Annotated in this window: 54 protein-coding genes (1 of these 54 running past the window's edge); 45 read left to right on the top strand and 9 right to left on the bottom strand. The window is 59.4% G+C overall.

Annotation, left to right across the window (positions count from 1 at the left end; translation table 11 throughout):
• Positions 1-1056, bottom strand: partial view of a two-component sensor histidine kinase BarA gene (barA, locus tag Q9290_RS12280; protein ID WP_306079942.1) — the beginning only. The gene continues 1641 nt to the left of window position 1, outside the view; the window shows 1056 of its 2697 coding nt (coding positions 1-1056); it begins with the start codon at positions 1054-1056; its stop codon lies beyond the left edge, outside the window.
• 80 nt (positions 1057-1136) lie between these two features.
• Here barA and rlmD point away from each other — a divergent pair, with 80 nt between their 5' ends.
• The 5 genes from rlmD (at position 1137) to nsrR (ending at position 6762) form a co-directional block, all read left to right on the top strand.
• Positions 1137-2450, top strand: coding sequence for a 23S rRNA (uracil(1939)-C(5))-methyltransferase RlmD (gene rlmD, locus Q9290_RS12275; protein ID WP_306079941.1), 1314 nt, complete (start codon positions 1137-1139; stop codon positions 2448-2450).
• A 9-nt stretch (positions 2451-2459) separates the two neighbouring features.
• Positions 2460-4673, top strand: coding sequence for a GTP diphosphokinase (relA, locus tag Q9290_RS12270; protein WP_306079940.1), 2214 nt, complete (start codon positions 2460-2462; stop codon positions 4671-4673).
• Between the two features lie 8 nt (positions 4674-4681).
• Positions 4682-5485, top strand: coding sequence for a nucleoside triphosphate pyrophosphohydrolase (mazG, locus tag Q9290_RS12265; protein ID WP_306079939.1), 804 nt, complete (start codon positions 4682-4684; stop codon positions 5483-5485).
• Between the two features lie 54 nt (positions 5486-5539).
• On the top strand, positions 5540-6211 hold the full coding sequence (locus tag Q9290_RS12260) for a tetratricopeptide repeat protein (RefSeq protein ID WP_306079938.1): 672 nt from the start codon (positions 5540-5542) through the stop codon (positions 6209-6211).
• A 92-nt stretch (positions 6212-6303) separates the two neighbouring features.
• Complete coding sequence (gene nsrR, locus Q9290_RS12255; protein ID WP_306079937.1) at positions 6304-6762, top strand: nitric oxide-sensing transcriptional repressor NsrR; 459 nt, start codon at positions 6304-6306, stop codon at positions 6760-6762.
• A gap of 112 nt (positions 6763-6874) precedes the next feature.
• Here the strand turns inward: nsrR and Q9290_RS12250 are convergent, their stop codons facing one another.
• Both Q9290_RS12250 and Q9290_RS12245 read right to left on the bottom strand, forming a co-directional pair.
• On the bottom strand, positions 6875-8152 hold the full coding sequence (locus Q9290_RS12250) for an HlyC/CorC family transporter (RefSeq protein WP_306079936.1): 1278 nt from the start codon (positions 8150-8152) through the stop codon (positions 6875-6877).
• Positions 8153-8208: 56 nt separating this feature from the next.
• Positions 8209-9000, bottom strand: a complete 792-nt coding sequence (locus Q9290_RS12245) for a cytochrome C assembly family protein (RefSeq protein ID WP_306079935.1) — start codon at positions 8998-9000, stop codon at positions 8209-8211.
• A gap of 145 nt (positions 9001-9145) precedes the next feature.
• On the opposite strand from Q9290_RS12245, the gene ffh reads away from it, so the two are divergent.
• The 6 genes from ffh (at position 9146) to Q9290_RS12215 (ending at position 13923) form a co-directional block, all read left to right on the top strand.
• Positions 9146-10531 (top strand): signal recognition particle protein, encoded by a 1386-nt coding sequence (ffh, locus tag Q9290_RS12240; protein ID WP_306079934.1) that lies wholly within the window; start codon positions 9146-9148, stop codon positions 10529-10531.
• Between the two features lie 164 nt (positions 10532-10695).
• Positions 10696-10947 carry a 30S ribosomal protein S16 gene (gene rpsP / locus Q9290_RS12235; RefSeq protein WP_306079933.1) on the top strand — a complete coding sequence of 84 codons (252 nt, stop codon included), beginning with the start codon at positions 10696-10698 and terminating at the stop codon, positions 10945-10947.
• A 23-nt stretch (positions 10948-10970) separates the two neighbouring features.
• Complete coding sequence (gene rimM / locus Q9290_RS12230; protein WP_306079932.1) at positions 10971-11492, top strand: ribosome maturation factor RimM; 522 nt, start codon at positions 10971-10973, stop codon at positions 11490-11492.
• 27 nt (positions 11493-11519) lie between these two features.
• Positions 11520-12266, top strand: coding sequence for a tRNA (guanosine(37)-N1)-methyltransferase TrmD (trmD, locus tag Q9290_RS12225; RefSeq protein ID WP_306079931.1), 747 nt, complete (start codon positions 11520-11522; stop codon positions 12264-12266).
• Positions 12267-12298: 32 nt separating this feature from the next.
• Entirely contained in the window at positions 12299-12652 is a 354-nt protein-coding gene (rplS, locus tag Q9290_RS12220; RefSeq protein WP_306079930.1) for a 50S ribosomal protein L19, read from the top strand.
• Positions 12653-12756: 104 nt separating this feature from the next.
• The gene (locus Q9290_RS12215) at positions 12757-13923 is read left to right on the top strand and encodes an MFS transporter (RefSeq protein WP_306079929.1); all 1167 of its coding nucleotides are present in this window, start codon (positions 12757-12759) and stop codon (positions 13921-13923) included.
• Position 13924: 1 nt separating this feature from the next.
• Here the strand turns inward: Q9290_RS12215 and mutH are convergent, their stop codons facing one another.
• Positions 13925-14602, bottom strand: a complete 678-nt coding sequence (gene mutH, locus Q9290_RS12210) for a DNA mismatch repair endonuclease MutH (protein WP_306079928.1) — start codon at positions 14600-14602, stop codon at positions 13925-13927.
• A 613-nt stretch (positions 14603-15215) separates the two neighbouring features.
• On the opposite strand from mutH, the gene rppH reads away from it, so the two are divergent.
• The 7 genes from rppH (at position 15216) to Q9290_RS12175 (ending at position 22609) form a co-directional block, all read left to right on the top strand.
• Positions 15216-15773, top strand: coding sequence for an RNA pyrophosphohydrolase (gene rppH, locus Q9290_RS12205; protein ID WP_306079927.1), 558 nt, complete (start codon positions 15216-15218; stop codon positions 15771-15773).
• An 18-nt stretch (positions 15774-15791) separates the two neighbouring features.
• Positions 15792-18050 carry a phosphoenolpyruvate--protein phosphotransferase gene (ptsP, locus tag Q9290_RS12200; protein ID WP_306079926.1) on the top strand — a complete coding sequence of 753 codons (2259 nt, stop codon included), beginning with the start codon at positions 15792-15794 and terminating at the stop codon, positions 18048-18050.
• 217 nt (positions 18051-18267) lie between these two features.
• The gene (gene lgt / locus Q9290_RS12195) at positions 18268-19086 is read left to right on the top strand and encodes a prolipoprotein diacylglyceryl transferase (RefSeq protein WP_306079925.1); all 819 of its coding nucleotides are present in this window, start codon (positions 18268-18270) and stop codon (positions 19084-19086) included.
• On the top strand, positions 19083-19877 hold the full coding sequence (gene thyA / locus Q9290_RS12190; protein WP_306079924.1) for a thymidylate synthase: 795 nt from the start codon (positions 19083-19085) through the stop codon (positions 19875-19877). Before lgt ends, thyA begins: the two co-directional genes overlap by 4 nt.
• A gap of 176 nt (positions 19878-20053) precedes the next feature.
• A complete protein-coding gene (gene nhaA / locus Q9290_RS12185; protein WP_306079923.1) occupies positions 20054-21253 on the top strand; it encodes a Na+/H+ antiporter NhaA in 1200 nt (399 codons plus the stop codon).
• 89 nt (positions 21254-21342) lie between these two features.
• Positions 21343-22287, top strand: a complete 945-nt coding sequence (nhaR, locus tag Q9290_RS12180) for a transcriptional activator NhaR (protein ID WP_306079922.1) — start codon at positions 21343-21345, stop codon at positions 22285-22287.
• Positions 22288-22315: 28 nt separating this feature from the next.
• Positions 22316-22609, top strand: a complete 294-nt coding sequence (locus tag Q9290_RS12175) for an ArsR/SmtB family transcription factor (RefSeq protein ID WP_306080067.1) — start codon at positions 22316-22318, stop codon at positions 22607-22609.
• Positions 22610-22738: 129 nt separating this feature from the next.
• Here Q9290_RS12175 and rpsT read toward each other — a convergent pair whose 3' ends face one another.
• On the bottom strand, positions 22739-22999 hold the full coding sequence (gene rpsT / locus Q9290_RS12170; protein ID WP_014291441.1) for a 30S ribosomal protein S20: 261 nt from the start codon (positions 22997-22999) through the stop codon (positions 22739-22741).
• A gap of 196 nt (positions 23000-23195) precedes the next feature.
• Here rpsT and murJ point away from each other — a divergent pair, with 196 nt between their 5' ends.
• The 6 genes from murJ (at position 23196) to ispH (ending at position 30521) form a co-directional block, all read left to right on the top strand.
• Positions 23196-24758 (top strand): murein biosynthesis integral membrane protein MurJ, encoded by a 1563-nt coding sequence (gene murJ / locus Q9290_RS12165; protein ID WP_306079921.1) that lies wholly within the window; start codon positions 23196-23198, stop codon positions 24756-24758.
• Positions 24759-24861: 103 nt separating this feature from the next.
• The gene (gene ribF / locus Q9290_RS12160; RefSeq protein ID WP_306079920.1) at positions 24862-25809 is read left to right on the top strand and encodes a bifunctional riboflavin kinase/FAD synthetase; all 948 of its coding nucleotides are present in this window, start codon (positions 24862-24864) and stop codon (positions 25807-25809) included.
• Between the two features lie 5 nt (positions 25810-25814).
• Positions 25815-28640, top strand: coding sequence for an isoleucine--tRNA ligase (ileS, locus tag Q9290_RS12155; RefSeq protein WP_306079919.1), 2826 nt, complete (start codon positions 25815-25817; stop codon positions 28638-28640).
• Positions 28640-29128, top strand: a complete 489-nt coding sequence (gene lspA, locus Q9290_RS12150; protein ID WP_306079918.1) for a signal peptidase II — start codon at positions 28640-28642, stop codon at positions 29126-29128. The genes ileS and lspA overlap by 1 nt, the downstream gene beginning before the upstream one ends.
• On the top strand, positions 29125-29574 hold the full coding sequence (gene fkpB / locus Q9290_RS12145; protein ID WP_306079917.1) for an FKBP-type peptidyl-prolyl cis-trans isomerase: 450 nt from the start codon (positions 29125-29127) through the stop codon (positions 29572-29574). Before lspA ends, fkpB begins: the two co-directional genes overlap by 4 nt.
• 2 nt (positions 29575-29576) lie before the next feature.
• Complete coding sequence (gene ispH, locus Q9290_RS12140; protein WP_306079916.1) at positions 29577-30521, top strand: 4-hydroxy-3-methylbut-2-enyl diphosphate reductase; 945 nt, start codon at positions 29577-29579, stop codon at positions 30519-30521.
• A 27-nt stretch (positions 30522-30548) separates the two neighbouring features.
• Here the strand turns inward: ispH and Q9290_RS12135 are convergent, their stop codons facing one another.
• The gene (locus Q9290_RS12135; protein ID WP_306079915.1) at positions 30549-30932 is read right to left on the bottom strand and encodes a type IV pilin protein; all 384 of its coding nucleotides are present in this window, start codon (positions 30930-30932) and stop codon (positions 30549-30551) included.
• 92 nt (positions 30933-31024) lie between these two features.
• Between Q9290_RS12135 and Q9290_RS12130 the strand changes: the two genes are divergently transcribed.
• From Q9290_RS12130 to Q9290_RS12065, 14 genes are all read left to right on the top strand, one after another.
• The gene (locus Q9290_RS12130; protein ID WP_306079914.1) at positions 31025-31507 is read left to right on the top strand and encodes a GspH/FimT family pseudopilin; all 483 of its coding nucleotides are present in this window, start codon (positions 31025-31027) and stop codon (positions 31505-31507) included.
• A complete protein-coding gene (locus Q9290_RS12125; RefSeq protein ID WP_306079913.1) occupies positions 31501-32151 on the top strand; it encodes a PilW family protein in 651 nt (216 codons plus the stop codon). Before Q9290_RS12130 ends, Q9290_RS12125 begins: the two co-directional genes overlap by 7 nt.
• Positions 32141-33289, top strand: coding sequence for a pilus assembly PilX N-terminal domain-containing protein (locus Q9290_RS12120; protein WP_306079912.1), 1149 nt, complete (start codon positions 32141-32143; stop codon positions 33287-33289). The genes Q9290_RS12125 and Q9290_RS12120 overlap by 11 nt, the downstream gene beginning before the upstream one ends.
• An 11-nt stretch (positions 33290-33300) precedes the next feature.
• Positions 33301-35340 (top strand): type II secretion system protein, encoded by a 2040-nt coding sequence (locus Q9290_RS12115; RefSeq protein WP_306079911.1) that lies wholly within the window; start codon positions 33301-33303, stop codon positions 35338-35340.
• Between the two features lie 80 nt (positions 35341-35420).
• Positions 35421-37040, top strand: coding sequence for an NAD+ synthase (locus Q9290_RS12110; RefSeq protein ID WP_306079910.1), 1620 nt, complete (start codon positions 35421-35423; stop codon positions 37038-37040).
• Between the two features lie 10 nt (positions 37041-37050).
• On the top strand, positions 37051-37389 hold the full coding sequence (gene glnB, locus Q9290_RS12105) for a nitrogen regulatory protein P-II (protein WP_094278154.1): 339 nt from the start codon (positions 37051-37053) through the stop codon (positions 37387-37389).
• 74 nt (positions 37390-37463) lie between these two features.
• Complete coding sequence (luxS, locus tag Q9290_RS12100; protein WP_306079909.1) at positions 37464-37973, top strand: S-ribosylhomocysteine lyase; 510 nt, start codon at positions 37464-37466, stop codon at positions 37971-37973.
• A gap of 132 nt (positions 37974-38105) precedes the next feature.
• On the top strand, positions 38106-40445 hold the full coding sequence (gene rnr, locus Q9290_RS12095) for a ribonuclease R (protein ID WP_306079908.1): 2340 nt from the start codon (positions 38106-38108) through the stop codon (positions 40443-40445).
• Positions 40446-40503: 58 nt separating this feature from the next.
• Entirely contained in the window at positions 40504-41238 is a 735-nt protein-coding gene (rlmB, locus tag Q9290_RS12090; RefSeq protein ID WP_306079907.1) for a 23S rRNA (guanosine(2251)-2'-O)-methyltransferase RlmB, read from the top strand.
• A gap of 46 nt (positions 41239-41284) precedes the next feature.
• On the top strand, positions 41285-42148 hold the full coding sequence (locus Q9290_RS12085) for a DMT family transporter (protein ID WP_306079906.1): 864 nt from the start codon (positions 41285-41287) through the stop codon (positions 42146-42148).
• Between the two features lie 141 nt (positions 42149-42289).
• Positions 42290-42661, top strand: coding sequence for a 30S ribosomal protein S6 (gene rpsF, locus Q9290_RS12080; protein ID WP_014291459.1), 372 nt, complete (start codon positions 42290-42292; stop codon positions 42659-42661).
• 27 nt (positions 42662-42688) lie between these two features.
• Positions 42689-42916, top strand: coding sequence for a 30S ribosomal protein S18 (gene rpsR / locus Q9290_RS12075; RefSeq protein WP_014291460.1), 228 nt, complete (start codon positions 42689-42691; stop codon positions 42914-42916).
• Between the two features lie 40 nt (positions 42917-42956).
• Positions 42957-43406, top strand: coding sequence for a 50S ribosomal protein L9 (rplI, locus tag Q9290_RS12070; RefSeq protein ID WP_306079905.1), 450 nt, complete (start codon positions 42957-42959; stop codon positions 43404-43406).
• Between the two features lie 96 nt (positions 43407-43502).
• Positions 43503-44240: a ferredoxin--NADP reductase gene (locus Q9290_RS12065; RefSeq protein WP_306079904.1), complete on the top strand. Its 738-nt coding sequence runs from the start codon at positions 43503-43505 to the stop codon at positions 44238-44240.
• A 73-nt stretch (positions 44241-44313) separates the two neighbouring features.
• Here Q9290_RS12065 and Q9290_RS12060 read toward each other — a convergent pair whose 3' ends face one another.
• Complete coding sequence (locus Q9290_RS12060; RefSeq protein WP_306079903.1) at positions 44314-44481, bottom strand: hypothetical protein; 168 nt, start codon at positions 44479-44481, stop codon at positions 44314-44316.
• A 162-nt stretch (positions 44482-44643) separates the two neighbouring features.
• On the opposite strand from Q9290_RS12060, the gene Q9290_RS12055 reads away from it, so the two are divergent.
• The 4 genes from Q9290_RS12055 to Q9290_RS12040 are packed head-to-tail and all read left to right on the top strand — an operon-like array spanning position 44644 to position 50808.
• A complete protein-coding gene (locus tag Q9290_RS12055; RefSeq protein WP_306079902.1) occupies positions 44644-45576 on the top strand; it encodes an NADP-dependent oxidoreductase in 933 nt (310 codons plus the stop codon).
• A 30-nt stretch (positions 45577-45606) separates the two neighbouring features.
• Positions 45607-48411 carry a M16 family metallopeptidase gene (locus Q9290_RS12050; RefSeq protein WP_306079901.1) on the top strand — a complete coding sequence of 935 codons (2805 nt, stop codon included), beginning with the start codon at positions 45607-45609 and terminating at the stop codon, positions 48409-48411.
• Between the two features lie 55 nt (positions 48412-48466).
• The gene (gshA, locus tag Q9290_RS12045) at positions 48467-50050 is read left to right on the top strand and encodes a glutamate--cysteine ligase (protein WP_306079900.1); all 1584 of its coding nucleotides are present in this window, start codon (positions 48467-48469) and stop codon (positions 50048-50050) included.
• A complete protein-coding gene (locus tag Q9290_RS12040) occupies positions 50047-50808 on the top strand; it encodes a helical backbone metal receptor (protein ID WP_306079899.1) in 762 nt (253 codons plus the stop codon). Before gshA ends, Q9290_RS12040 begins: the two co-directional genes overlap by 4 nt.
• Before the next feature lie 71 nt (positions 50809-50879).
• On the opposite strand, the gene bamD is transcribed toward Q9290_RS12040, so the two are convergent.
• Entirely contained in the window at positions 50880-51626 is a 747-nt protein-coding gene (gene bamD / locus Q9290_RS12035; protein WP_306079898.1) for an outer membrane protein assembly factor BamD, read from the bottom strand.
• 102 nt (positions 51627-51728) lie between these two features.
• Here bamD and rluD point away from each other — a divergent pair, with 102 nt between their 5' ends.
• From rluD to clpB, 3 genes are all read left to right on the top strand, one after another.
• Positions 51729-52709: a 23S rRNA pseudouridine(1911/1915/1917) synthase RluD gene (gene rluD / locus Q9290_RS12030; protein ID WP_306079897.1), complete on the top strand. Its 981-nt coding sequence runs from the start codon at positions 51729-51731 to the stop codon at positions 52707-52709.
• Complete coding sequence (gene yfiH, locus Q9290_RS12025; protein WP_306079896.1) at positions 52700-53425, top strand: purine nucleoside phosphorylase YfiH; 726 nt, start codon at positions 52700-52702, stop codon at positions 53423-53425. The genes rluD and yfiH overlap by 10 nt, the downstream gene beginning before the upstream one ends.
• A gap of 105 nt (positions 53426-53530) precedes the next feature.
• The gene (clpB, locus tag Q9290_RS12020) at positions 53531-56104 is read left to right on the top strand and encodes an ATP-dependent chaperone ClpB (protein ID WP_306079894.1); all 2574 of its coding nucleotides are present in this window, start codon (positions 53531-53533) and stop codon (positions 56102-56104) included.
• Between the two features lie 88 nt (positions 56105-56192).
• Here the strand turns inward: clpB and Q9290_RS12015 are convergent, their stop codons facing one another.
• Positions 56193-57392, bottom strand: coding sequence for an NnrS family protein (locus Q9290_RS12015; protein WP_306079893.1), 1200 nt, complete (start codon positions 57390-57392; stop codon positions 56193-56195).
• Positions 57393-57671: the final 279 nt, after the last annotated feature.

The raw sequence follows: 57671 nt of genomic DNA, 5'->3' as shown, positions 1-57671 counted from the left end.
TTCCAGCTTGGAGAAGTCGAGAATGTCATTGATGATGCCAAGCAGGTTCTGGGCCGACTTTTCAATGGTCTTGAGGTAGTCGAGCTGGCTGGCGGTGAGCTTGGTCTTTTGCAGCTGGCGGGCAAAGCCGATGACGCCGTTGAGCGGGGTGCGCAGCTCGTGGGACATGTTGGCCAGGAACTCGGTCTTGACCCGCGCCGCCTCCTGGGCTCGCTTCTTGGCCATGTCCAGCTCGATGTTCTGAATTTCGATTTGCTCCAGGGTTTCGCGCAGATCCGAGGTGGCCTGATCGATATTCTGCTGCATCTCGTCGTGGTATTCCGACAGCGACTTGGCCATGGCGTTGATGCCGTTCTTGAGCATTTCCAGCTCGCCGCTGAACTCGCCGCTGACCCGGGTGTCGAGCCGGCCTTCCCGAATCTTGTACACGGCGCTCACCATGTCGGTGATGGGCTGGGACACACCCTTGATAAGCCTGACCCCGAACAGGGCGCTGACGCACACCCCCAGTAGCACGATCAGGCCGGCAAAAAAGGTGTCGCGGTAGTGCAGCAGCATGGCCGAGTCATCGGTGAGCTGCATGGCCACATACCCCAGGGGCTGAGTGGACGACTCTTCCCACAGGGCGCCTACCCGGGCCCTGTCGGTGAGCACCGGGGTACGCAGAATAATGCCGTCCTCACCGGTGTCCACGCTGGTGGTGGCGGGAATGATCCGCCCCTGGGGCAGACGCAGGGTATTGAAGTTCCGGTGGTAGTTGGAGGTCACCAGCAGCCGGCCATCGGTATCGAACAGGGCGATGGCGGTGACCAGCGGGCTGTTGTTGCGGTGAATGTTGCTGAGCAGGCGGTTCAGGGCTTCCCGGTTGCGGCCGGACAGCGCCAGCTCGCTGGCCAGGGCCAGAGGCTCGATAACGTTCACCCCTTCCTGGATCAGGGCGTCTTCCAGCTGCTGGTAGCGGTTTACGGAAAAGTAACCGGCCAGCAGAATGCCGATGATCAGGGTCGGAATAATGGTAAAAGCCAGTACCCGGGCTCGCAGGCCGTATTTGGTCATAGTGGGCTAATGTGGGACAATGCGCGTTCGATAGACAGTAGACTTATGATGACATAGGCGGTTCGAGGGCTCCACGTTTTATGGTTCAGTTCTTCAAGGTGAAAAAGCCCGCTGTACCGGCGAAAACGCCGCTGGATATTCGCATTCTGGAACTCAATGGTCACGGCATGGGCGTGGCCCGGCACCAGGGCAAGCCGCTGTTCGTGGCCGGGGTACTGCCTGGCGAGGAAGTCCGGGTAATACTGACCACCCAGACCAGCCGCTATGCCACCGCTACCCTGCAAAAGGTGCTCAAGGCCTCGCCCGACCGGGTCAAACCCTTTTGCAATCACGTGGCCGACTGCGGTGGCTGCAATCTGCAGCAGCTGCCGCTGGCGGCTCAGCGTGCCCTGAAACAAACAGCGGTGAGCAAGCTGTTTGCCCGCCACGGCATCGACGTGCTGCCCGAGCCCGAGTGGCTGGACGGAGAGGGCCAGGGTTATCGCCGAGTGGCGCGGCTGGCCATTCGCCGCCGAGGCAAGGGTGTGGCCCTGGGCTTTCGCCAGCCTCAGTCCCACGAATTGGTGGAAATCGAGCGCTGTGGCGTGCTGACAACCGTGCTGTCGAGCCTGGTCGGTCCGCTGCGACAGCTGCTGAACCGGCTGCGGGCCCTGCGCCAGCTGGGCCACCTGGAATTGTACGACGCCGCCGAGGGCGTGGCGCTGTTGCTGCGTCACACCGGCAACCTGCCGGCGGCGGATCTCGATGCCCTGCTGGCCTTTGCCCAGGAGCGAAACCTGGCGTTGTTTCTGCAGGACGACCACGCCCGGCGCCCGCTGCATGTGCCGTTTCCGCTGTATTACCGAATGGACAAGCTCAGGCTCTCGTTTACCCCCGGCGACTTTATTCAGGTTAACGGCGCCCTGAACGAGCGCATGGTGCACCAGGCCATCGACTGGCTGGCGCCGAAACCCGGTCAGTCGGTACTGGATCTGTTCTGCGGTATCGGCAATTTCTGCCTGCCCCTGGCCGCCGCCGGTCATCCGGTGGTGGGCGTGGAAGGGGTGATGGAAATGGTGGAGCAGGCCCGGGGCAATGCCGAAGACAACCAGCTGTCTCAGGCCCGGTTTTACCGGGCCGATCTGGCCGCCGATTTCACCATTGAGCCCTGGGCGCAGGAAGGCTTTGACCGCGTCTTGATCGACCCGGGCCGGGCCGGTGCCGAGCAGGTTATGCCCTATCTGGCTGAGCTGGCGCCCGAGCGGCTGCTGTACGTGTCATGCAACCCGGCCACCCTGGCCCGGGACAGCGAAGTGCTGCTCGCCGCCGGTTATCGCCTTGCCCGGCTGGGACTCATTGACATGTTTCCCCATACGCCCCATTGCGAAGCGATGGCGCTGTTTGAACTCAGTTAAAGGACGCCTATGGTTGCCGTGCGCGAAACACATCTGAAGTCGACCTTCTGCCTGCGGGAATGGGCCGACAGCCTGCCGCTGGATGCGAATGAGCGGGCGCGGCTGACAGCGGTTTACGAGTATTGCCAGCAACTGGAGCTGTGTGCCGAGGCGCAGGGGCGGCTGCTGGCCCAGGGGGTGGAAATGGTCGGCATTTTGCTGACCCTGAGTATGGATGCCGACACCCTGAAATCGGCGCTGCTGTACCCCTTTGTGGAACACGGCGTGCTGAGCCCGGAGCGGGTACAGGAAGACTTCGGGGACAATATTCACCGCCTGCTGCAGGGCGTTGCCGACATGGAGGCCATTCGCTCGCTGCAGCACGTGCACAGCGACAAGGGCAACGAGGCCCAGGTCGACAAGGTGCGGCGCATGCTGCTGGCCATGGTGGAAGACGTGCGCGCCGTGGTGATCAAGCTGGCCGAGCGCATCACCTGCCTGCGCGAGGTCAAGCGCGCCGATGAGGAAACCCGGGTGCTGGTGGCCAAGGAGATCGCCAATATCTATGCGCCCCTGGCCAACCGGCTGGGCATTGGCCAGCTCAAATGGGAGCTGGAAGACCTGTCGTTCCGTTATCTGCACCCGGAGACCTACAAGCGCATTGCTCACTTGCTGGACGAGAAGCGGCTGGCCCGGGAAGCCTATATCAGTGACTTTGTCGGCTCGCTGCGCAGTGCCCTGAAAGAGGCCGGGGTCGAGGCCGAGGTGTATGGCCGGCCAAAGCACATCTACAGCATCTGGCGCAAGATGCAGAAAAAGAACCTCGATTTCGACGAGCTGTTCGATGTGCGCGCGGTGCGGGTGGTGACCCACCGGCTGCAGGACTGCTACGCCGCGCTGGGCATAGTACACACCCAGTGGCGCCATATTCCCCGGGAGTTCGACGACTACGTTGCCAACCCCAAGCCCAACGGCTACCAGTCCATTCACACCGTGGTGATCGGCCCCGAGGGCAAGACGGTGGAGATCCAGATCCGCACCGATCAAATGCATCAGGACGCCGAGCTGGGGGTGGCCGCTCACTGGAAATACAAGGAAGGCGCCGGTAGCGGCAAACAGGGCGGCTTTGAGGAAAAGATCGCCTGGCTCAGAAAGCTGCTGGCCTGGCAGGAAGACATGGCCGAAAGCGGCTCCCTGGTGGACGAGCTGCGCAGCCAGGTGTTTGAGGACAGGGTTTATGTGTTCACCCCCAGAGGCGATGTAGTGGATATGCCAGCCGGTGCCACGCCGCTGGACTTTGCCTATTACGTACACAGTCAGGTAGGTCACCGCTGCATCGGCGCCAAGGTCGACGGCCGTATCGTGCCCTTTACCTACCAGCTGCAGACCGGTGATCAGGTAGAGATCATCACTCAGAAGCAGCCCAACCCCAGCCGCGACTGGATGAACCCCAACCAGGGCTTTTTGCGCACCGCCCGGGCCCGCTCCAAGGTGGCCACCTGGTTCAAGAAGCAGGACAGGGACAAGAACATACTGGCCGGCCGCGAGCTGCTCGACAAGGAGCTGGAGCGGCTGGGGCTGACCTTTTCCCAGGTGGACAAAAAGGCGCTGGAGCGTTTTAACGTCACCAGCCTGGACGATCTGCTGGCGGGTATCGGCGGCGGTGATCTGCGCATCAACCAGTTGCTCAATCATCTGCAAAGCCAGCACAAGAAGCCCACCAGTGAAGAGCAGGATCAGCAGGTGCTGCGGGATCTGGAGCAAAAGGCGGCGAAAAAGCAGCAGGACAACAAGCCCAAGGGCCATATTGTGGTGCAGGGCGTCGGTAACCTGCTGACCAACACCGCCCGCTGTTGTCAGCCCATTCCCGGCGACGAGATCATCGGCTTCATTACCCAGGGGCGGGGGATCTCCATACACAGGGCCGACTGCGACCAGCTCAAGGAGCTGACCGCCCAGCATCCGGAGCGGGTGGTGGAGGCGGTATGGGGCGAAGACAACGGCGGTGGCTACCACCTGACCCTGAGGGTGGTCGCCAACGACCGCTCCGGCCTGCTGCGGGACATTACCACCATACTGGCCAATGAAAAGATCAACGTCATGAGCGTGAACAGCCGCTCCAGCCGCAAGCAGCAGACCGCCACCATCGACATGGAGCTGGAAGTTTACAACATCGATACCCTGAGCCGGACCCTGGCCCGCATCAGCCAGCTGCCGGACATTCTGGAAGCCCGTCGACTTTAGGGAGAGACATGGAACAACACCAATATTCGCTGACCGATCTGCTGGCGATCATGGCCGCCCTGCGGGATCCGGAAAACGGCTGCCCCTGGGATCTGAAGCAGGACTTCGCCAGCATAGTGCCGCACACCCTGGAAGAGGCCTACGAAGTGGCCGATACCATCGCCCGTGAGGCCTGGGACGAACTGCCCGGGGAGCTGGGGGATTTATTGTTTCAGGTGGTGTTTTATTCCCGCCTGGGTGAAGAGCAGTCCCGCTTTAATTTCGGCGATGTGGTGCAGGCCATCAGTGCCAAGCTGGTCAGCCGCCATCCTCATGTGTTCGGCAATGCCCGCTTCGACGATGAGGCCGCCATCAAGGCCAACTGGGAGGCCACCAAGGCCGAGGAGCGCAAGCAACGCAATGCCAACGCCACCAGTGCCCTGGACGACATTCCCCTGGCGCTGCCGGCGCTGACCCGGGCCCACAAAATTCAGAAGCGCTGCGCCGCCGTGAGCTTTGACTGGCGCGAGCTGCCGCCGGTGGTGGACAAGATTCTGGAAGAGCTGGACGAAGTCATGGAAGAGGTCAACCAGCCCGAGCGCGATCAAGACCGCATCGCCGACGAGCTGGGGGATCTGCTGTTTGCCACCGTCAATCTGGTGCGCCACCTCAAGCAGGAGCCGGAAGCGGTGCTGCGCCGGGCCAACGACAAGTTCGAGCGCCGTTTTCGTGCCGTGGAGCAGTTGCTGGCCGCCGATGGCAAAGACAGCCGGGCCTGCTCGCTGGACGAGCTGGACGGCTACTGGAAGCTGGTCAAGGGCGGCGAGAGCTGAGCCGGCTCAATATTTGCGGGCACCGGCCGATAACCGGCACATAAAGGAGGTGCCATGAAGCCTTTTCCCCTGATGTTGCTGTGTTGTTGTTTGTCGGTCTCGGCCGCCGAAACGCCCCTGGCCACGGATCCCGATCTCTCCTCTGCCCTTGAGACGGAGCTGGACGGGCTCAAGGCGGTGCCCCTGTATGAAGAAAACGAGCTGATCGGCCTGATTAATCAGAACCGTCATCTGCAGCGGGTGCGGGATCGGGATGACTGCCAGCTGGTGCAGGACATCGAGGCCCGGGCCGAGGTGCTGCGCATGCCGTCCTACCAGTTTTTGTGGGGCGACATGCTGGCCTGGGGCGTGTGTGTGCCCGCCGAGCCGCGCCGGGGCCTGCAAATGCTGTGGGCGGCGGCCCGTCAGGGCCTGCCGGCGGCGCTGGAGCAACTGGGGCGCTATTACTACGATGGCACCCTGGTGCAGCAAAACCGGGAGCGGGCCGAGCCCCTGATGCAGGAAGCCGCCAGCCTGGGGCTGGAAAAGGCCCAGTTCACCTGGGCCGCCTGGCTGCTGGACGGCGCCGGCAGTCCGCTGGACTATCCCCAGGCCTACCTCTGGCTGAAGCAGATCGTGACCGACGACCAGGCGCGCTATCAGGAAGCACAGCGACTGAGCCAGGGGCTGGCGGCACGTATGCCGGAGCACAAGGTGAAAGCGCTCAACCATCAGCTATTGTACTGACGGCCACCGCTTTTTGACCTGACATTTAATGTCAGTTTGTGCATGAATGTGTATTATGTATATATGTTCGCCCTCCACCTGGACATGTTCCGATGAAGCTGACCACCTATACCGATTTTGGCCTGCGGGCCCTGATGTACCTCGCGACCCTGCCGCGGGGCGAGCTGACCAGCGTGGCCCGGGTGTCGGCGCTGTATGATGTTTCCCGTAACCACATGGTCAAGGTCATCAACCAGCTGGCCCGGGAAGGCTACATTCATGCCCTGCGCGGCAAGAATGGCGGCATTCGTCTGGCCCGTGAAGCCAAGGACATTAACGTCGGCCAAGTGATCCGGTTGCTGGAAAACAACCTCAGGGGTATTGATTGCGGCAGTCCGGCCTGTCAGCTGGTGCCGGCCTGCCGACTGAAAAACGCCCTGGGGCAGGCGATGGAAGCGTTTTTACAGGTGATGGAAGGGTATACCCTGGCGGATCTGGTGGGCAACCGGGACGAGCTGATGACCATTTTCAGCCATCTGGAGTCGGAAAGTCTGCGCCGCAGCGCGAGCTGAGCTGTTGATTGACTGGCTGTAACTCTCTGTAGGCCCGGCTTCAGCCGGGCAAACCAACTGAAACCGTGATGCCTGCATTGGCGCCGTCAGGCGCTTTTATTTCCGTGGCCGTTCACCCATGCCTTGGCAGATAGTACTGGGGTTGTACCCGTACCTGCTTGATCACGTTGTTTTCCACTTCCAGAATTTCAATCGGGTAACCCGCCAGGCGCAGGCCGATATTGGCTTCGGGAATGTCTTCCAGGTATTCCAGGATCAGGCCGTTGAGGGAGCGGGGGCCGTCGGTGGGCAGATCCCAGTTCAGCTCCTTGTTCAGATCCCGAATACTGGCCGAGCCTTCAATCAGGTAGGAGCCGTCGTCCTGGGGCTTGATCTCGTCGCTCAGGGTGGGGCTGATGGTGGTGGTGAAATCACCGACGATCTCTTCCAGAATGTCATCCAGGGTGATCAGACCCTGAATATCGCCGTATTCATCCACAATCAGGCCTATGCGCTCCTTGTTGCGCTGAAACTTGAGCAATTGCACGTTGAGCGGCGTCGCCTCGGGAATGAAATACAGCTCCCGGGCCGCCCGCATCAGGCTGGGTTTGCACAATTCTTCCTTGGCCAGCAGTCGCAGGGCGTCGCGGGCGTGAATGAAGCCCAGCGCATCATCGATGTTGTCCCGGTACAGCAGCACCTTGGTATGGGGGCTTTGCAGCAGCCGGCGGTTGATGCTTTTCCAGTCCTGAGTGATGTCGATGCCGTAGATCTCGTTGCGCGGCACCATGATGTCGTCCACCGTCACCTTCTCCAGATCCAGGATCGACACCAGCATGTCCTGGTGGCGGCGCGGGATCAGGCCGCCCGCCTCGTTGACGATGGTGCGTAATTCCTCGGAGCTGATGGCGGTGTCTTCCCCGCCCTTGGGGTTGATGCGAAACAGTGCCAGCAGGCCGTTGGAGATGGCGTTGATGGCCCACACCGCCGGATACAGCAGCACCATCAGCGGCTTGAGAATAATGGAGGCGGGAAAGGCGACTTTTTCCGGATAAAGGGCGGCCAGGGTCTTGGGCGTGACTTCCGAGAAGATCAGCACCGCCAGGGTCAGGCCAATGGTGGCCACGGCCACGCCGTAGTCGCCGAACAGGCGAATGGCCAGCAGGGTGGCGATGGCCGAGGCCAGAATGTTGACCAGATTGTTGCCAATCAGGATCAGACCAATCAGGCGATCCGGGCGGGACAGCAGCTTTTCAACCCGGGTGGCGGCCTTGTGGCGGCTTTGCACCAGATGCCGCAACCGGTAGCGGTTAAGCGACATCATGCCGGTTTCGGAGCTGGAGAAAAAGGCGGAAACAAACAGCAGTGCAATCAGGATGCCGGTCAGGGCACCCGTCGATATGTCGTCCAAACAGACCGTCCTGTGTAAAAAACCTGATCAATTTCTACGAGTTTGCCGAAAGCCTGTCAAGAACCGATCAGGACTTCCCGTACAAAGCGGCTGCCAAAATAGGCGAGAGTGAGCAGCAGGCTGCCGGCCACGCTGGTCCAGATTACCTTGCGGCCACGCCAGCCCAGACGGTGATGGCCCCACAACAATCCCACATACACGCACCAGGCAATGATGGTGAGTACCGCCTTGTGCACCTTGCCGGGGCTGAACATTTCCTGCAAAAAGAACAGGCCGCTGGAAATGGACAGGGTCAGCAGCACCACACCGGCAAAGATCAGCCGGAACAAATAGCGCTCCAGGGTCATCAGCGGCGGCATGGAGGGCAGGTTGGTGAGCTTGTGTTTCTTCAGCCGGTGGTCGAGAAAGCCCAGCAAAATGGCCATCAGGCAGGCAATGCCCAGCAGCGAGTAGGACATCAGCCCCAGGGTGATGTGCACCAGCACCTCGGGGCGGGTTTCCAGGTGCATGGTGTAATTGCCGGGCAGCAGCATATCGGCCAGCAGCAATAAAAAGGCAAAGCCGTACACCACCGGTATCAGCACCCAGACATTGAAGCGGGTGACCAGCAGGGTCATCAGGCTGGCCACGATCAGGCTGACCAGGGACGCCACGTTGAGCATGCTCAGGTTCTGCCCCGGCACCAGCACCACCGTATTGACCAGCCAAGCGCCGTGCAGCAACAGGGCACAGAGGGCGGCCAGCAGACCGTAACGGCGCCCTTTTGAGTGCGGATTAAGCAGATTGTGCACGCAGGCAAAGGCCGCCAACAGGTAAAATGCCATCGCCAGAACAGCAAGCAGTTCCATAATGAATGTCAGCCATTTATCGGAAATATAAAAAGAAAGACCAGTATACCCCCAAGGCCTCGACCATCGCCAGCCGGGTACGCTTAAGTTCGGAGCCCAACTTGGTTATACTGGTCGCAATTTTCGCCATTTGCGGACGCTGTTCATGTTTGAGAATCTCACCGAAAGGCTGTCGCGCACGCTGAAAAACATCAGCGGCCGCGGACGTCTGACCGAAGACAATATCAAGGAAACCCTGCGCGAAGTGCGCATGGCGCTGCTCGAGGCCGACGTAGCCCTGCCGGTGGTACGGGAATTCGTCAACCGGGTTAAGGAGCGGTCGGTAGGCCAGGAGGTCTCCAAGTCGCTGAGCCCGGGCCAGGCCTTTATCAAGATCGTTAACGCCGAGCTGGTGGCGGTGATGGGCGAGGCCAACGAGGCCCTGGATCTGGCTGTCACGCCGCCGGCGGTGGTGCTGATGGCGGGCCTGCAGGGGGCCGGTAAAACCACCTCGGTGGGCAAGCTGGCCAAATACCTGAAAGAGCGGGAAAAGAAAAAAGTGCTGGTGGTCAGTGCCGACGTTTATCGTCCGGCCGCGATCAAGCAGCTCGAAACCCTGGCGGCGGATCTGGAAGTGGAATGCTTCCCCAGTGACATCAGCCAGAAGCCGGTGGACATCGGCCGCAATGCCGTTGATTACGCCCGCAAGAAGTTCTTTGATGTTGTGCTGGTGGATACCGCCGGCCGTCTGCATGTCGATGAAGACATGATGACCGAAATTCAGCAACTGCACGCCGCTATCGATCCGGTGGAAACCCTGTTCGTGGTGGATGCCATGACCGGTCAGGATGCCGCCAACACCGCCAAGGCCTTCAGTGAGGCGCTGCCGCTCACCGGTGTTATCCTCACCAAGGCCGACGGTGACGCCCGGGGCGGTGCAGCCCTGTCGGTGCGCCATATTACCGGCAAGCCCATCAAGTTTATCGGTATGGGTGAAAAGGTGGATGCCCTTGAGCCCTTCCACCCGGACCGGGTGGCTTCGCGTATTCTGGGCATGGGCGATGTACTGTCGCTGATCGACCAGATGGAACGCTCGGTGGACAAGAACAAGGCCGCCGAAATGGCCCAGAAGCTCAAAAAGGGCAAGGGCTTTGATCTGGAAGACTTTCGCGATCAGCTGGTGCAGATGCGCAGCATGGGCGGCATGATGAGCCTGATGGACAAGCTGCCGGGCATGAGTCAGCTGCCCGACAACGTCAAGGATCAGGTGGACGACAAGCTGACCGTGCGCATGGAGGCCATTATCAACTCCATGACCCCCAAGGAGCGCCGTCGTCCGGAGCTGATCAAGGGCAGCCGCAAGCGCCGTATCGCCCTGGGCTCCGGCACCGAGGTGCAGGAAGTGAACAAGCTGCTCAAGCAGTTTACCCAGATGCAGAAAATGATGAAGAAAATGTCCGGCAAGGGCGGCATGCGCAAGATGATGAGCCAGATGCAGGGTATGATGGGGCCGGGTGGCATGGGTGGCGGAGGACGCCGCGGGCCGTTCTGATCCTGATATGGATTTGCGCCGGCCACGGTCGGCGGAATGAGCAGGCCGCGCACCTCCCTTTTGGTTGCATTCTCACCTGATCGGAGTACAATTGCGCGGCTTATTTTAAGCCGGGGTTCGCAATGTTCGCGAACCTTGTTTGTTTCAAGTGAATAGAGGACGGTATGGTAACCATTCGTTTACAACGTGGTGGCGCGAAAAAGCGTCCGTTCTACCAGGTAGTAGTTGCAGACAGCCGCTACGCTCGCGATGGTCGTTTCATCGAGAAAGTAGGCTTCTTCAACCCGATCGCTTCTGGCCAGGCAGAAAAACTGCGTCTGGACATCGAGCGCATCAACCACTGGGTAGCCCAGGGTGCAAGCCTCTCCGAGCGCGTGGCCAAGCTGGTCAAAGACGCTTCCAAAGCCGCTGCCTGAGTCAGTCGGGTAGGGAGTAGAAGGTGAGTGAACCTGTCATAGTAGGCCGCCTGGGCGCCGTTTACGGCATCAAGGGCTGGTTGAAAGTCAACTCCTTTACCGATCAGCCCGATGGCATATTCGATTATCGGCCTTGGCTGATAAGAGATGGCAAAGGCTGGCGTGAAATTCAGGTCACCGGATGGAAGCGCCACAACAAGAGCCTGATTTGCAAGCTGGCCGATATCGACCAGCGTGAAGAGGCTCAGGCACTGACCGGTGCCGACATCGCAGTCAGCGCCGAGGCTCTGCCCTCGCTGCCGGCGGATGAATTTTACTGGCGCGATCTGGTCGGTTGTCGAGTGAGCAACACCCGGGGTTACGACCTTGGCGTGGTGACTCAGTTGATGGAAACCGGCTCCAACGACGTGCTGGTGGTCAAAGCCAATGCCAACGACGCATTTGGTCAACGGGAACGGTTGATTCCGTTTCTGGAACAACAGGTGATCAAGTCCGTGAATATTGCGGACAGAGTCATTGAAGTAGAGTGGGATCCGGATTTTTAATCCCGGTCATCCTGCGCGGAGAGAATCATGTGGATAGGGGTTGTCAGCCTCTTCCCGGAGATGTTCCGGGCAGTCAGTGACTACGGGGTCACCGGTAGGGCCGTTAAAGACGGTCTGCTGACATTTGAAAGCTGGAATCCGCGGGATTTCACCCGGGACAAACACCGCACTGTCGACGACAGACCCTACGGGGGCGGACCGGGCATGCTGATGATGGTGCAACCATTGCGCGATGCCATTGCGGCGGCGCGAACAGCGGCGGGCGAGGGGGCCAGGGTGATTTACCTGTCGCCTCAGGGCCGCAAGCTGGATCAGCAGGGCGTACGCGAGCTGGCAAACCGGGACAAACTGATCCTGGTGGCCGGACGCTATGAAGGAGTGGACGAGCGCGTGATTCAGGCCGATATCGACGAAGAATGGTCGGTGGGCGATTACGTACTCAGCGGCGGCGAATTGCCGGCCATGGTGCTGATTGATGCGGTGGCCCGTCTGGTGCCCGGCGTATTGGGCGACATGGCGAGTGCGGAGCAGGATTCCTTCAGTGAAGGCTTGCTGGATCATCCTCACTACACGCGTCCCGAGCAACTGGAGGGAATGGCCGTTCCCAACGTCTTGCTCAGTGGCAACCACGCCGACATAGCGCGCTGGAGAATGCAGCAGTCATTGGGCCGTACCTGGTTGAGAAGACCGGAACTGCTTAACAACCTAGCTCTGACTGACGAGCAGGAACAGCTTCTTGCCCAATTTGTTCGCGAACAGCAGGACAAACAGTAGAGTTTTCAGTTTACCCTAGGTAAGGAAATATCATGAGCAACATCATCAAGCAGCTTGAAGAAGAACAACTGCGCAGCGACATCCCCGCATTCGTACCGGGTGACACCGTGCGCGTACAGGTACGTGTTGTAGAGGGCGGCAAAGAGCGTCTGCAGGCTTACGAAGGCGTTGTTATCGCCAAGCGTAACCGCGGTCTGCACTCTTCTTTCACCGTTCGCAAGATCTCCAGCGGTGAAGGCGTTGAGCGTACCTTCCAGACTCACAGCCCGCTGATCGGCAGCGTGGAAGTGAAGCGTCGTGGCGCCGTGCGTCGTGCCAAGCTTTACTACCTGCGCGAGCGCTCCGGCAAGTCCGCTCGTATCAAAGAGCGTCTCGCCACCAAATAAGCCGAACCGGCTGTTGAACAAAGGCCCGCATTTGCGGGCCTTTTTGTTTTTGGGCGAGCGGGTTATCATGGTTTAACTGTTTCTAATGTAACCAAGGGTGTGTGATGCCGATTACCGTATGGGGGCTGGCCATCGCTCAGGCGCTGCTGGCGTCGGGCAATATTCTGCTGGTGTCGGTATCGGCGCTGATCGGTCGCCAGCTGGCCGATGAGGCCTGGTTGATCACCCTGCCGGTGGCCTGTCAGTTTGCCGGCCTGATAGCGGCCACCCTGCCGGCGGCGCACCTGATGCAGCGGCTGGGGCGCAAAACCGGATTTGTACTGGGTAACCTGTTTGGCCTGCTGGGGGCCTGGGTAGCGTTGCAGGGGCTGGCGGCCACCAGTCTGGGGTTGTTTGCCACCGGTACCTTTCTCACCGGCATTGCCATCGGTGTCGGTCAGCAATACCGCTTTGCGGCGCTGGAAGCCTGTGACGGCGGCCAGCATGCCAGGGCCATCAGCCTGGTGATGGCCGGAGGCATACTGGCGGCGGTGATTGGCCCCAACCTGGCGGTGTGGTCTCAGGCCTGGTATCAGCCCAACCCCTATGGCGGCGCCTTTTACGGTTTGTTTGGGCTCTATGTAGTCGCGCTGCTGCTGATCCTGCTGTTGCCGCTGCCGGCGGCGACGCCGGTGCAGCCTGGTGAGCAAGTGCGTGCTTATGGTGAACTGTTTCGCCAGCCGCTGCTGCTGGCGGCGGTGGCCTCGGGCATGATTGGCTACGGCATTATGGTGCTGCTGATGACCGCCACTCCCCTGGCGATGGAACATCACAGCCACGATTTTCCCGCTACCGCCATGGTGATCCAGTGGCATGTGCTGGGCATGTTTGTACCCTCCTTTTTTACCGGTCATTTGATCCGCCGTTTTGGTACCCGCAAGGTCATCCTCTGTGGCTGTGGCGCTTTGCTGCTGAGCGTGGCGGTCAATCTCTCCGGCACCGGCTTCTGGCATTACTGGTGGGGGTTGTTGTTGCTGGGCGTGGGCTGGAACTTCACCTTTATCGGTGCCACTCACCTGCTGACCTTCAGCTACCGGCCGGCAGAAAAGGCCAGAGTACAGGGCATCAATGAGTTTCTGGTGTTCAGTGCCGCCGCCCTGGGCAGCCTGTTTGCCGGTCAGGGCGTCGTGTTGCTGGGCTGGGTCTGGCTCAACCTGTTTGCCGTGCCCTGGATTTTGCTGGTGTTTGCCCTGATTTGGCGGCTGAACGCCCGTGAAGCGGTAGCGGCGTAATTTAAAGCATAAAGTGGCGGGCCAGCAGGGCTTTGGTAAAGCCGGTTTTCAGGTAAAAACCGCGGGGGCGGGTTTGTATGTAGCCGCCGTCGGGGCCGATGGCGTCGGTCAGGGCGCGGCCGTTGGCGGCCTTGGGGCGCAGTTGCAGCGCCTGGCCGTGGCGGGCGGTGATATCCTGCACCCGGCCCAGGCTTATCAGCTCCATGATCTCTTCCCAGTCCTGACGCAGCAGCCATTCCTCTTCTTCACTCGGCGTCCATAACAACGGCTGGCCAATCAGCCGCTCGCCGGGGGGCGTGTCCCGCTCGCCAATCACCGGCACCCACAATACCCGGGACAGTTTGTTGCGCACATTGCTGGATTCCCAGGTCAGGCCGGCGATATCGAGCAGAGGGGCCACGCACACAAAGGTGGTTTCCAGCGGTCGGGCGTTTGAGTCCAGGGGAAGGGTCTTGAGTTCGACACCCAGCTCGGGAAAGTCTTGCTCGGGTTTGGAGCCGGCACTGGCGCCCAGGGTCAGCTCCAGCAACTGGCCGATCCAGCCCTTGTCCCGGCGCAGGTTGGCCGGCACCGGCAGGCCCAGCTCACGGGCCAGTTCCGTGAGTGGCAGACCGGCCAGTTGCTGAGCATGTTCCAGCAGGGCGGCGACACTGTCGGGGCGGGAAATGGGGTTGTTCAAAATTCAATCACCTTTCGTGGAGTGGGCCTGTGCCTGAAGGAATGGGGCGGCGGACGATCATATACCCGTTTTACTCAAGTATGAACATGCCGTTGCACAAGCTTATCCACAGAAAAACTGGATAACTGGATCCCTGCTGCTTCGCTGTCTCATGATCCTGGCCTAAAGGTGAAAAAACCGAAAATTTTTGGAAAAGGATCAACGGGATCCTGTTCGGGGCTGTGGATAACAAGGCAGTGATGGATTCTTGAGCGGAGTGACTTATCAACATCATCGCAGGTGTTGATCAACCTGATCAAAGATCCAGTTCGATCCTTTCTTTAACTTTTATATTGTTGTTTATTATGTGATTTTATTTTTTAACTTGAATCAGATCACATCCTTTACCCTGTGCGGATTAACGACAGAATACGGCCTATACCGCTTTTATCACAGTATTATCCACACCTTCTGGGGGAAACGGGGTCGGGAGTCAGCTTTTTTGTTTATAAGTGTTGACAAAACATCGAGTTATTCAGGTCGAAGGAGACAGCACTAAGTACAGGCTTGATTTGCCGGAAATGGGGGAATATGGAACAATCGATAGCATGTTAGCTTTTAGTCTGGTGATTGCGTGATAGATGGCGACGGATTTCGTCCCAATGTAGGCATAGTGATCTGCAATCGCAAAGGCCAGGTATTGTGGGCCAGGCGCTATGGTCAGCATTCCTGGCAGTTTCCCCAAGGGGGCGTGGACGATGGGGAGACCCCCGAGCAGGCCATGTACCGGGAGTTGTACGAGGAAATCGGGCTCAAACCCGAGAACGTGACTCAGCTGGCGGTAACCCGTCACTGGCTCAAGTACAAGCTGCCCAAGCGGTTGGTGCGATGGGACAGCAACCCTGTCTGCATCGGCCAGAAGCAGAAATGGTTTTTGCTGCGATTGGACTCGGATCATGAATCACACATCGAATTCGGCTGCCACGGGCACCCGGAATTTGATGACTGGCGCTGGGTCAGCTATTGGTATCCGGTACGTCAGGTGGTGTCTTTTAAGCGGGAAGTATATCGACGGGTTTTGCGGGAGTTTGCCCCCATCGTAATGGCAGAGCAGAGCCGTCACCGGGCCGACCAAGGCCGCCAGCGGGCGGAGCAGGGACGTCATCGGGACGGACGCAGACGGCACAGGTAATACCAAGGGGGAGCGGCAGTGTTAAGGGAACTGAGGGAAATCGTCCAGCGGGTCACGGCCAGCTCCGACCTGAACGAGGCCATGGCAGAGCTGGCACAACAGACCCGTCAGGCCATGCTGGTGGATTGCTGTTCCATTTATCTGCGACGCGACGACGAGCCCGGTTTTCTGCTGGCCGCCACCGACGGCCTGGCACCCGAGGCGGTGGGCCGGGCCCGGATTCCTCTGGGTGAAGGCATTGTCGGCCTGATTGGTGAAAAGGAAGAGCTGATCAACCTGGCCGATGCCCAGCACCACCCCAGTTTTAAATACCTGCCCGAAGCCCACGAAGACGAATTTCGCTCCTTTCTCGGTGCGCCCATCATTCACCAGCGCAAAACCCTGGGGGTGCTGGTGGTGCAGCAAAAGCAGGTGCGGCTGTTCGAAGAAGGGGAAGAATCCTTTCTGGTGACCCTGGCGGCCCAGCTGGCCACGGTGATCGCCCACGCCGAGGCCAGGGGCAACCTCAAGTCCCGCAACTGGCACGGCATGCTGCGGGGCCTGGCCGGCTCGCCCGGGGTGGCCATCGGCAAGGCCTGGGTATGGCGCCCCAAAGTGGAGCTGGACCGGGTGCGGGCTCGCCGGGCCGACGATCTGCCGGTGCAGCACCGGCGCCTCGACAAGGTATTGCACCAGGTTGAGGAAGAGCTCGACGGCATGGCCCTGCGCTTCAAGGAATCCCAGGCCGGCGAGTCGATGGCGGTGTTTGAGGTGTACCAGTACATTCTCAAGGATCCGGTGTTTATCGGGCTGATCCGTGAGGAAATCGAACACGGCTGGACCGCCGGCAGTGCGGTCAAGCGGGTCTGTGAAAAGCAGATTGCCCAGTTTGCCAACATGGCCGATCCCTACCTGCGCGAGCGGGCCGCCGACATTCGGGATCTGGGCCAGCGGTTACTGACCCGGCTTATTCACGAGGATGACGGCCCGCTGGCCCTGTCAGAGCCCATCATTCTGGTGGCCGACGAGATCAGCGCCACCCTGATCGCGGAAATTCCCCGCAGCAAGCTGATGGCCATTGTCTCGGCCAAGGGCTCCATCAACTCCCACGCCGCCATTCTGGCCCGGGCCATGGGCATTCCGGCGGTGATGGGCATCGATCATTCCTTTGAGCTGCTGGAAGAGCGGCAGCTGGTGGTGGACGGCTACACCGGCGAGCTGCTGGTGGAGCCGGCCCCCTCGGTGCTGAAGGAATACCGCCGGGTGATCGTCGAAGAAGCCCAGATGGACGAGCTGTTCGCCACGGTGCGCCAGGAGGCGTCCCGCACCCTCGACGATGTGCCGGTGTCGCTGCTGCTCAACGCCGGTCTCAGTGCCGACGCCGATATTGCCATGAACGATGCCGCCGACGGGGTCGGCCTGTTTCGCACCGAAATTCCTTTTATGATGCGGGATCGCTTTCCGTCCGAGCAGGAGCAGGTGCACAGCTACCGGCGGGTGCTCACCAGCTATGTGGGCAAGCCGGTGTGCATGCGCACCCTGGATGTGGGCGGCGACAAGCAGCTGCCCTATTTTCCCATTGTCGAGGAAAACCCGTTTCTCGGCTGGCGTGGCATTCGTCTGACCCTGGATCATCCGGAGATCTTCCTGGTGCAGCTCAAGGCCATGCTCAGGGCCAGCATCGGCCTTGATAACCTGTCGATCATGCTGCCCATGGTCGGCAGCCTGGATGAAGTGAGAGTGGCTCGGCGGCTGCTGGACCGGGCCTGGCGTGAGGTCTCGGCGGAAACCGCCGACGAGCAGGGCATTATTCGCTACCCCAGCCTGGGGGTGATGATCGAAGTGCCGTCGCTGCTGTATCAGCTGGCCGAGCTGGCGCCGCTGGTGGACTTCTGGTCGGTGGGGACCAACGATCTCACTCAATATCTGCTGGCGGTGGATCGCAACAACGGTCGGGTGGCGGACATTTACGACTCTTTGCATCCGGCGGTGCTGCGGGCGCTGCAGCAGATCATCGATGCCGCCCGCCAGCATGCCCGGCCGGTGTCCATCTGTGGCGAGCTGGCCGGGGATCCCATTGGCGTGCTGGTGCTGATGGCCATGGGCTACCGCCGCTTCAGTATGAACAACAGCAACATCATGCGCATCAAGTACATAGTGCGTCAGTCCCGCACCGACGAGCTGAAAAAGCTGCTGCAGGAAGCCCTCAGCCATCAGCATGTTGGCGCCTTTAAGGGGATCTTTGGTCGCTACCTGGAAGAGCGCGGCCTGGGTGGACTGCTGCGGGCGGGGCTGTAGCGAGTCATCCTGTTGAGCGCCTGTCGGCGCCAGTGCAGGCGAGCCACCTGCGCTCCAGAAAAACAGCGCCATCTTTGGAGCGCGGGCGGCTCGCCCGCAAATTGCCACAAAGCGGCAATTCTCCTTTCATCAAATCCATGCGGGTATGCTCACCCGAAGAGGAAAGCCGCCGTCATTTGCCTTACAATACCCGCTTTCCATTTTTCGGGGTAAGCGCATGTCTGATTCTCACTGGGTGTTTCCCGGCTTCGATCCCGTGGCCATTCAGTTTGGGCCGCTGGCGGTGCACTGGTACGGTCTGATGTACCTGCTGGGCTTTTTGTTTGCCTGGTGGCTGGGCAACCGGCGGGCGGCGCAGCCCGGCTCCGACTGGACCAGGGATCAGGTTTCCGATGTGCTCTTCTACGGCTTTCTCGGCGTCATTGTGGGTGGCCGGCTCGGCTATGTACTTTTCTACCAGTTCGACACCTTTCTCGCCGATCCCCTGTATCTCATCAAGATCTGGTCCGGCGGCATGTCGTTCCACGGTGGCCTGATTGGGGTGCTGACCGCCTTCTGGCTGTTTGGCCGCAAGTACAACAAAACCTTTTTTACAGTGGCAGACTTCATTGCCCCATTGATCCCCTTTGGCCTGGGGGCCGGGCGTCTCGGCAACTTCATTAATGGCGAGCTGTGGGGGCGGGTAACCGAGGTGCCCTGGGGCGTGATTTTTCCGGCCGCCGGCGCGCTGCCCCGGCACCCTTCACAGCTTTATCAATTCGCGCTGGAAGGCGTGGTGCTGCTGCTTATTCTCAATCTGGCCTGGCGTGCCCGGCCGTCCCGGGGCGTGATTTCCGGGCTGTTTTTGCTGTGCTACGGCTCGTTCCGCTTCCTGGTGGAATTCGTACGCCAGCCCGATGCTCAGCTGGGTCTCTATCTAGACGTCTTCAGTATGGGTCAGTTGTTGTCGCTGCCGATGATGGTCGGCGGTGTATTGATGTTATGGGCGGCCTGTCGTCGTCCCCACTGGTTTGGTAACGGAGCAAAGACCGCATGAAAGCTTATCTCGAGCTGATGCAACACATTCTTGATCATGGTGAGCGCAAGGAAGACCGCACCGGTACCGGCACCCTGTCGGTGTTTGGTCACCAGATGCGTTTTAATCTGGCCGAGGGCTTTCCGCTGGTCACCACCAAGAAATGTCACCTCAGATCCATTATTCACGAGCTGCTGTGGTTTCTGAACGGCGACACCAATATCGGTTACCTCAAGGAAAACGGCGTCAGTATCTGGGATGAATGGGCCGACGAAAACGGCGACCTGGGGCCGGTGTACGGTAAGCAGTGGCGCAGCTGGCAGGGCGCCGACGGCCGGGTGATCGACCAGATCAGCCAGGCGCTGGAGACCATCAAGACCAATCCGGACAGTCGCCGCATTATTGTCTCTGCCTGGAACGTGGGCGAGCTGGAGCAAATGGCGCTGGCGCCCTGTCATTCGCTGTTTCAGTTCTATGTGGCCAACGGCAAGTTGTCCTGCCAGCTGTATCAGCGCAGCTGTGATGTGTTCCTGGGGTTGCCCTTCAACATTGCCAGCTATGCGCTGCTCACCATGATGATGGCCCAGCAGGCCGGCCTTGAGCCGGGCGACTTCGTCTGGACCGGCGGCGACGTGCACCTGTACAGCAATCATCTGGAGCAGACCCGGCTGCAACTGAGCCGCGAGCCGAAAGCCTTGCCCGTCATGCGGCTGGCACGCCGGCCGGATTCACTGTTTGAATATGTATATGAGGATTTTATTCTGGAAGACTACCATCCACATCCTCATATAAAAGCACCCGTGGCCATTTGACAGATTTTTGTTTGTAAATAAAGCTATACTTTAGTTTAACATTTCATTTTCATCGGTATTTGTAAGTCGTTTTGCACTTTCTTTCGCTTTTCCCGAGGAGTTGATCAGAAACAACCGATTATTACCTCTGTAACAAGCTGATTACACTCGGGCTGGTCTTTGAGAAGGAGCTCGATATGTCTCATGTGCTTAAACGCTTTCTGGCCATGGAGTCGGCCGGTGGAATTCTGTTAATTATTGCTGCCCTGATCGCCATGATGATGGCCAATACCGGTTTGTCTGGTATGTATCAGGAATTCCTCAATATGCGCATTCAGCTGCGCATCAGTGATCTCAACCTCGATAAACCGCTGCTGCTGTGGGTGAACGACGGCATGATGGCGGTGTTCTTCCTGCTGGTGGGCCTTGAGGTCAAGCGCGAGATGGTCGAAGGCGCCCTGTCTACCCGCGAAAAGGCCATGTTCCCGGCCCTGGCCGCCATCGGCGGCATGGTGTTTCCGGCGCTGTGGTTTATGCTGCTGAACCTGGGCGAGCCAGCCAATCAGAGTGGCTGGGCCATTCCCGCCGCCACCGACATTGCGTTTGCCCTGGGCGTCATGGCCCTGCTGGGCAAGCGCGTCCCCCTTACCCTGAAAGTCTTTTTGCTGGCGCTGGCGATCATTGACGATCTGGGTGCCATCATCATTATCGCCCTGTTCTATAACCACGGTGTCGACTTCACCGCCATGGCGGTGGGCCTGCTTGGTATTATCGGTCTGGTGTGGCTGAACCGGGCCCGGGTAAGCAATCTGGTGCCCTATTTGCTGCTGGGCTGGATTATCTGGGTTGCCGTGCTCAAGTCGGGCGTACACGCCACCCTGGCCGGCGTGATCCTGGGCTTTCTGATCCCGCTGTATGGTCATCGTTTCTCACCGTCCAAGCAGCTGGAGCACTTCCTGCACCCCTGGTGTGCCTTTGTGATATTACCGCTGTTCGCCTTTGTAAACGCCGGTGTGTCGCTGGAAGGGCTGTCGCTGAGCGATCTGACCTCGGCACTGCCCCTGGGTGTGATGGCGGGTCTGCTGCTGGGCAAGCCCATGGGTATCTTCCTGGTCAGCTGGTTGTCGGTGCGTCTGGGTTATGCTCAGTTGCCGGCAGGAGTCTGCTTTAAACAGATCTTTGCGGTCTCGGTGCTGTGTGGCATTGGTTTTACCATGTCGATCTTTATTTCCTCGCTGGCCTTTGCCGATCAGGCCCAGCTGGCCAACCTGTCGCGACTCGGTATTCTGATGGGCTCGACCCTGGCCGCGCTCAGTGGTTACGTGATGCTGAGACGGGTGCTGCCGCAAAAGGAGTCAGAGCGGCGTAAGATGTCGGTGCGTACGCAGCTGGTATAAGAAAAGCACCGAAGTTGAATGGGGCCGGCCGGGTATAAAAACCCGGCCGGTTTCTTTATGATGGGGCATTGCATGGCGGAGGCGACACCTTGTCACATCTGAACTACAACCACCTCTATTATTTCTGGATGACCCAGAAAAAGGGCTCGGTCACCAAGGCCGCCGAGGCCCTGTTTCTGACCCCCCAGACCGTGACCGGGCAGATCCGTCAGCTGGAAGAGCGGCTGGGGGGCAAGCTGTTCAAGCGCAAGGGCCGTCAGCTGGAGGCGAGCGAGCTGGGTCAGCTGGTGTACCAGTATGCGGATCGCATGTTCAGCCTGTCTTACGAGATGCTGGATATCGTCAACTACCGCAAGGAAGATCACCTGGTGTTTGAGGTGGGCATTGCTGATGCCCTGTCGAAACGACTGGCGAGCCGGGTGCTGCTGTCGGTGATCCCCAACGACGGCTCCATTCATCTGCGCTGCTACGAGTCGACCCACGAGATGCTGCTGGAGCAGCTCAGTGAGCACAAGCTGGACATGATCCTGTCCGACTGCCCGGTGGACTCGGCTCAGCATGCAGGCTTGCTGTCGAAAAAGCTGGGAGAATGCGACATCGGCTTTTACTGTCGTGAGCCGCTGCCGGTGAAGCCCTTTCCCGCTTGCCTCGAAGAGCGCAAGCTGCTGATCCCGGGCCGGCGCACCGCCATGGGCCGTCAGCTGCGCCACTGGCTGGAAGTGCAGGGACTCAAGCCGCAGATCCTGGGCGAGTTTGACGACGCAGCGCTGATGAAGGCCTTTGGCTTTTTCAATCAGGGTATCTTCGTGGCGCCCGCCATTTACCGGGATGCCATACTTCAGTATCAGCCGGTGATCGAAATTGGCCGGGCCACCGAGCTGAAGGAAGAGTATTACGTGATCTTCGCCGAGCGCATGATCCAGCATCCGGCGGTCAAGCGACTGTGCGAAAGCGACTTCAGCTCACTGTTCTCCGGCCTCGACGACTTTTCGGCGGTCACGCCCCCCGCCACCTTTGATGATGAATTCAGCTGAGAGCTTCAACGTGAACGCGACCAAAGAAATGAATATTGAGGACATGGAAGCCAATGCCGCCCAGGCGGTCAAGCTGCTCAAGGCGCTGGCCAACGAGCGGCGACTGTTCATTTTGTGTCACCTGCTCGACAACGAACTGTCGGTGGGGGAGATGAACCAGTTTCTGGGGTTAAGCCAGTCGGCCCTGTCTCAGCATCTGGCCATTTTGCGCAATGACGATCTGGTGAGCACCCGCAAGGAAGCGCAAACCGTGTATTACTCGCTGAAAAGTGAGGAAGTACGGGAAATGATCGCCCTGCTGCACCGGCTGTATTGCCGGTAGGCCCCGATTTATCGGGGCAACGGCATCGTCTGTCGTCTGCGTTGCCTGGCTGAAGCCGGGCCTGCACCGTCAAACAGGCAACAAAAAACCGGCATAAAGCCGGTTTTTTCGATGCCAGAGTAAAGACTCTTACAGAGCTTTGATCTGGGCATTCAGGCGGCTCTTGTGACGAGCGGCCTTGTTCTTGTGGATCAGGCCTTTGGTGGCCATGCGGTCCAGCAGCGGCTGAGCGGCATCAAACGCCTTCTGGGCGTTGGCCTTGTCACCGGTAGCGATGGCAGCAATTACTTTTTTCACGTAAGTGCGAACCATGGAACGACGGCTGGCGTTGTGCTTGCGACGCTTTTCAGCCTGAATCGCGCGTTTCTTAGCAGACTTGATGTTAGCCAAGGTAAAACTCCTGAATCTGTCTTAGCGAGTGCTCATAAAAGGCCGTGGACTATGCCTTTTTCACCGCAGTTTGTCAATTGATTTGTGCAAATAAACACCGCCCTGTGGCGTGGCACAGGGCAGGGGGTTAAACTGTCCGCCGAATTCTAGCAGTATTCACCTGCGTTCAGCAATTTCTTACCGCGAGGTTTTCATTTTGAGCAAGGCGCTGTTGCGGTCGGGCATGATTGTCTCTGCCATGACCCTGGTTTCCCGTGTGCTGGGACTGGTCCGGGACGTGGTCATCGCCAATCTGATGGGGGCGGGGGCCTCCGCCGATGTGTTCTTTTTTGCCAACCGCATTCCCAACTTTCTGCGCCGCTTGTTTGCCGAGGGCGCCTTTAACCAGGCCTTTGTGCCGGTGATGACCGAATACAAGCAGACCAAAAGCTTCAGGGACACTCAGGACCTGCTGGCGGCAGTGTCGGGCACCCTGGGGCTGATTGTGACTCTGGTGACCCTGGCGGGCATGCTGGGCTCAGGGGTGGTCACCGCCCTGTTCGGTGCCGGCTGGTTTATGGAGTGGCTGAACGGTGGCCCCGAAGCCCACAAGTTTGAGCTGGCCTCACTGTTGCTCAAAATCACCTTTCCCTACCTGTGGTTTATCAGCTTTACCGCCATGGCCGGCGCCATTCTCAACACCTTTGGCAAGTTTGCGGTGTCCTCCTTTACCCCGGTGTTTCTCAATATCTGTATCATTGCGGCGGCGCTGTTTCTGTCGCCTCACTTGGCCCAGCCTGAAATCGGCCTGGCGGTGGGGGTGTTTGCCGGCGGCCTGGTGCAGTTTTTGTTTCAGTTTCCGTTTCTCGCCAAACTCAAACTGCTGGTGCGTCCGCGCTGGGCCTGGCACCACCCTGGCGTGGTGAAAATCCGTACCCTGATGATTCCGGCACTGTTCGGGGTGTCGGTGAGTCAGGTCAACCTGCTGTTCGACACCATGCTGGCGTCGTTTCTGGCCACTGGCTCCATCAGTTACCTGTATTACTCCGACCGGCTGCTGGAGTTTCCGCTGGGGCTGTTTGGCATCGCCATTGCCACCGTGATCCTGCCGGCGCTGTCCAGCCGCCATGTGGACGAGGCCAAAGACGGCTTTGCCGCCACCATGGACTGGGGGGTACGCATGGTGCTGCTGATGGGCTTTCCCGCCATGCTGGGGCTGATTATGCTGAACGAGCCCATGCTGCGCGTGCTGTTTATGCGTGGTGAGTTCGGTATGGAAGAAGTGGCCGCGGCGGGCAAAAGCCTGGTGGCCTACGGCCTGGGACTGCAGGCCTTCATGCTGATCAAGGTGTTGGCGCCGGGCTACTACGCCCGCCAGGACACCAAAACCCCGGTGCGCTTTGGCATTATCGCCATGGTGGCCAACATGGTCTTCAACGCCGTGCTGATCTTTCCTCTGGAGTATGTGGGCCTGGCGCTGGCCACGGCGCTGTCGGGTATGCTGAACGCCGGCCTGCTGGGCTGGGGCCTGCATCAGCGCTCGGTATACAGCCCAAGCCGGACTACGCTGGCCTTTATGGCGCAGGTGGTCGCGGCCGGCGCCGGCATGGCTGCCCTGTTGTGGTGGCTGTCGCCGCCGCTGGAGACCTGGGCCGGCTGGAGCCTGTGGCAAAGCGGACTGCACCTGCTGGGTTATATTGCGGCGGGGGCGCTGTGCTATGGCGTGCTGCTGGGGGTACTGGGGGTGCGGCCGCGCCACTTCCGGGCCATCGAGTCATGAGTGCCGCTTGTTGCGCCGAATCGCACCCTTGCCCAACAAGGGCTGATTCCGAGGGCCGGCTGAGTTATAATCCGCCGATTTGCAGGGCCCGGCAGCAGGACTTATGGAGTTAATTCGCGGCATTCACAACATCAAGGCGTGGCATCGTGGCTGCGTGCTGTCCATTGGCAACTTCGATGGCGTGCACCTGGGGCATCAGGCGGTGCTGCGCGGGCTGGTAGAGCGAGCACGTCGTCTGAACGTGCCCGCCTGCGTCATGGTGTTTGAACCTCAGCCTCAGGAGCTGTTTGCCCGTGGTGAGGCGCCGCCTCGGCTGACCCGCCTGCGGGAAAAATATGCCCGGTTGGCCGAGCTTGGCATCGATCGCCTGCTGTGTGTGCGTTTTACCCCCGAGTTTGCGGCCCAGAGTCCGGACGAGTTTATTCGCGGCCTGCTGGTCGACCGCCTTGGTGTGCGTTTTCTGGTGGTGGGCGACGATTTTCGCTTTGGCCGCAACCGGGGCGGGGACTTCAACCTGCTCACCCAGGCCGGGCACGTCTTTGACTTTGAGGTGGTCAGCACCCAGAGCTGGCGCATGGAAAATCGCCGGGTCAGCAGCACGCTTATTCGTCGGGCGCTGGCAGAAGACCGCTTGAATGACGCCGCCCGTATGCTGGGCCGTCCTTTCAGCCTGTGCGGCCGGGTGGCTCACGGTGCCAAACTGGGCCGTACTATCGGCTTTCCCACCGCCAATGTGGCCCTCAAGCGCCGGGTGATCCCGGTGGCGGGTGTCTATGCGGTGGAACTGAAGCGTGGCGAGCGGCGCTACCCCGGGGTGGCCAATATCGGTCACAAGCCCACGGTGAACGGCACCAAGGCGCTGCTGGAGGTGCATCTGTTTGATTTTGCCGGCGATTTGTACGGCGAACAGGTGGAAGTGGAGTTGTGCCACAAGCTGCGAAATGAACAAAAATTCGCTTCCTTTGCGCTGTTGAAGGAGCAGATTCAACGCGATGCCGCCAGTGCCCGACAATGGTTCGGGCTGGCGGTGTCAGAACCGAACGGAATGTAGGATCCATGAGCGACTATAAACACACCCTGAATTTGCCCGAAACGGAGTTTCCCATGCGCGGCAACCTGGCCAAACGCGAGCCGGGCATGCTGCAGCGCTGGTTTGATGAAGATCTCTACGGCGCCGTGCGTCGCGCCAAGGCCGGCAAGAAGCCCTTTATTCTTCACGACGGCCCTCCCTACGCCAACGGCAGCATTCACATCGGTCACTCGGTCAACAAGATCCTGAAAGACATTATCGTCAAGTCCAAGGGCCTGCTGGGTTACGACTCTCCCTACATTCCGGGCTGGGACTGCCACGGTCTGCCCATTGAGCTGAAGGTGGAAGGCAAGGTCGGCAAGCCCGGCGTCAAGGTGTCCGCCGCCGAGTTCCGGGAAGCCTGCCGCGCCTATGCCAAGGAGCAGGTGGAAGGCCAGAAGGCTGACTTTATTCGTCTGGGCGTGCTCGGCGACTGGGACAATCCCTACCTGACCATGAACTTCGACACCGAGGCCAATATCATTCGTGCCCTCGGCAAGATCATCGACAAGGGCCACCTGCACAAGGGCTCCAAGCCGGTGCACTGGTGCACCGACTGTGGCTCGGCGCTGGCCGAAGCCGAGGTGGAATACGAAGACAAGCGCTCGCCGGCCATTGACGTGCGCTTCAAGGCCGCCGATGAAGCCGCCGTGGCCGCCAGCTTTGACTGTGCCGACGGCCACACCGGCCAGGGCCCGATCTCCGTGGTGATCTGGACCACTACCCCCTGGACCCTGCCCGCCAACCGGGCGGTGGCCCTGCACGCCGAGCTCAACTACGCCCTGGTACAGGTGGAAGGCGACAACCCCGAGCGGTTGATCCTAGCCGCGGATCTGGTCAAGGACGTGATGGACAGGGCCGGCATTACCCACTACCACAACCTGGGTTACTGTCAGGGTGCTGCGCTTGAGCTGAAGCGTTTTCAGCATCCTTTCTACGACTTTGAGGTGCCGGCGATCCTGGGTGAGCACGTCACCACCGATTCCGGTACCGGCGCCGTGCACACCGCCCCCGGCCACGGCCAGGAAGACTTCGCGGTAGGCCAGCACTACGGCTTGGAAGTGGCCAACCCGGTGGGTGGCAACGGCGTCTACCTGCCCGACACCGAGCTGTTTGCCGGTCAGCACGTATTCAAGGCCAACGACGCCGTGGTGGAAGTGCTCAAGGAACGCGGTGCCCTGCTGCATCACGAAGCCTACACCCACTCCTATCCGCATTGCTGGCGCCACAAGACCCCCATCATTTTCCGGGCCACGCCGCAGTGGTTTATCAGCATGGATCAGGCCGGTCTGCGCGGTCAGGCACTGAACGAAATTGAAAAGGTTCAGTGGGTGCCCGAGTGGGGCCAGAACCGCATTCAGTCCATGGTGGAAAACCGTCCGGACTGGTGTATCTCCCGTCAGCGCACCTGGGGCGTGCCCATTGCCCTGTTTGTGCATAAAGACACTCAGGAGCTGCACCCCCGCGCCACCGAGCTGATGGAAGAAGTGGCCAAGCGGGTGGAAAAGGCCGGCATTCAGGCCTGGTGGGATCTGGACCCCGCCGAGCTGCTGGGCGAGGAAGCCGGTCAGTACGACAAGGTGCTCGACACTCTGGATGTCTGGTTCGACTCCGGCTCCACCCATGCCTCTGTAGTTGACGTGCGCCCCGAGTTTCAAGGTCACCCCGCCGACATGTATCTGGAAGGCTCGGATCAGCACCGCGGCTGGTTTATGTCGTCGCTGATGATCTCTACCGCCATGAAGGGCCATGCCCCGTACCGCCAGGTACTGACCCACGGCTTTACCGTGGATGGTCAGGGCCGCAAAATGTCCAAGTCCATCGGCAACGTGGTCAGCCCCCAGGAGGTGATGAACAAGCTGGGCGCCGACATTCTGCGGCTGTGGGTGGCGAGCACCGACTACTCCGGTGAAATGACGGTTTCCGACGAGATTTTGAAGCGCAGCGCCGATGCCTATCGCCGTATTCGCAACACCGCCCGCTTCCTGCTGGCCAACCTCAACGGCTTTAACCCGGCCACCGACATGGTGGCACCGGAAGACATGGTGGTGATCGACCGCTGGGCCGTGGGTCGTGCCCAGGCCATTCAGCAGGAGATCACTCAGGCCTTTGATGAATACAACTTCCATCTGGTCACCCAGAAGCTGATGCAGTTCTGCTCCATCGAAATGGGCTCCTTCTATCTGGACGTGATCAAGGACCGTCAGTACACCGCCAAGGCCGACAGCCAGGCGCGCCGCTCCTGCCAGACTGCGCTCTACCACATTGTGGAGGCCCTGGTGCGCTGGATGGCGCCGATCATGAGCTTTACCGCCGACGAGATCTGGGCCCTGCTGCCCGGTGAGCGCGAGCGTTTCGTGTTTACCGAAGAGTTCTACGACGGCCTCTTTGGGCTGGCCGAGGGCGAGCAGCTGGGTGATGCCTACTGGGCCGAACTGCTCAAGGTACGTCAGGCGGTGAACAAGGCACTGGAAAGCGCACGGGGTGACAAGGTGATTGGCGGCGCGCTGGAAGCCGACATTACCCTGTATGCCGATGATGCTCTGGCTGACAAACTGGCACAACTGGGCGAGGAGCTGCGTTTTGTGATGCTGACCTCCAGGGTCACAGTGGCACCGCTGGCCGATGCCGCTGATGCCACCGACACCGAGCTGGCCGGCCTCAAGGTGGGCGTGGCCAAGAGCGACGCCGAGAAGTGTGGTCGCTGCTGGCACCATGTGGACGATGTGGGCAGTCATGAAGGCCACGAGGGCATCTGCGGCCGTTGTGTGTCCAATGTGGCCGGAGACGGCGAAGTTCGCCGGTTCGCCTGATGCGGGCAGTGCTGAATACCGGCCTGCGCTGGTGGTGGCTGGCGATTGTCACCATAGTGCTGGATCAGGTAAGCAAGTGGCTGACCGTGAACTACCTGGATTACGGTTACCCGGGGGTGGAAATCGCCCCCTTCTTTAACCTGGTGCATGTTTATAATCCCGGCGCGGCGTTCAGCTTTCTCGCCGATCAGGGCGGCTGGCAGCGCTGGTTTTTTGCCGGCCTGGCGGTTGCCGTGACCGTGCTGCTGAGCATATGGATGTACAAGGCGCCACGCACCGCACGCTGGATGCCGGTGGCCTATGCGCTGATCATCGGCGGGGCTATCGGCAACGTAATCGACCGTTTGCTGCTGGGTCACGTGGTCGACTTTCTCGACTTCTACGTGGGCAACTGGCACTGGCCGGCGTTCAATCTGGCCGACAGCTTTATTTTTGTCGGCGCCGCCATGATCATTATCGACAGCTTCAAAAAGGACAGCCCCCAATGAGCAATATCATCGGCCCCAACAGCACTGTGTTGTTTCACTTTACCATCAAGCTGGAAGACGGCTCGGTGGCCGACAGCACCCAGGTGCATGGCAAGCCCGCCCGACTGCAGATGGGTGATGGCAGCCTGACCGATAACTTTGAGTCCTGCCTGCTGGGCCTGGAAGCCGGTACCAAAAAGGTGTTTGAATTGACCCCGGACGACGCCTTTGGCCAGGTTAATCCGGACAACATTCACTACATGGAGCGCAGCCGTTTCGGTGCCGATCTGGAGCTGGAAGAGGGCGCGATTCTGTCGTTCACCCAGCCCAATGGTGCCGAGATCCCCGGCATTATTCGCGGTGTGGCCGGCGACTCGGTGACCGTGGACTTCAACCACCCCCTGGCCGGTCAGAACGTCACCTTTGAGGTGGAGATCCTGTCCGTCGATGACGAAAACGGAGCCTGATCATGGAAATCCTGCTCGCCAACCCCCGCGGCTTTTGTGCCGGCGTGGACAGAGCCATCAGCATAGTGCAGAGCGCCCTGGAAAAATTTGGCGCCCCCATCTATGTGCGTCACGAAGTGGTGCACAACCGCTACGTGGTCAACAAGCTCAAGGACGCGGGCGCCATTTTTGTGGATGAGCTGGATCAGGTGCCCGACGATAATATTGTGATCTTCTCCGCCCATGGCGTTTCCAAGGCGGTGCGGGAAGAGGCCAAACAACGGGGGCTCAAGGTGTTTGACGCCACCTGTCCGCTGGTGACCAAGGTGCACATGGAAGTGCACAGAGCCAGCCGCAAGGGCATTGAAACCATTCTGATCGGTCATGCCGGCCACCCCGAGGTGGAAGGCACCATGGGCCAGTATGAAAGCACCGACGGCGGCATGTATCTGGTGGAAAACCCGGAAGACGTGGCGGCCCTTGAGGTGAAACAGCCCGACAACCTCACCTTTGTGACCCAGACCACCCTGAGCGTGGATGAAACCTCCGATGTGATCGACGCCCTGCGGGCACGCTTTCCCACCATTGAAGGGCCGCGCAAGGACGACATCTGCTACGCCACCCAGAACCGTCAGGACGCGGTGCGGGAGCTGGCCGCCAAGGTGGATCTGATGTTGGTGGTGGGCTCGCGTAACTCGTCCAATTCCAACCGGCTGCGGGAGCTGGCCGAGAAGATCGGCACCGAGGCGCATCTCATCGATTGTGTCGAGATGGTCGAGCCGGCCTGGCTCGAAGGCGCAGCCCGCATTGGCGTCACCGCCGGCGCCTCGGCCCCGGAAGTGCTGGTGCAGGAAGTGATCTCTCATCTGCAGTCGCTGGGGGGCAATACCGTGGTGGAGCACCCCGGGCGGGAAGAAAATATTGTGTTTGAAGTACCCGCCGAGCTCAAGGTAAAGCAGGTATCCTGACCAAACCGCCCTCGGGGCGGTTTTTTATTACCAGCAGCTGGCCGGGGCCTTGCTGCCGCCTCGGGTCAGCGTGAGTGGGGAGCAGGCGGTGCCGCCTTCCTGGTCGTTTTGCTGGCTGCCCTTGGCGGTGGCGGTGAGGGTATAGCCGCTGCCGGAAACGGCGGCGGCAAAGGTATAGTTGTCGGTGCTGGTGGGGCTGATTAAATCCGCCGCCGCGCTGGTATAGGTGGGATGAGAAATGCGCCAGTCTTCCTGAGCCAGCTGCATTTTATACAGCGTCTGTATGGCCTCGATACGCCGGCTTTTTTGCATATAGGCGGAATAGGAGGGGTAGGCCACGGCGGTAATAATGGCCAGCACCGCCACCGTGATCAACAACTCAATCAGTGTAAACCCCTGCTGTTTGGGCATGGATATGTCCTTGTCTAAACTCATGCTTTGCCTCAAGCTTACTCCAGTTTGGGCCACAATGGAGACCTGTCTGTTTGAAGGATGCAACCGGCATGAGCGGAATGCAGCGCGGCCTGACCCTGATTGAACTGCTGATTGGCCTGGTGGTGATGACGATACTCACCACCTTGGCCGTGCCCGGCTTTCAGAGCCTGCGTGAGCAATACACGGTGCGCAGCGCCGGCATGGCGGTGTATGCCGATCTGCAACTGGCCCGCAGCGAAGCCATCAAGCGCAACCGGGAAGTGACCGTGTGTTTTACCAACTCGGGCGCCGCAAACTGGAGCTATGCGCTTCATGACTCCGATGACTGCTCCGGAGACATTATTGAGAGCGTTAGCAGTCAGAACTATCCGAGCATTATTGTTGAGTCAAATGTGGGCGCGGATATTACTTTTACACCACGAAGAAACACTTTTTTTGCCGGTAATATCGCGGTTAAAAATGGGACTTATGTGATGAAAGCCGTACTCTCCAATTATGGTGGCATTCGCTCCTGTTCCGATAATGGCCTGATGGGAGTGCCTTCATGCTAGTCACTCAGCGTCAGCAGGGCATGACCCTGGTGGAAATGCTGGTGTCGCTGGTGGCCGGCTTACTGGTAGTGGCGGGCGCCCTGTCGTTATTTTCCTCGGTGATCGTCTCCGGCAATACCACCCTGATGCTGTCGCGGCTCAACCAGGATGTCCAATCGGCGACCGATATCATGGTGCGGGATATTCAGCGGGCGGGGTATCACCCCAGTGCCGCTCAGGGGATGAATGGTGATGCCTCGGCAGCATCTGCCGCCGAGGCCTTGGTATTTTCCACGACCTCCGATCTTCATACTTCTACGGGTGCAAGTGCTCCCGATTGTATTCGCGTCAAGTACCAGGATGACGGCGAGTCCCCGGTAGCCACTGTGGTTCGTGTTTACAGTTATGACTCTTCCAGTAAAAGGCTGGAAGTAAAAAATGACGCTTCGGTAAGTGCCTCACTGAGTACGCTTTGCGGTACCGGCAATGCGCTGATGGCCGAGCAGGAAATCTCGGTTGATGATTTACGCTTTGAACTGGTGTCCGGCAGCAGCGCCACCGGCATGCGCACCATTCGGCTCAGCCTGAGTGCTTCTCATGTTAACCGGCCGGCGTTGTCGGTCAGCCTGCAGCGGGAGATAAAACTGAGAAATGATGGCTACTAACAAGGACAGTGGGTTCGCCACGCTCACCATTACCCTGGTGCTGGTTTCCATGCTGGTGGCGGTGTCGGTGTTTATTGGCAAGGTGCTGATTTCCGACAAGCGCATTACCCTTAACGAAATCGAATACCGGGTGGCGCTGGCGGCGGCGGAAAAAGGCATTGCCGATGCCATGGCACTGCTCAAGGTTGACCCGACGGCGACAAGCGTATCGGGCTCATTGAGCACGTCGGCAGCGAGTGCGAGCTATACGGTTACCATGGAACAAGGCGTTCCTATTCCCGACGCCTGGCAACTGGAGTCGGTGGCCACTTTGCCAAACGGTGGCGGCACCACGGTCAGCGTGCAGGTGGTGGAGCGCAGCATACTCAACCCAGCCAATGCCGGACCGGCGGCGCCGCTGCTGGTGGGCGGTGCCAGTACGGGGATCAGTGGCAATATGACTGTCGTCGCCAACCCCAATGGTGGTGGAAACGGCGTGCCTGTTTCGGTCTGGTCAGGAAAGGATATTTCAGGTATCGGTAGCATGCAGACCTGTCATTTGAGTGATTACAGTAGTAATGACTGTACCGATACGATCAGTGTTAAAACAGGTGGCACAGTTTCCTTTGACTCGGACGTGGTAGACAAAGATGCTGATTTTCCAACCGATTTGCTCAGCCATGTGTTTGGTTATGGAGCCGATGAATGGGACAAGTTGGAAGCCATGGCAACAGATATTGTATCAAGCTGCAGCAACATAGATTCACCGGGCTTTTATATTGTCGATGGAGGCGGGGAATGTGACATCGGCTCTATTCCAAATACTGCTGCCAAATCCGCTGATGAACCGGTGATTGCTCTAGTCAAGAACGCAAACATTAAGGCAGCAGGCGGTAATTATTTTTACGGCCTGTTGTTCTCTTATGACTCGGAGCCTACAACAGCTCCTGATTATACGGTTCAACTAACAGGTGGAGCTCAGATCTTTGGTGCCATTTCCACCAACCACGGTGGCGACATTCTTAACGGTACCTTTGATGCAGTATACGATCAGCAAGTTATGTGTAATATCGGTTATTGCGATGATAACAGCATGGGTAATGGTAATAACCCCTTTGTAAACCTGATGACTATTCCCGGCAGCTGGAAAGACTGGTAACAGGAGACGCCATGAAACGGCAACACGGATTTGGCCTGATTGAAGTCATGCTTGCCTTTATTATTGTGGCAGCCACCGCCGGTACCTTGCTGCAGCTGAACAAGACCTATCTGGAATACAGCCGGGACGGCCGCAGCCGGGAAGTGGCCATGCGCCTGGCGGAATCCAAGCTGGACGAGCTGCGCCGCTTTCAGAGCCGCACCGGGTTTGATGCCATCGCCAATGGCAGCGACAGCGTCAGCCTGGATGATATCGACTATAACCGTGACTGGGCGGTGACCGACTATGCTTGGAACAGCGCCAGCTCAGCCTGGGGTACGCCATCGCCGAGTGTTCAGGACACCGGTAAAAAGCAGGTGGCAGTCACCGTTAACTGGACCGACGTCGGTGAGGCTCAGAGTTTTGCCCTGGATTCGGTGATCTCTCCCAACACCCCCGCCAGCGGCGGACCTTTTGGCACCAATGGTGATAATCTCGGCTCTGGCAAGGGCGGACCCAAGGTAGTGCATAATCCGGGAGCCGCTCCCAATGTGATGTCCATTGAACTGGCACCGGGTCTGAAAATGGAAACCAGCCGGCCCTTGCCTGAAGTAAGTAAAAAAGGCGAGAGCACTAGGGTGGAATTCAGCACGGTAACCTATGACAGCAGCAATGTGACCCAGCAACGCCGGGATCAGGTGACGGTCTCCTGCTCATGTACCCTGCAAAGCGTCTCCGAAGGAAAACTGCCGGCGCAATGGGAAATGAAAGGGCCAATAGGTTACTACAAGATTGGTAGTAATGTGGAAAAAAATACTGGTATACCGGCCAGTATCGGGCAAGACATACTTTGTACAAAGTGCTGCGGGAACCACTTTGATGGCCCTGAAGAGAAGTTTGAACATTGGTATGACGTAGCCAAGATAAACAATCATGATCACTACAATAATGGTACGGCATTGGCTTATACAGGAGATGACTATCTTGAAGCCTGTCGCATGGTTCGAATTAACGGCTACTATGAAACAGCCACCGACTGGAACCTGGTCGCGCTTAATATTTTTGATGCTGACCTGCTGCTTAATGGTGATGTGGCGAGTGCCTATCGGGATTATGTTGAGACAGTCGCAGTTGAATATATCCTCTCTCAAATAAATAAAGGTGTTGAGGATGATGTTGCCTCTTATTATCAGCCTGATACTTTTAATGATTATTTGGTTGCGAAAAGCATCTCACCAGCGACAACTGATATCACCATGGATGTAGGGCTAAAACAGTTGATGGCCAGAGGTGTTTATATCGATATGATTTCCAGTGCTGACAGGGAATATATTTTTAATGAAGTGCTCGAAGGTCAAGTGAAAGTCGAATTGGCCGAGCTGACAGAGAAGCAAGTTGGGCGTCTACTGACGCTGGTTCCCATTAATGAAGTTAATTTAACCTTGTTGGCCAAGTGGGAACGGAGTAGCGGCGATAGCTCACTCACAGTGACAAATGAACCGGTCGAAACCATTACCAATGCGAATGCCGGCTATTACGGTGTTTACAGTCGAGGACTGGCAGAAGCTAAGTCGCCGGGGGCTGCCGGTACGATAATGGCCAAGATAAAACGCAGCAACAGTGGCATGACCTCTTCTGAAGCCATTTCTCCCGTTGAAACTCAAGACTTGTTTATAAAAAGTAACTATCTGGATATTGTGGTTAACAACAGCGCCAAGGCTTCGATAACCGGCGAGATGTATTGTGTGCTCTATATTGCACCAGTCAACGCGAATGGCCCATGGAAGGAAGAAGCCTGCAGTCTGGAGGGTGTTGTTGTGAAAGTCGGCAATGAGGTCTGTGGTCAGCTCAACAAGACTCAGGGAAACAAGAGTACCATCTACTACGACTGCAAGGCGGATCCCGACACTACGGCGGCATTGTCGGCAACGGTACCGAGTGGATATGAAGTTTATTCTCCGGTTAATGGAGTCTGGACGGTGGCTGTGCCTGATAATGCAACAACCCTCAATGGCGGTTGTCTCATCTTGACTCAGAACAGGCCAGTCGATAAAACCCCCACCTGTAACTGAGCCTTAAGCGCCGGGGGCCTGACAAGGCCCCCGTCTTTCATTACTATGGCGGTTATTGCCTTTTGAACCACGAACAGACCATGTCCTCACACCTCACCCTGGCGCTGGCCCAGCTCAACCCGACCGTCGGTGCCATTGAAGCCAATACTCAAACCATGCTGACCGCCGCCAGCAAGGCCGCCGAACAGGGCGCCGAGCTGGTACTGTTTCCCGAGCTGGCGGTCACCGGCTACCCGCCGGAAGATCTGCTGTTCCGGGACGATCTGCACGCCCGGGTCGACGTCGCGCTGAGCGAGCTGGCTGCCGCCAGCCAGAATATTGCCCTGGTGGTGGGCCACCCCTGGCGGGAAAACGGCAAGCTGTACAACGCCGCTTCCTTCTTTTATCAGGGCAAATTACAGGGACGTTACTTCAAGCAGCTGCTGCCCAACTACGGCGTGTTTGATGAAATGCGCTACTTCACTGCCGGCACCGAATCCTGCGTGATCGACTTCAACGGCCACAAGCTGGGCCTGCTGATCTGTGAAGACGTGTGGGAGCCGGCGCCCATGGCCGGTGCCAAGGCCGCCGGTGCCGAGCTGGTGCTGAGTCTCAATGCCTCGCCCTATCACAAGGGCAAGGCCTGGATCCGCAAGGATCTGCTGGCACAGCGCAGCCGCGACAACGGTCTGCCGCTGGTGTATCTCAACCAGGTGGGTGGCCAGGACGAACTGGTGTTCGACGGCCGCTCCAAGGTGTTCAATGCCAAGGGCGAGCTCACCCAAAGCCTGCCCGCCTTTACCGAGGAGCTGGCGCTGGTAAGGTTTGAGCAGGGGAAGCCGGTGCCCGGTGAGATACAGCCCGTCCTCGAGCCGCTGGCCGAGGTATACCAGGCACTGGTGCTGGCGACCCGGGATTATGTCAATAAAAACGGCTTTAACGGCGCCGTACTGGGGCTTTCCGGCGGTATCGACTCGGCCCTGACCCTGGCCATTGCCGTGGATGCCCTGGGCAAGGATAAAGTTCAGGCGGTGATGATGCCGTTTCGTTATACCGCCTCCATCAGTGTGGAAGATGCCAAAGAAGAGGCTGAACACTTGGGTGTGGAGTTTGATATCGTCTCCATCGAGCCCATGTTCGACGCCTTTATGGGCCAGCTGGCGCCCATGTTTGAGGGCACCGAGCGAGATACCACCGAGGAAAACCTGCAGGCCCGCTCCCGCGGCGTGCTGCTGATGGCCATCTCCAACAAGCGTCGCCGGCTGGTACTGACCACCGGCAACAAGAGCGAAGTGGCGGTGGGCTACTGCACCCTGTATGGCGACATGGTCGGTGGCTTTGCGCCTATCAAGGATGTGCCCAAAACCCTGGTGTTTGAGCTGTGCCGCTACCGTAATACGCTTGGGTATGTGATCCCCCAGCGGGTGATTGATCGGCCGCCGTCGGCGGAGCTGGCGCCGGATCAGCTCGACCAGGACAGTCTGCCGCCCTATGATGTGCTGGACGCCATTCTGGAAGGCTATGTGGAGCAGGACAAATCCCTGAACGATTTGCTGGCCGCCGGCTTTGACGAGGCCGATGTGCGCAGGGTGCTCAAACTGGTCGACATCAACGAATACAAGCGCCGCCAGAGCGCCGTGGGGCCGCGGATCACGGCGCGCAACTTCGGCAAGGACAGGCGCTACCCCATCACCTCGGGGTTTGGCAAAACAAACTGGTAAGGAACCATCGATGAAAAAAATTGAAGCCATTATCAAACCCTTCAAGCTGGACGACGTACGCGAAGCCCTGGCCGAGCGCGGTATCACCGGCATGACGGTATCGGAAGTAAAAGGGTTCGGTCGCCAGAAGGGCCACACCGAGCTCTATCGCGGCGCCGAATACATGGTGGACTTCCTGCCCAAGGTCAAGCTGGAGCTGGTGGTGCAGGACGAACTGGTGGAATCCTGCATCGAGGCCATTGAAACCACGGCCCGTACCGGCAAGATTGGCGACGGCAAGATCTTCGTGTTCGACGTGGGCCAGGTGATCCGTATTCGCACCGGCGAGCAGAACGAAGAAGCGGTGTAAAGACCGGATTGGTTTCAACCTCCCGGTTTTTTTGCCACAATGGTTGATTGAATTTGAATTGAGGAAATATTCCCATGCCACTGCTGGACAGTTTCACCGTAGATCATACCCGCATGGAAGCCCCGGCGGTGCGGGTTGCCAAGACCATGGCCACCCCCCACAACGACACCATTACCGTGTTTGACCTGCGTTTCTGCCTGCCCAACCAGGAAATTCTCTCCGAAAAGGGCATTCATACCCTGGAGCACCTGTTTGCCGGCTTTATGCGCAACCACCTCAACGGCGACGGCGTTGAAATCATCGATATCTCGCCCATGGGCTGCCGCACCGGCTTTTACATGAGCCTGGTGGGTGAACCCGACGAGCAGCGGGTGGCCAATGCCTGGAAAGCGGCGATGGAAGACGTGCTCAAGGTGGAAAATCAGTCACAGATCCCCGAACTCAACGAATATCAGTGCGGCACCTATGTGATGCACTCGCTGGATGAGGCCAAGGCCATTGCCCGCAATATTCTGGAGCGCGGAATCGGTATCAACAGCAACCAGAGCCTGGCGTTGCCGGAAGAGATGCTGAAATCTCTGTAATGCCCACCGGCTTCCCTCGGTGACAGACACGCCCGGTTACAGCGAGCACTGGCTTAACCGGGCGTCTTGTCACTTGTTATTCTTATTCTGTTGATATACATCCCTTAGTACAGTGCTCAAACGGACCTCTTTATGTCAGAACAACAAGATCCTTTCCTGCAACGGGAAGCCGAAAAGTATGAAAACCCCATTCCCAGCCGGGAATTTATTCTTGAGCACCTCAAGCAACGCAAAACCCCGGCCAACCGGGACGAGATCTTTGCCGAGCTGAATCTTGCCGGTGAAGAGCAGGAAGAAGCTCTGCGCCGCCGCCTGCGCGCTATGGAGCGTGACGGCCAGCTGGTGTTTACCCGCAACAAGTGTTACGCCCTGCCCGACAAGCTGAACCTGATCAAGGGCAAGGTTATCGGCCACCGTGAAGGCTTTGGCTTTGTACGCCCGGAAGACGGCGGTGACGATCTGTTCCTGGCCCAGCGCGAAATGGACGCTGTCATGCACGGCGACCTTGTACTGGTACAACCCCTGCGCTTTGACTCCCGGGGCCGGCGCGAAGGTCGTCTGGTACGTGTGCTGGAATCCCGTAACCTGGATGTGGTGGGCCGCTACTTTGTGGAAAACGGCGTCAGCTACGTGGTGCCCGACGACAGCCGCATCGCCCAGGATATTCTGATCCCGCAAGGCGAGACCATGGGCGCGCGCATGGGCCAGGTGGTGGTGATCACCATTACCCAGCGGCCCACCAAGCGCATGACCGGTATCGGCAAGGTCATTGAGGTGCTGGGTGAAACCATGGATCCGGGCATGGAAATTGAAATTGCCCTGCGTACCCACGGTATTCCCCATGTGTGGCCGGAAGAGGTCAAGCAGCAGATTGCCAACCTCACCGAGCAGGTGCCGGAAGAAGCCAAGGTGGGCCGCAAGGATCTGCGCGATCTGCCGCTGGTCACCATCGACGGCGAAGATGCCCGCGACTTTGACGATGCCGTTCACTGTCAACCCAAGCGCTCCGGCGGCTGGCGCCTGTGGGTGGCCATTGCCGACGTGTCCTATTATGTGCGCCCGAACTCGGCGCTCGACAACGAAGCCTACCAGCGCGGCAACTCGGTGTACTTCCCCGAGCAAGTGATTCCCATGCTGCCCGAGGTGCTGTCCAACGGCCTGTGCTCCCTTAACCCTCAGGTAGATCGCCTGTGCATGGTGGCGGAGATGACGGTGTCCGCCAGCGGCAAGCTGTCCGGCTTCAAGTTCTACGAAGCGGTGATGAACTCCCATGCGCGTCTTACCTACACCAAGGTAGCGGCCATGCTGGAAGGGGACGAGGTGCTGCGTGAGCGCTATGCGCCGCTGGTACCGCATCTGGAAGAGCTCAACAACCTGTACCAGGCCATGAAGCAGGCCCGGCACCAGCGCGGGGCGGTGGAGTTCGAAACCGAGGAAACCCGGTTTGTGTTCAACCCTCAGCGCAAGATCGAGCGAATCGTGCCCGTGGTGCGCAACGACGCCCACAAGATCATCGAAGAGTGCATGATCATGGCCAACGTGGCCGCTGCCCGCTTTATTGAAAAGCAGGAAGCCCACGCCCTGTTCCGGGTGCACGATAAGCCGGGCGAAGAAAAGCTCACCGGGTTCCGTAGCTTCCTGGGCGAGCTGGGTCTCGAGCTGAAAGGCGGCCTGGAGCCGGAGCCGGCGGATTATGCCCTGCTTGCCGAGCAGGTTCGTGACCGGCCCGATGCCGAGCTGATCCAGACCATGCTGCTGCGCTCCATGAAGCAGGCGGTATATCAGGCCGAGAATAACGGTCACTTTGGTCTGGCGCTCAAGTCCTACGCTCACTTTACCTCGCCCATTCGCCGCTACCCGGATCTGGTGTTGCACCGTGCCATCAAGGCCCAGATTGCCAAGATGCACGGCGGTGAGCGCAGCAAGACCGGCGGCGTGCCCTACCAGTACGACCAGGTGGCACCCATGGGTGAGCACTGCTCCCAGACCGAGCGCCGGGCCGACGATGCCACCCGCGACGTGGCCGACTGGCTCAAGTGTGAGTACATGCTGGATCACGTGGGCAGCGAGTTTGGCGGTACCATTGCCAACGTCACCGGTTTTGGCTTCTTTGTGCGTCTCGACGAGTTCCACATCGACGGCCTGGTGCACATCTCCAGCCTGCAGAACGACTATTACCAGTTCGATCCGGCGCGCCAGCAGTTGATTGGCGAGAACTTCCGCCGCCGCTACCGCCTGGGCGACAAGATCAAGGTCAAGGTGATGGCGGTGAACCTGGACGAGCGCAAGATTGACTTTGAGCTGGTGGAAGACGCTCCCAAGGGTGACTTTGACGGCGGCAAGGGTGCCAAGAACCTGAAGTCGCGCAAGCGTGCCAAGCCCACCGGTGGCAAGGGCGGCGACAAGGGTGAAAAAGGCGAGAAGAGTGACAAGCCCCGTTCCCGCTCCCGTTCCCGCAAGCGCCGTTCATAATGTCAGGGAATGGGGGCTTTCAAGTCCCCATTCCTCCTTCTAATTCCCGAGAAACAACATGAGTAGTGAACTGATCTTCGGCATTCATGCCCTGAACGCCGCCCTCGAAAACCACCCCGAGAACATTCTGGAAGTCTGGCTGCTCAAGGGCCGGGACGATGCCCGTCTGCAACAGCTGCAGGCCCGGTTGCAGGAAGTGGGCGTGCGTGCCCAGCTGGCCGGTCGTCAGACCCTGGATGGCAAGGCCGGTGGTGCCCAGCACCAGGGCGTGGTGGCCCGGATAAAGGCGCTGCCGGCGCTGAACGAGGCGGATCTGGACGCCCTGCTGGCGCGTACCGAGACTCCGTTATTACTGGTGCTGGACGGTGTCACCGACCCGCACAACCTGGGCGCCTGCCTGCGTACCGCCGATGCCGCCGGTGTGCATGGGGTTATCGTGCCCCGCGACAAGTCCGCCGGCCTGACCCCGGTGGCGCGCAAGGTGGCCTGTGGTGCCGCCGAGGTGGTGCCGCTGTTTCAGGTCACCAACCTGTCGCGCACCCTGCGGGCCCTGCAGGACAAGGGCGTGTGGGTGGTCGGCACTGCCGGTGAGGCGGATCACGGCATCTACCAGGCCAGATTCACAGGGCCACTGGCGCTGGTGATGGGTGCCGAGGGCAAGGGCATGCGCCGGCTGACCCGGGAGCACTGCGACGAGCTGGTGAGCATTCCCATGGCGGGGTCGGTATCCAGCCTGAACGTGTCGGTGGCCACCGGCATCTGCCTGTTTGAAATGGTGCGTCAGCGCGGTTGATAACATCGGGCCGCTCGCAAGAAGCGGCCGTCAACGGGGAAGGGGAATGGAGCGAATCAAGGCGCGGCTGAGCGCCGACAGCCAGTTGCTGGCGATATTTTTGCTGGTGCTCGGCAATCTGATGATCTCCTTCGGCGACGTGCTGGTCAAACTGATGGGGCAGAGTCAGATAAGCCCTTACCAGTATGTGTTCCTGCGCTTTACCATGACCTCTTTGCTGCTGCTGCCATTCTGGTGGCGGCTGGCGCCGGCGCGACGAGGCTGGGGCCAGTGGAAAATTCATTTTCTGCGGGGCCATCTGTTGCTCATGGGCTCTGCCTGTGTGTTTGTGAGCCTGATGTATCTGCCGCTGGCCACTGCCAATGCGGTGTTTTACGCCGCCCCCCTGCTGACGCTGCCGCTGGCGGTGCTGCTCAGCCGGGAGTCGGTGCGACCGGCCGCATACGGGGTGAGCCTGCTCGGCTTTGGCGGCATTCTGGTGGTGCTCAATCCGGCCGAGTGGCACTGGGCCGGCTGGGTGGCGCTGCTTACCGCCTTGTCGATGGCCGCCAGCAATGTGCTGGTGCGCCGGCTGCCCAGGGGCCGCTCTGTGCTGGCGACCCTGTTCATGACCCAGGCGCTGGCCATTCCCGCCAGCCTGGCCCTGGCATTACCCGAGTGGCAACCCATTCCCGGCGACATATGGTGGCTGCTGATCGGCGCCACCCTGGTGGGCATTATCTACCAGGGCATCTGCATCATGGCCTACGCCATGGCCGATGCCAGCAAGATTGCCGCCAGCGAATATTCCGGCCTGATTTTCGTCACCCTGATGGGCATGGTGCTGTTCAGCGAGTTTCCCGACTGGAACGTTTATCTGGGGGCACTGGTGGTGATCGCCGCCATCGGGCTGCAGCGAAGACTACGCTGACGCTTTGGAGCTAAAAGCTTTCTTTCCCTTCGGTTATGTCTTAAACTACGCCGCCTTGAAATCAGTCATTAAACCCAAGTTCCTTGCCTCCGCTGGTGTGACTGAGCCCGCGCAGAGGCTATAACCCGTAAGGAGCAATCCATGCGTCATTACGAAATCGTATTTATGGTTCACCCTGACCAGAGTGAACAGGTCCCCGGCATGATCGAGCGCTACACCGGCGCCATCACCACCGCCGGTGGTCAAATCCACCGTCTGGAAGACTGGGGCCGTCGCCAGCTGGCTTACCCGATCAACAAACTGCACAAGGCTCACTACGTTCTGATGAACGTTGAAGCTGACCAGGCTGTGATCGACGAGCTGGAAACCAACTTCCGCTACAACGACGCCGTGCTGCGCAACATGATCATGCGCACCAAGCAGGCCGTTACCGAGCCTTCCGAAATGGCCAAGGCCAAGGAAGAGCGTCAGCCCCGTCGCGACGATGCTCGCGCCGAAGCCGCTGCCGAGTAATTCACGTTTTAGTAGAGGAAGAGAATCATGGCACGTTATTTCCGTCGTCGTAAGTTCTGCCGTTTCACCGCTGACGGTGTTACCGAGATCGATTACAAAGACATCGCTACCCTGAAGAACTACATCACCGAGTCCGGTAAAATCGTACCGAGCCGCATCACCGGCACCCGCGCTAAGTATCAGCGCCAGCTGGCCCGTGCGATCAAACGCGCTCGTTACCTGGCCCTGCTGCCTTACACCGATCTGCACAAGTAAGCAGCGGCCTAACTCGTACCTGTAAAGAGGAAAGGTAATCATGCAAGTAATTCTGCTGGATAAAATCGCCAAGCTGGGCGGTCTGGGCGACCAGGTAACCGTTAAGTCCGGTTACGCCCGTAACTTCCTGCTGCCCCAGGGCAAAGCCGTTCTGGCCACCAAAGACAACGTAGCGGCTTTTGAAGCCCGCCGCGCTGAGCTGGAAGCCAAGCTGGCCGATCAGCTGGCTGCTGCCCAGGCCCGTGCCGACAAACTGGCCGCTCTGGAAGCCGTTGTTATCGAGTCCAAGTCTGGCGACGAAGGCAAGCTGTTCGGCTCCATCGGTGCCCGCGACGTAGCCGACGCCATCACCGCTGCCGGTGTTGAAGTTGCCAAGAGCGAAGTTCGTCTGTACGACGGCGTTCTGCGCAACGTAGGCGAATACGAAATCGGTGTACAGCTGCACGCCGATGTTAAAGCCACTGTAACCATTCAGGTGGTTGCTGCCTGATATCAGGCTCTGGCTTAAAAAAACCCGCGCTTGTCGCGGGTTTTTTATTGTCTGCGTTCCGGCTAAAGTGGAAGAAACACTTTGGGAGGGCGCACTATGGCAGACTGGATCACCGGGCGCGTGAAGGCCCGCAAAACCTGGTCCGACAATCTGTTTTCACTGGTGGTAGACGCCGAGGTGGAGCCGTTCAAGGCGGGGCAATTCACCAAACTGGCCCTGCATACCGACGATAAAAAAGTGGCCCGGGCCTATTCCTATGTGAATGCGCCGGGGCAGGATCCCGAGTTTTACCTGATCACCATTCCCGAAGGGCAACTCACGCCCTGGCTGGCCGACCTGAAGGTGGGCGACGAACTGCTGGTGCAGCGCACTGCCGCTGGCTTTCTTACTCTGGATGAAGTGCCTCCCGGACGGGACTTGTGGCTGATGGCTACCGGCACCGGCATTGGGCCTTTTGTTTCCATGCTGGCCGAGGGCAGCTGCTGGAAGCAGTTCGAGAACATTGTGCTGGTGCACGGGGTGCGCTTCGCCGACGAGCTGGGCTACCGCCGGCAGATTGCCCAGCTCACCGACGGGCGCAGTCACTTTCAATATATTCCTTTTGTTTCCCGCGAGAACACCGAGGATGCGCAGGCCGGCCGTATCACTCACGCCATTCGTGATGGCAGCCTGGAGCAAAAAGCCGACCTCACCTTTACCCCCGAACACAGCCGGGTCATGCTTTGCGGTAACCCGCAAATGGTGCGCGACACCATTACCGAGCTCAAGGCCAAAGGCCTGCAAAAACACCTGCGCCGTAAACCCGGCCAGATCTTGATGGAAAATTACTGGTAAAAGAAGGGATTCGGGACTGGGGAATAGAGACTGGTGTAGCTAATCCCCAATCCCGAGTCCCTAATCCCCGGGGTTAGCGGGTGAGTACCATCATCAGGCTGAGAAAGCCCGCCAGTCCCCAGCCCAGACCGATGATCCAGTAAAATCCCCTGGCGCCCTTCTTGAGGGGAATACGATGATATTGCAGAAAGAAAAACCAGAGCAAGGCGGGGAGCAGCGGCAGCAGAAACAGTCGGGTCATGGCAATCCTTCCTCGGGGTGGGCGGTCCTGACAAGGGGTTGTCGTCTATGCTTCATTGCACTGTAGCAAGAGCCAGGCTGCACGCCAACCGGCCTTTCGGGCAGGATGAAAGCCGTGCTATGGTGCAGCCCACATGAGCCTCACATGGAGAAGGAGCCCAACATGAAACAATTGGTTATCAACGCCTTTGGTGGTCCCGAGCAACTGCAACTGGTCGAGGCCGAGCATCCGCCGCTGGCTTCCAACCAGGTCAGGCTGAAAATGCATTATGCCGGGGTCAACCCGATCGATGCCAAAACCCGGGCCGGCCTGGGCTGGGGCGCGGAAGCCATCAAGGATCGTCTGCCCTGGTCACCGGGCTTTGAAGTGATGGGCGAGGTGCTGGAAGTGGGCTCCGAGGTCTGTCGTTTTCTGCCCGGCGATCGGGCATTCGGGCTGGTCGCAGGTGGTGCCTACAGCGAAGAGCTGGTGGTCAACTGCGACGACATGATGCCCTTGCCCGACGGCGTGGCCGACGACATGGCCGGTGGCCTGGCCCTGGCCGGCACCACGGCCTGGCAGGGACTGACCGATCACGGCGTTCTACAGGCAGGCGAACGGGTGCTGATCTCTGCCGCCGCCGGCGGGGTAGGGCACCTGGCGGTGCAGCTGGCAAAAGATCTGGGAGCCAAAGTGGTGGCGCTGGCGTCACCGGCCAACCACGACTTTGTCAAATCCCTGGGTGCCGACGAGGTGGTGGACTACCACGATGCCGCGGCGGTATCGGCCATTGCGCCGGTGGATCTGCTGTTGGACCTGGTGGGGGGAACTTCCGGCGAGTCACTTTTGTCTCAGGTGAAACAGGATGGCCGTGTGGTGACCGTGCCCACCATTACCGCCGACAAGGTGATTGCCGCTGCCGAAAAACGCGGTATTCGCGCGACCGGTATGCTCAAGGAAAATGAACACGAGCACCTGGCGCTGCTGGCCGATGCCGTGGCCGAAGGCCGGTTGCGGGTGGAGGTCAGTCAGGTATTTGACCTGGCCGACGGGGCCGAGGCTCACCGGCAGATTGAAACCGGCCATACCCGCGGCAAGCTGCTGCTGCGGGGCTGACCGGCGCTGTTATTGCTATAAGGAAACTTCATGAAGTATTGGTCTTTGTTGCTGTTGTTGTGTCCGCTTGCGGCCCAGGCCGCCCCCACTCTGGTGGAAAGGCTAGAACGGGGCCAGGACGAGCTGGTGATCCCTTATGAGAAATACCGGCTCGATAACGGACTGACGGTGCTGCTCAATCCCGACAAGTCCGATCCATTGGTGCATGTGGAAGTGACCTATCATGTGGGCTCGGCTCGGGAAGAACCGGATCAGACCGGCTTTGCCCATTTCTTTGAGCACATGATGTTCCAGGGCTCAAAGCACGTGGGTGATCAGGAGCATTTTCGCCTGATCAACGAGGCCGGCGGCACCATGAACGGCACCACCAATCAGGACAGGACCAATTACTTTGAAACCGTGCCCGCCAACCACCTGGAAAAGGTGCTCTGGCTGGAAGCCGACCGCATGGGCTTTTTGCTGGACGCGGTCAGCCAGCGCAAGTTCGAAATTCAGCGGGACACGGTCAAGAACGAGCGTGCTCAGCGCATCGACAACCAGCCCTATGGCCTGGTGGGCGAGCGCATGGACGAGCTGCTCTATCCCCGCGACCATCCCTACAGCTGGCCGACCATCGGTTATGTGGAAGACCTGGATCGGGTCGACGTCAACGATCTCAAGGCCTTCTTTCTACGCTGGTACGGCCCCAATAACGCTACCCTGGTGATCTCCGGTGACTTTGACACCGCACAGACCCTTGAGTGGGTGGAAAAATATTTCGGCTCCATTCCCGCCGGCCCCGCCGTTGAGCGGGCGAAGCCGGCGCCGGCAAAACTTGAACGCAACCGCCACCAGACCTTGGAAGACCCCCGCATTCGCATGCCCATGCTGTATGTGTCTTATCCCACCGTCTGGCTGGGCCAGCAGGATGAGGCCGCTCTCGATGTGCTGGCCAATGTGCTCGGTGGCGGCAAGAGCTCGCTGCTCTATCAGGAGCTGGTGGAAACCGGCAAGGCGGTTTCCACCGGAGCCGGCCACTATTGCTCCGAGCTGGCTTGTACCTTCAGCATCTGGGCCTATGCCAACCCTTCGAAAAACGGCGATCTGACCCCGCTCAAAAAAGATGTGGAGCTTATTATCAACGGCATTGTGGAGCGGGGCATTCAGGCTGAGGACGTGTCCAAGGCGGTGACCGAGCTGCGTGCCGATCTCATTCTTGGCCTCGACAGTGCCAAGGGCAAGGCCCGGCAACTGTCGCTGGGGCAGGTGCTGCAAGACGATCCACTTTATGCCATTAATGCCTGGCGGCAACTGGCCCAAACCTCGCCCGATGAAGTGACCGCCGCCTATGAGCGTTACCTTAAAAACAAGCCCCATGCGGTGCTGAGCGTGGTGCCCAAAGGCAACACCGAATGGCAGGCAGCCGAGCCCGATTATGTTGTCCCGGAACGAGAGCTGCCCGAGTGGCAGCATATCGACGAGCTGCCCCTGCGCACGGTAAAGGATGACTTTGACCGCAGCCAAATGCCGACAGCCGGTGACCCGGTGGGTATTTCGGTGCCGCCCCTGTGGCAGCAGACCATTGGCGACAACATTCAGCTGCTGGGCACGGTCAACAGTGAAATTCCCGCGGTGTCGGTGATCCTGGCCCTGCCCGGTGGTCAGCGCGCCGAAACCGAGGATGAAGCCGGCCTGGCCGCGCTTACCGCCGCCATGATGAACCAGGGCACCGAGCGGCTTAGCAACGGTGACTTCAGTGAGGCATTACAGCGCCTCGGCGCCAGCATTACCGTGCGCAATGGCTTTTATACCAACCTGATTGAGGTCACCAGCCTCACCGAGACCCTGCCCGAGACGCTGGCGCTGGTAGAGGAACTGCTGTTTCATCCCGGTCTGCGCCAGGCGGATCTGGACAAGGTCAAGTCACGGTTGCTGGAGTCCATGGCCCAGAGCCGTAACCAGCCTTCCTGGCTGGCCCGTCAGGGCTTTAACCGGCTGATGTATGGCGACAGCCGGCTGGGGCTGCCCGACGATGGTCTGCCGGAAACGGTGAAGGATATTACCCTTGAGCAGGTAAAAGATTTCTACCAGCGCTATTACAACCCCAAAAATGGCCATGTGATCATTGCCGGTGACCTGCCCCCCGAGCAGGCGAAACAGGACTTTGCCTTTCTCACTCGGTGGCAGGGCGAGGCCGCCAGGCTGCCGGCGGTTACCGTGCCCGAGCAGCCTGCCGAGCCCGGCATTTACCTTATCGACATGCCGGGGGCGGTGCAGTCGGTGCTGCGGGTGGGTCGCCGGGCGCTGCCGGTGGACGCCACCGGACCCTATTTTTACGGTCAGCTGATGAACTATAACCTGGGCGGGAACTTCAACAGCCGCATCAACCAGAACCTGCGGGAAGACAAGGGCTATACCTATGGCGCCTATTCCTACTTCAGCGGCAACCGGGATGCGGGCGTGTTCGTGGTGGCGGGAGACGTGCGCGGTGATGCCACCGCCGGCGCCATTGGCGAGGTGATCAAGGAAATGCGGGGATTTGCCGGCAAGGGACCTACCGAGGCGGAGCTTGCTTATCTCAAGAGCAGTTATTCCCAGCAGGATGCCCTGAACTATGAAACCCTCGGCAAGAAAGCCGGCTTTCTGCTCAACCTGGCCATGCTGGAGTTGTCGCCCGATTACCTGTCACAGCAGCAGCACATCGTGGCCAAAGTGGACGCTGCGACCCTCACCCAACAGGCCGAAAAATGGCTTGATCCCGCAAAAATGGTCATTGTGGTGGCCGGCGATAAAGCAAAACTTGAAAAATCGCTGGCGCAACTCAATCTTCCCATGCACGATTTGACCATTGAGTGACGAGGCCCGGCCTCCTGCGGCGCCCTGGTGGCGCCGCGCTACAGAGCGAATGATAATGACCAACACCTCATCTACCCTGGCCCAGCGTCTTGGCGCTTTTCGGGCGGTGTCCAAACTGCCGGCCATCAAGGGCATTCGGCGCGGCATTGAGCGCGAGAGCCTGCGCATTACGCACGCCGGCCAGCTGGCGCAAACTCCGCACCCATCCGTGCTGGGCTCGGCCCTGGGCCATGCTCATATCACCACTGATTTTTCCGAATCCCTGATGGAGTTCATCACCCCGGTATCCGACTCGGTGGAAACCCTGCTGGCCCAGCTCAGCGACATTCACCGCTACACGGTGCGTCATCTGGATGGTGAGCAGCTCTGGCCCCTGAGCATGCCCTGCCTGCTGAAGGAAAATGAGCATATACCGCTGGCGCAATACGGCAGCTCCAACGTGGGCCGCATGAAGACCCTGTATCGTCAGGGGCTGCATCACAGATACGGCAGCAACATGCAGGTGATCTCCGGCGTGCATTTCAATTTTTCCATGCCCGACAGTTTCTGGGTTGAGTGGCACGAGCTGGAAGGCAACGGCCGTTACCTGCAGGATTTCGTCTCCGACGCCTACCTGGGCCTGATCCGCAACTTTTACCGCTTTGGCTGGCTGATCCCCTACCTGTTCGGTGCCTCGCCCGCCCTGTGCGGCTCCTTTTTGCAGGGCCGCGAGCATCAGCTGCCCTTTGAGCGGTTGGGCAAGGGCACCCTCTACCTGCCTTACGCCACCTCGCTGCGGCTGTCGGATCTGGGCTACACCAACAGTGCCCAGGCCGGCCTTAATATTTCACTCAACAGCCTGGACGAGTACGTGGCCAGCCTGCGCCGCGCCATTGGCACCCATGCGCCGGAGTTTGCCCGCATTGGTGTCAAGGTGGACGGCGAATACCGTCAGCTCAACGACAATGTGCTGCAGATCGAGAACGAGCTGTACGCGCCCATTCGTCCCAAGCGCACCGCCGAAAGCGGTGAAAAGCCCACCGAGGCGCTGGAAGCCCGGGGCGTGGAATACATTGAAGTACGCTCGGTAGACGTGAACCCCTTCTCGCCGGTGGGCATCGATCCCGGCCAGATCCGTTTTCTCGATACCTTTTTGCTGTGGTGCCTGCTCACCCCGTCGGCACCGCTGGAAGAAGACGAAATCGCCCTGAACCGCCGCAACTTCACCAAGGTAGTGCTGGAAGGGCGCAAGCCCGGCCTGATGCTGGAGCGGTTCGGTGATGAATCCATGTCACTGGCGGAGCTGGGCGAACGCTATTTTGCCGAGCTGGCGGATGTGGCCAGCCTGCTCGATGCCTGCTGCGGCCGGGGCTGCTATGGCAAGGCCCATGAGCAGCAGTTGGCGGCCATGCGTGACCCCGGGCTGACCCTGTCGGCCCGAGTGCTGAACGAGCTGAAACAACGCGATACCGACATTCTGCCGTTTGGGCTGGAGTTGTCCCGCCGTTATTCGGATCACTTTAACCTGGCTCGCCCCCGTTACTGGGACGACAACTACTTCGATGAGGAAGGCGCCCGCTCTCAGGCCCGCCAGCGCAAGCTGGAAGAGTCCGACGCCGTCAGCTTTGATGATTTTCTCAAGGCCTATTTTGGTCAATGAGTGATGCCAGGCCTCCGAGAGTAGTCTGCCTGGTGCCGTCCTGGACCGAAACCCTGATAGAAGCGGGTGTGCGAGTGGTGGGGCGGACCCGTTATTGTGTGCACCCCGCCGACAGTGTCAGCGACATACCGGTAGTGGGTGGCACCAAGGATGTGGACTGGCCCAAGGTAGCAGCACTGGCGCCGGATCTGGTGGTATTCGATCGGGAAGAAAACACCAGAGCCATGGCCGACAGTTGCCCTTACCCCTGGGTGGCGACCCATGTCACTTCGGTGCAGGCCATGCCAAAAGCCCTGGAACAGCTGGCGCAGGCGCTGGACTGCGAAGGTCTGTGGCACCTGGCCGAGCGTTACCGGTCAGCACTGACCGTTCCCGTCACCTGTTCACACAAGACGCTGCCGCTGTTGGCCGATGCCGGAAACAGCGAGCTTTCGGTGCTCAATGAGGATCGCCCCTGGGTGTATCTCATCTGGCGCAAGCCGTACATGACGGTGGGAAGCGATACCTTTATCCACTCCCTGTTTATCCATTTGGGCCTGCCGCTCATTACGCCGGGGAAGCGTTACCCTGAGGTAAGCCAGGACTGGCTGGCGCAGCATAACCCCGTACTCCTTTGTGCCAGCGAGCCCTATCCCTTCGCCGGCAAACTGCAAACCGTCAGAAACGAGCTGCACCTCGACGCCGTGCTCATCGACGGCGAACCCCTGTGCTGGTACGGCATTCGCAGCTTGCGGTTTCTGGAGTCGTTGCAAGGCTGAGAACTCTAAAGATATTCAGCCATTAAAAAACCCGCGATTGCGGGTTTTTTGTTTATGAGAGTAGATCCGACTTAACCCGCCGGGTAGTTGGCCTTGAGCACGGCTTCGGCGTGGTTGGCCATGCCGGCCAGGCCGAGCTGATCGTAGGCCTGTTGCATAATGCGCAGGGCGGGCTTGAGCTGCTCGGTGTCGGGGTAGGACTCCACCACAAACTTGGCGCGGTTGGCGGCCGCGAGCCAGGCTTTGCGCTTGACGTAATAGTCGGCCACCGCCAGATCATAACGGGCCAGGCGGTTTTTCAGGCTGATCATGCGGGCCCTGGCATCGGCGGCATACACGCTGTCGGGGTGCTGGCGCAGCAGCTGGCGAAAGTCGGCAAAGGCCTGGCGGGCATAGGTGGGGTCCCGGTCGGCCCTGTCTACGTTGAACAGGCTCTGAAAGAAGTTGTAGTCCGCCGACATATTGGTCAGGCCGCGCATGTAGCGGGCGTAGTCAATGGCCGGGTGATTGGGGTTCAGGCGAATAAAACGGTCGATGTTGGCCAGCGCCCGCACGGTATCGTCCTGCTTGTAGTAGGCGTAAATCAGGTCGAGCTGCACCTGGTTGGAATAGGCGCCAAACGGATAGCGGGCATCCATGGCTTCCAGCAGTTCGGCGGCGCGAATGTAGTTTCCGGCCTGCAGGCGTTCCTGGGCATCCTGGTACAGCACTTCCGGCGCTTCATCCGGAACTTCGTTCTTGCTGGTACTGGAGCAGCCGGTGGCGGCCAGCGCCAGGGTCAGTGTCAGGGTGAGCCATAGGCTTCGTTGTTTCGCCATTGAAAAGTCCATTGTGATTGCAAAATTCGGAAACTGATTAAGCTCAGCGTCAAGAACCGCTAGAATAACCAATTAAATATCATTTGGTAACCAGTGGTCTTCATGAGCCAGCATATCGAACTGACCGGCGTAATTGCCGATCATCAATACGGTCAACGTCTGGACCAGGCGTTGGCGGAAATGTTCCCCGATTACTCCCGTTCTCGCATCAAAACCTGGATCCAGCAGGAGCAGGTACAACTGGACGGCACCGTGGTGAGCAAGCCCCGTGAAAAGGTGCTGCCCGGCCAGCAGGTGGTGGTGAACGCCGAGCTGGAAGACGAAGTCAGGTTCGAGCCTCAGGCCATTGACCTGAATATCGTGTATGAAGATGACGACATTCTGGTGATCAACAAGCCCGCCGGCCTGGTGGTGCACCCGGGCGCCGGCACCCCCGACGGCACCCTGCTCAACGCTCTGCTGCATCACTGCCCGGACATTGCCGAAGTGCCCCGGGCCGGCATTGTGCACCGGCTCGATAAAGACACCACCGGCCTGATGGTGGTGGCCAAGACGGTGCCCGCCCAGACCCACCTGGTCAGTGCCCTGCAGGCCCGCCATATCACCCGGGAATACGAAGCCGTGGCCATTGGCCACATGACAGCCGGCGGCACCGTGGATGCCAACATCGGCCGCCATCCCACCCAGCGCATTCAAATGGCGGTGGTGCCCAGCGGCAAACCGGCGGTCACCCATTACCGGGTGATGGAAAAGTTTCGTGCCCACACGCGCCTGCGGCTGCGGCTGGAAACCGGCCGTACTCACCAGATTCGGGTACACATGGCCCACCTCAAGCACCCATTGGTAGGCGATCCCGTGTACGGTGGCCGGCTCAAGCCGCCCCGGGCTGCGGATCCCGAGCTGCTGGAGTTTCTGCGGGGCTTCAAGCGCCAGGCCCTGCATGCGGTCATGCTGCGGCTGGAACACCCGATTACCGGCGAAATGATGGAGTGGCACGCACCCATTCCCGATGACATGGTGAAGCTGGTAGAGGTGCTGCGCGCCGACACTGAAGCTCACCCGGACGATCTGGTATGGATCTGATCCTGCCCGACTGGCCGGCACCGGCCAATGTCTGTGCTGCCCAGAGCACCCGCACCGGCGGCGTCAGTGAGGCACCCTGGCACAGCCTGAACCTGGGCTCCCATGTGGGCGACCATGCTGCGTCGGTGCGCACCAACCGGGAACGGCTGGCGGCCTGCCTGAATCTGCCCTCCGAGCCGGTGTGGCTGGAGCAGGTGCACGGCATTCGCGTACTCACGTTACCGGCGGAAAACGACAACCTCACCGCCGACGCCGTGGTCAGCCACACGCCGGGGCAAGTGTGTGCAGTGATGACCGCCGACTGCCTGCCGGTGCTGTTTTGCGATGAGCAAGGCACTGTGGTGGCGGCGGCCCATGCCGGCTGGCGCGGCCTGGCCGCCGGCGTGCTGGAAGCCACCCTGCAGGAAATGAAGGTGGATCCCGAAACAGTGCTGGCCTGGCTGGGACCGGCCATCGGCCCGAGCGCCTTTGAAGTGGGCGGTGAGGTGCGCGAGGCCTTTATTGCCCACTCCGAGCTCGCCAAGGAAGCCTTTACGCCCCAGGGCGACAAGTGGATGGCCGATATTTATCACCTGGCCCGGCTGCGGCTGGCGGCGGCGGGCGTGCACCACATTTACGGTGGCGACCATTGCACCGTCTCCGAGCCAGAGCGGTTTTTCTCCTACCGGCGGGACGGCCAGACCGGTCGCATGGCCTCGCTGATCTGGCTGGATTAGTAAAAACCGATAAACCTCGGTTGAAAAACGGCCACAAGGCCCCATTCTTAGTATCAGTATTTAAGCTTGCATGCCCGCTTGGCGGGCGTTTCAAGGAGAAAGCTGATGCGTCTTGATCGTCTTACCAGTAAATTCCAACTCGCCCTGCAAGACGCCCAGTCGATGGCGCTGGGGCGGGATCACGCCTATATCGAGCCGGCCCATCTGCTGGTGGCCATGCTTAACCAGGAGGGGGGTACCGTACGACCCCTGCTGACCACCGCCGGGGTGGACGGCAATGCCCTGCGGGTGGAGCTCGACAAATCCCTCGACCGCCTGCCCAAGGTCAGCGGTGGCGACATGGACGTTCAGGTGTCGCCGGTGCTGGGACGTTTGCTGAACCAGTGCGACAAGCTGGCCCAGCAGCGCAAGGATGCCTATATCTCTTCCGAGCTGTTTCTGCTGGCATCCCTTGATGACAAGGGCGAGCTGGGCGAACTGCTCAAGCGAGTGGGCTTGTCCAAGGAAAAACTCACCCAGGCCATCGACGACATTCGTGGCGGCCAGAAGGTGGACGATCCCAATGCCGAGGAAAACCGCCAGGCGCTGGAAAAATACACCATTGATCTCACCGAGCGAGCCGAGCAGGGCAAGCTGGATCCGGTGATCGGCCGGGATGATGAAATTCGCCGGACCATTCAGGTGCTTCAACGGCGCACCAAGAACAACCCGGTACTGATTGGCGAGCCTGGTGTGGGTAAAACCGCCATTGCCGAGGGGCTGGCCCAGCGCATTATCAACGGTGAGGTGCCGGAAGGACTCAAGAACAAGCGGGTGCTGTCGCTGGACATGGGCGCCCTGGTGGCCGGCGCCAAGTATCGTGGCGAGTTCGAGGAGCGGCTCAAGGCGCTGTTGAACGAGCTGGCCAAGGAAGAAGGCCGGGTGATCCTGTTTATTGACGAGCTGCACACCATGGTGGGGGCCGGCAAGGGGGAAGGTGCCATGGATGCGGGCAACATGCTCAAGCCGGCCCTGGCCCGGGGCGAGCTGCACTGTGTGGGCGCCACTACCCTGGATGAATACCGCCAGTATGTGGAAAAGGACGCAGCCCTGGAGCGGCGTTTTCAGAAGGTGCTGATTGACCAGCCCACGGTGGAAGACACCATTGCCATTCTGCGCGGCCTGAAGGAGCGCTATGAGCTGCACCACCATGTGCAGATCACCGATCCGGCCATTGTTGCGGCGGCGACCCTGTCCCACCGCTACATTGCCGACCGTCAGCTACCCGACAAGGCCATCGATCTGATCGACGAAGCCGCTTCCAGCATTCGCCTGCAGATTGACTCCAAGCCCGAGCCCCTGGACCGGCTGGACCGGCGCATTATTCAGCTCAAGCTGGAAGAGCAGGCGTTGCTCAAGGAAGACGACGAAGGCAGCCGCAAGCGGTTGCAGCTCATTCGCGACGAGCTGGCCGAAAAGGAAAAGGAATACGCCGAGCTGGAAGAGGTGTGGAAATCTGAAAAAGCGGCCTTGGCCGGCACCCAGCATATCAAGGCGGAGCTGGAGCAGGTGCGTCAGGAGCTGGAAGTGGCGCGCCGGGCCAGCGATCTGGCACGCATGTCGGAGTTGCAGTACGGCCGTATTCCCGAACTGGAAAAACAGCTGGATCTGGCTGCTCAGGCCGAGATGCAGGAACAGCACCTGCTGAAAAACCGGGTGACCGATGAAGAGATTGCCGACGTACTGTCGCGCTGGACCGGTATTCCCGTGGCCAAGATGCTGGAGGGGGAAAAGGACAAGCTGCTGCGCATGGAAGACACCCTGCATGAGCAGGTGATCGGCCAGAACGAGGCGGTTGATGCGGTGGCCAATGCCATTCGCCGCAGCCGGGCCGGGTTGTCGGATCCCAACCGGCCGGTGGGCTCCTTCCTGTTTATGGGCCCCACCGGGGTGGGCAAAACCGAGCTGTGCAAGGCGCTGGCCGACTTTCTGTTCGACAGCCGCGACGCCATGGTACGCATCGACATGTCGGAATTCATGGAGAAGCACTCTGTGTCCCGTCTGGTGGGTGCACCTCCCGGCTACGTGGGTTACGAGGAAGGCGGGTACCTCACCGAGGCGGTGCGGCGCAAGCCCTACTCGGTGATCCTGCTGGACGAGGTGGAAAAAGCCCATCCGGACGTGTTCAACATTTTGCTGCAGGTGCTGGATGACGGCCGTCTCACCGATGGTCAGGGCCGCACTGTGGACTTTCGCAATACGGTCGTGATCATGACCTCCAACATCGGCTCGGATCTGATCCAGGAGCACAGCGCCTCCAAGGATTACGATCAGATGAAGGCGATGCTGATGGAGGTGCTGGGGTATCAGTTCCGGCCCGAGTTCATCAACCGGATTGACGAGATCGTGGTGTTCCATCCCCTGGCCGAGGAGCAGATCAAGGCCATTGCCCGCATTCAGCTGCAGGGATTGGTAGAGCGGCTCGAGAGCATGGATTATCAGGTCAGCATCAGCGATGCCCTGTTGGAAAAACTGGCCTCGGCCGGCTTCGATCCGCTGTTTGGCGCGCGACCGCTCAAGCGGGCGATTCAGCAGAAGGTGGAAGATCCCCTGGCTCAGGCCATGCTTTCCGGCCGGGTAGTGCCCGGCAAGCCGCTGAAACTGGATGCCGACGACAATGGTCTGGTGCTGAACCAATAATCGCTAACCACGAAATGAAAAAAAGGGAGAAGGCCCGGCCTTCTCCCTTTTCTTTTACTCCACTTTTTATCTTTCATGTCTGAGCGCATTAACCCGGACGACCATCCGCTCTGGCCTGGGTCAGTATGGGCCAGTAAATTCGGCAAAAAATGCCAAAGGCGGCAATCCAGGCGAGAGCGCTCACATCATAGGCCAGGCTGGTCAGGCCGGGGGCCAGCATGGGCAGCAGGGCGCGCACCAGGCCGGCAATAATTACCAGCACAAAGGCCACCACCATGGGCTTTTTCAGTTCCAGCGGCCGCCCCGAATGGCCCAGCGACACCCGGGCGATCATGCCGAGGATCACCGTGCCCATGGCTCCGGCGGTCAGCCAGTGACTCGCCAGCGATACGGTAATACCCCAGTTCAGTAATGCCGCCGCCATGACCAGTAAGCCTGCCGGAATAAACAGATAGCCAAGGTGCAGCACCCACAACAGGGGAATACCTTTGGTGAGTTTGTTGTTCCAGCGGGACAGGCGAATCAGGTGCGCCAGTGCGGTGACTACCAGCATCAGGGCCAGCAGCCCATTAAACAGCGAGGTTCTAGGCAGCAGCAGCCAGCCCAGTGTTGCCAGCCAGATAGAGCCCAGTGCCAGTTTTTCCAGTACAGGTATGGGAGTTGGCTTCTCAGTGCCGGTGGCGCGGGCGGTGAAAAACGGAATGACCCGGCCGCCCATCACGGTGATCAGGGCGGCAATGGCCAGCCCGGCGGTGGTAAACACCCGTTCGGCCAGCAGCCAGTTATTACTGAACGCCGCGTAATAACTCAGCGCGTTCAGTAACGTCATGACTATCAGCAGGGGAGCAAAAAACAGGTTACGCCATTGCTTGACCTGGATCACCGGCCGTGCCAGAAAGCCGGCGACCAGGGGGAGCCAGAGCAGGTCCAGCAATATAACCAGGCCGTTCAGCTCCCCCCGTAGCGGCATCAGCAAGCGGGGGAGCAGCCAGAGGCCTGAGACCAGTGCCAGGGGCCAGCCGCGCACGCCGGGAATGCCGGTCCAGTTCTGCATGGCGGTAAGTACAAACCCCGCGATGATGGCCAGACCAAACCCGAAGATCATTTCATGGGCGTGCCACCAGATGGGATTGCTGACGCCGGAGAGGGTAGGTACTCCCCTGAGTGTCAGTAGCCAGAGCGCCATGGCAATGCAGGAAAACAGGGCGCCACCGAGAAAAAATACCCGAAAGCCCAGTCGGAACAGGGGCACGATCTGGTTTTCCTTTTGCGCATCCAGTATTTGCATGTGGATTACCTTTAGTTGTATTTAATATGAATATTATAAATCCTGCTCTGATAGAAAACCTGAATCAGATCAAAATTGACCAAAAAAGTACGTTCAGTATGAATTTTGAGCGAACGATTATTTTTGTCAAAAAAGCCCTTGCGCAAAATCGGCCGGTCCCTATAATGCGCTTCCACTGACACGGGGCAACACGCCAACGGTCACAAGGGTTGAAAGCGAACCAAACAAAGTTCAAATCAACGCTTGACGAACACCAAGGATTGCGTAGAATACGCAGCC

It is taken from the genome of Oceanimonas aquatica (assembly GCF_030732065.1).
Classification (GTDB): domain Bacteria; phylum Pseudomonadota; class Gammaproteobacteria; order Enterobacterales; family Aeromonadaceae; genus Oceanimonas.
Note: the sequence above shows the minus strand (reverse complement) of the source record. Positions and strands in the feature narration are given on the sequence as shown.

Bases quoted from the DNA above. Each gene is read 5' to 3' on its own strand.
- ribF (WP_306079920.1), top strand. From the start codon at position 24,862: ATGGAGTTAATTCGCGGCATTCACAACATCAAGGCGTGGCATCGTGGC.
- bamD (WP_306079898.1), bottom strand. From the start codon at position 51,626: ATGGCGAAACAACGAAGCCTATGGCTCACCCTGACACTGACCCTGGCG.
- nsrR (WP_306079937.1), top strand. From the start codon at position 6,304: ATGAAGCTGACCACCTATACCGATTTTGGCCTGCGGGCCCTGATGTAC.
- luxS (WP_306079909.1), top strand. From the start codon at position 37,464: ATGCCACTGCTGGACAGTTTCACCGTAGATCATACCCGCATGGAAGCC.
- rplI (WP_306079905.1), top strand. From the start codon at position 42,957: ATGCAAGTAATTCTGCTGGATAAAATCGCCAAGCTGGGCGGTCTGGGC.
- Q9290_RS12060 (WP_306079903.1), bottom strand. From the start codon at position 44,481: ATGACCCGACTGTTTCTGCTGCCGCTGCTCCCCGCCTTGCTCTGGTTT.
- rnr (WP_306079908.1), top strand. From the start codon at position 38,106: ATGTCAGAACAACAAGATCCTTTCCTGCAACGGGAAGCCGAAAAGTAT.
- rlmB (WP_306079907.1), top strand. From the start codon at position 40,504: ATGAGTAGTGAACTGATCTTCGGCATTCATGCCCTGAACGCCGCCCTC.
- rplS (WP_306079930.1), top strand. From the start codon at position 12,299: ATGAGCAACATCATCAAGCAGCTTGAAGAAGAACAACTGCGCAGCGAC.
- ileS (WP_306079919.1), top strand. From the start codon at position 25,815: ATGAGCGACTATAAACACACCCTGAATTTGCCCGAAACGGAGTTTCCC.
- Q9290_RS12115 (WP_306079911.1), top strand. From the start codon at position 33,301: ATGAAACGGCAACACGGATTTGGCCTGATTGAAGTCATGCTTGCCTTT.
- Q9290_RS12120 (WP_306079912.1), top strand. From the start codon at position 32,141: ATGGCTACTAACAAGGACAGTGGGTTCGCCACGCTCACCATTACCCTG.
- Q9290_RS12175 (WP_306080067.1), top strand. From the start codon at position 22,316: ATGAATATTGAGGACATGGAAGCCAATGCCGCCCAGGCGGTCAAGCTG.
- rluD (WP_306079897.1), top strand. From the start codon at position 51,729: ATGAGCCAGCATATCGAACTGACCGGCGTAATTGCCGATCATCAATAC.
- Q9290_RS12135 (WP_306079915.1), bottom strand. From the start codon at position 30,932: ATGCCCAAACAGCAGGGGTTTACACTGATTGAGTTGTTGATCACGGTG.
- Q9290_RS12065 (WP_306079904.1), top strand. From the start codon at position 43,503: ATGGCAGACTGGATCACCGGGCGCGTGAAGGCCCGCAAAACCTGGTCC.
- relA (WP_306079940.1), top strand. From the start codon at position 2,460: ATGGTTGCCGTGCGCGAAACACATCTGAAGTCGACCTTCTGCCTGCGG.
- rlmD (WP_306079941.1), top strand. From the start codon at position 1,137: ATGGTTCAGTTCTTCAAGGTGAAAAAGCCCGCTGTACCGGCGAAAACG.
- Q9290_RS12215 (WP_306079929.1), top strand. From the start codon at position 12,757: ATGCCGATTACCGTATGGGGGCTGGCCATCGCTCAGGCGCTGCTGGCG.
- Q9290_RS12050 (WP_306079901.1), top strand. From the start codon at position 45,607: ATGAAGTATTGGTCTTTGTTGCTGTTGTTGTGTCCGCTTGCGGCCCAG.
- ffh (WP_306079934.1), top strand. From the start codon at position 9,146: ATGTTTGAGAATCTCACCGAAAGGCTGTCGCGCACGCTGAAAAACATC.
- yfiH (WP_306079896.1), top strand. From the start codon at position 52,700: ATGGATCTGATCCTGCCCGACTGGCCGGCACCGGCCAATGTCTGTGCT.
- glnB (WP_094278154.1), top strand. From the start codon at position 37,051: ATGAAAAAAATTGAAGCCATTATCAAACCCTTCAAGCTGGACGACGTA.
- rpsR (WP_014291460.1), top strand. From the start codon at position 42,689: ATGGCACGTTATTTCCGTCGTCGTAAGTTCTGCCGTTTCACCGCTGAC.
- Q9290_RS12040 (WP_306079899.1), top strand. From the start codon at position 50,047: ATGAGTGATGCCAGGCCTCCGAGAGTAGTCTGCCTGGTGCCGTCCTGG.
- Q9290_RS12125 (WP_306079913.1), top strand. From the start codon at position 31,501: ATGCTAGTCACTCAGCGTCAGCAGGGCATGACCCTGGTGGAAATGCTG.
- Q9290_RS12085 (WP_306079906.1), top strand. From the start codon at position 41,285: ATGGAGCGAATCAAGGCGCGGCTGAGCGCCGACAGCCAGTTGCTGGCG.
- ispH (WP_306079916.1), top strand. From the start codon at position 29,577: ATGGAAATCCTGCTCGCCAACCCCCGCGGCTTTTGTGCCGGCGTGGAC.
- Q9290_RS12055 (WP_306079902.1), top strand. From the start codon at position 44,644: ATGAAACAATTGGTTATCAACGCCTTTGGTGGTCCCGAGCAACTGCAA.
- Q9290_RS12130 (WP_306079914.1), top strand. From the start codon at position 31,025: ATGAGCGGAATGCAGCGCGGCCTGACCCTGATTGAACTGCTGATTGGC.
- lspA (WP_306079918.1), top strand. From the start codon at position 28,640: ATGCGGGCAGTGCTGAATACCGGCCTGCGCTGGTGGTGGCTGGCGATT.
- rpsP (WP_306079933.1), top strand. From the start codon at position 10,696: ATGGTAACCATTCGTTTACAACGTGGTGGCGCGAAAAAGCGTCCGTTC.
- Q9290_RS12110 (WP_306079910.1), top strand. From the start codon at position 35,421: ATGTCCTCACACCTCACCCTGGCGCTGGCCCAGCTCAACCCGACCGTC.
- Q9290_RS12260 (WP_306079938.1), top strand. From the start codon at position 5,540: ATGAAGCCTTTTCCCCTGATGTTGCTGTGTTGTTGTTTGTCGGTCTCG.
- lgt (WP_306079925.1), top strand. From the start codon at position 18,268: ATGTCTGATTCTCACTGGGTGTTTCCCGGCTTCGATCCCGTGGCCATT.
- mazG (WP_306079939.1), top strand. From the start codon at position 4,682: ATGGAACAACACCAATATTCGCTGACCGATCTGCTGGCGATCATGGCC.
- rpsF (WP_014291459.1), top strand. From the start codon at position 42,290: ATGCGTCATTACGAAATCGTATTTATGGTTCACCCTGACCAGAGTGAA.
- nhaA (WP_306079923.1), top strand. From the start codon at position 20,054: ATGTCTCATGTGCTTAAACGCTTTCTGGCCATGGAGTCGGCCGGTGGA.
- thyA (WP_306079924.1), top strand. From the start codon at position 19,083: ATGAAAGCTTATCTCGAGCTGATGCAACACATTCTTGATCATGGTGAG.
- fkpB (WP_306079917.1), top strand. From the start codon at position 29,125: ATGAGCAATATCATCGGCCCCAACAGCACTGTGTTGTTTCACTTTACC.
- clpB (WP_306079894.1), top strand. From the start codon at position 53,531: ATGCGTCTTGATCGTCTTACCAGTAAATTCCAACTCGCCCTGCAAGAC.
- gshA (WP_306079900.1), top strand. From the start codon at position 48,467: ATGACCAACACCTCATCTACCCTGGCCCAGCGTCTTGGCGCTTTTCGG.
- Q9290_RS12015 (WP_306079893.1), bottom strand. From the start codon at position 57,392: ATGCAAATACTGGATGCGCAAAAGGAAAACCAGATCGTGCCCCTGTTC.
- Q9290_RS12245 (WP_306079935.1), bottom strand. From the start codon at position 9,000: ATGGAACTGCTTGCTGTTCTGGCGATGGCATTTTACCTGTTGGCGGCC.
- trmD (WP_306079931.1), top strand. From the start codon at position 11,520: ATGTGGATAGGGGTTGTCAGCCTCTTCCCGGAGATGTTCCGGGCAGTC.